Here is a 57,671-nt window from a genome sequence, read left to right on the forward strand (position 1 = left end):
TCGGCAGGCTGGGTGGAGGGATTGATCCGGGGGTGGGAGCGCAGCGACCGTGCGGCGCAGCCGCATGCATCGAGAGGAGGTGCAGCGAAGCAAACCGTAGGCGATGCGCCCGGATCGATCCCGGAGCGAAGGAACCCGAGCCTTAGCGAGGGCCGTACGTCAGGGCGAAGACCTTTGCTTCCTTTGGGGCGTTTGCCAAAGGGAGTCGACCGTCAGGGCGAAACCGTAATCAGCAACACCCGCAGCAACGGATATGCCCACAAAATTGACTAAAATCCCCAACCCATGCTCTCCTACACACCTTGTTACGGGTGCCCTTCACAGGGTGAAACGGGAAACCGGTGAATCATGTGCTTTACTCAAAGCCATGTCAGTCCGGTGCTGCCCCCGCAACGGTAAGCGAGCGAAGCATCAGATCCACTGTGCCGATACGGCATGGGAAGGCGATGCTTGCAGGTCGGCCTGACGCCAACCCCTCGTGAGCCCGGAGACCGGCCCGCAACACACAGCCCGCATTTGTGCGTCGCTGAACATAACAAACCCGCGGTGGGCGGGCGCTGTTCGAACCCCTGCGTGCCTGGCCCGCGGGGGTTTTCATGCGCTCAATTCACCCGCTGACACTCCAGAGGGAAGCGCCATGTCGATCATCAGCAGCACCGGCAGCAACACGGACAAAATCTCCAGCACGACCACACTCAGCCAACGCCTGACCGCCGCCATTTTCGCGTCGATTCTAGGCGCCAGTCTGGTCTACTTCGCCGGCTTCTCGCACATCGAAGCGGTACACAACGCCGCCCACGATACCCGCCACAGCGCCGCGTTCCCGTGCCACTGAGACCTGCCGACATGATCAAGCGTATTGCGCAAACCGCAGGTTTCACCGGGCTACTGGCCGCCCTGCTCCTCACCCTGCTACAAAGTTTCTGGGTTTCGCCGCTGATTCTGCAGGCCGAAACCTTCGAGAAAGCCGAACCTGTGGCTGAAGTTCACGAACACGCCGCCGGCACCGCCGCTCACACTCACGACGCCGAAGCCTGGGAGCCGGAAGACGGCTGGCAGCGTGTGGTCTCGACCACGGGTGGCAATCTGGTGGTGGCGGTCGGCTTCGCCCTGATGCTGGCCGGCCTCTACACCCTGCGCGCGCCAACCAAAACCTCGCAAGGTCTGCTCTGGGGACTGGCCGGTTACGCCACCTTCGTGCTGGCGCCAACACTGGGCCTGCCGCCTGAACTGCCGGGCACCGCCGCGGCGGATCTGGCTTCGCGGCAGATGTGGTGGATCGGCACGGCGGCCTCTACTGCAACAGGTCTGGCGCTGATCGTCTTTAGCCGCCACTGGCTGATGAAGATCCTCGGCGTGGCCATTCTTGCCGTCCCGCATGTGATCGGCGCACCGCAACCGCAAGTGCATTCGATGCTTGCACCTGAAGCTCTGGAAGCTCAGTTCAAAATCGCTTCGCAGTTGACCAACGTAGCGTTCTGGCTGGCCCTGGGCCTGATCAGCGCCTGGTTGTTCCGCCGCAAAAGCGAAGGTCAGTACAACGCATGACCGATGACTGCGCAGCGCCGACCTTTGTGGTCGGCCTGGGCTGCCAGCGCGGCTGCCCGGCCAGTACGCTGCGCGCTTTACTCGATCAGGCGTTGCAGGCTCATCGCATCGAACTTGAGGCCGTGAAGGCTTTGGCCAGCATCGATCTCAAACGCGACGAGCCCGGTTTGCAGGAACTCGCCGCGCAACTGGCCCTGCCCTTGCTGTATTTCAGCAGCGAGGAACTGGCCAGTTATCAGACGCGATTGAGTCATCAATCGCAGATTGCTTACGAGCGAACCGGTTGCTACGGCGTGGCAGAAAGTGCCGCTCTGGCGCTCGCCGAACAATTGATTCAGGCGCCGGCAAAGCTGCTGATTTCCCGACAAAAATACGCTCAGGCGACTCTGGCATTGGCCGGCGCCGCGTAAATTCCCGATAATCCCCGCCATCGAACATGAGCAATCTTCATCTGAAGCGTTGCCACGCCCTCTTTCACACAGGATTCAACGATGACCGTTTACTTCATCGGCGCCGGCCCCGGCGACCCGGAATTGATCACTGTCAAAGGCCAGCGCTTGATTCGCAGCTGCCCGGTGATCATCTACGCAGGCTCGCTCGTCCCGGCGGCGGTGCTGGAGGGTCATCAGGCTGAAACCGTGGTCAACAGCGCTGAATTGCATCTTGAGCAGATCATCGAACTGATCAAGACCGCACACGCCAAAGGCCAGGATGTGGCGCGGGTGCATTCGGGGGATCCAAGTCTGTACGGCGCGATTGGCGAACAGATTCGTTATTTGCGAGAGCTCAATATTCCGTTCGAAATCGTTCCCGGCGTCACTGCGACAGCGGCGTGCGCGGCGTTGCTGGGCGCGGAGCTGACCTTGCCGGACGTTTCGCAGAGCGTGATTCTGACCCGATATGCCGACAAGACCGCAATGCCGGCGGGCGAAGAACTCGGCAGTCTGGCGCAGCATGGCGCGACCATGGCGATTCATCTGGGGGTCCATCATCTGGAAAAAATCCTGACTGAACTGCTGCCGCATTACGGTGCAGATTGCCCGATTGCAGTGATTCACCGGGCGACATGGCCGGATCAGGATTGGGTCGTCGGCACGCTGGAAGATATTGCCGCTAAGGTTGCGGCCAAAGGGTTTCGGCGCACCGCGTTAATTCTGGTGGGACGCGTGTTGGGGAGTGAGGTTTTCAGTGAGTCATCGCTGTATCGCGCGGGGCATGCGCATCTCTACAGACCCTGACCTATTGAGCTGACAAAGACACTGTGGCGAGGGGATTTATCCCCGTTGGGTCGCGAAGCGGCCCCAAAAAACCAGGGCCTGCTGCGCAGTCCAACGGGGATAAATCCCCTCGCCACACAGTGATCGGATCCGGATGACTCAAGCACATAAAAAAACGGCGCTCACGGGGCGCCGTTTTTTGCGTTCGCAGCGAACGCCTTAGTAGTAGGCGTTTTCTTTCTGCGTGTGGTCGGTCACGTCGCGAACGCCCTTGAGCTCGGGAATACGCTCGAGCAAGGTGCGCTCGATGCCTTCTTTCAAGGTCACGTCAGCCTGGCCGCAGCCCTGGCAACCGCCGCCGAATTGCAGGACGGCGATGCCGTCTTCAACCACATCGATCAGGCTGACCTGACCGCCGTGGCTGGCCAGCCCCGGGTTGATTTCGGTTTGCAGGTAGTAGTTGATGCGCTCGTTGACCGGACTGTCGGCGTTGACCATCGGCACTTTGGCGTTTGGCGCCTTGATGGTCAGCTGGCCGCCCATGCGGTCGGTGGCGTAATCGACAACGGCGTCGTCAAGAAACGCTTCGCTGAACGAATCGATATACGCAGTGAAGCTTTTCAGCCCCAGCGCTTTATCTTCAGGTTTTTCTTCGCCCGGCTTGCAGTAGGCAATGCAGGTTTCGGCGTACTGGGTGCCAGGCTGGGTGATGAAGACGCGGATACCGATGCCCGGGGTGTTCTGCTTGGAGAGCAGATCAGCCAGGTAATCGTGGGCGGCGTCGGTGATGGTAATAGCGGTCATGGAAACTCCTCGCAGGCTTGGGCGCAGTTTACGCCAATCGTTGCGCGGGACAAAGTCCTAGTATTTTTGTCGGGAAAGATTCTCGACAGGCTCAGCCAGCGGTTCGCGATCAATCCGCGCTTTAAGCCACCGATAGCTGCGTTTTTCCACCCATTCGTAGCTCAACCACGAGCCGACGCCAATCGCCAGCGCACAAACGATGAACATCAAATACGGGTTGATGCCGTAGCGCCGCGCAATAAAACCACCCGCCGACAGCACCAGTACATGCATCAAGTACACCGAATAGGAGCAATCGCCGAGCAGTTTGAGCAGCCGATTGCGCTCGACATAACGTTCCAGCGCCATGCACGACATCACCAATATTGCGCTCGGCACGCCCCAATTGAGCAGCCTTGGCGCCGGTGCCAAGTGGTAGATCGCCAACAACGCCACGACGATTCCCGCCAACGGCAACCACAGCCCCGCGCCAATCCAGCCCCGCCGATAGAGCATGCCGATACCGATTCCCAGCAGGAACTCATAGACGATGTCCGAGCGATAGAATTCGCTGATCCAGCCAAACCCGGTCCACGCCTGACACACCGCGAACAGCAGCGCTGCGACCACCAGCAGGCGCACCTGCAAACGAAACAGCAGTGCCCAGGCAAACAGCAGGTAAAAGAGCATTTCGTAATTGAGGGTCCAGCCGACATTCAGCGTCGGATAAATCCCGTAGCCACCGGGGTTCTGCGTCGGAATGAACAACAGCGACAGCAGCAGATGGCTCCAGTCCAGCGTTTGATCGGGCAATAGCGGCTGGGCGAAAACCACCAGCAACGCCATCAACAACGTGTACAGCCAATATGCCGGGACAATGCGAAACAACCGATACAACAGAAACTGCCCGGGCCGCAGGGCTTTGTCTTGCGTCGAAAGAAAAATCACCAGACCGCTGATGACGAAGAAGACATCGACACCCACTGCGCCCTTGTCAATGAACCACTGGCCCAACGGGCCGCGAGCTTCGAAGTCGAAAAAGATCTGCATGAAGTGATGGCAGACCACTGCCCATGCGGCGAGCGCACGCAGAGCCTGCACTGAAATCAACATGGAAGTCTCCTGTCCACGATTCCTGAAACACCACTAAACCCTGTGGGAGCGGGCTTGCTCGCGAATGCGGTGGGTCAGGCGACATCTATTTCGAATGTGCTGACGTATTCGCGAGCAAGCCCGCTCCCACACGGAGATACGCGGTGCTGCTTAAAAGGTGGGACAGCAGGCCTGCCTCAAACGATCAAAGATTCTCGTAGCGGTTCATGTCCAGCACGCCCTCTTCCACCGGATCGGTTTCGTGCAGGTACTGGCTCAGATCGTGGAAATAGAACCAGAATTGCGGATGACTGCGGCGAATCCCCCAGCGTTCGACGATTTTCTCGAAGCGGTTGGCATCCTTGGCGTTTTCCATCGCATCAACAAACGCCGGCACCTGATCGGCCGGAATATTGAAGATGAAGTTCGGATAACTGCTGAGCACCCCCGGATAAATGGTCAGCGTGTCCAGCCCCGGTTGATAGCGCAGCGATTCGCCGAGCAAAAACGCCACGTTGCTGTGGGCACGGTTGCGCAACAGGCTGTAAACCTCACGCTTGCCACTGGCAGTCTCGATGCGCAACATCGTGGCTTCCGGCAACTGATCAATGACTTTCAGGCCTGCAGCCGGACGGGATGCGAGGCGACTCAATGCCTGCTCGGCATTTTGCAGCGCCGGGTCAATGTTGGGCCGCGAGCAGTAAGCGCCGTCGCAGCGGTTGATCGGATCGGGTCGCGCATTGAGGTCGCCGTAGCGCGCCAGCAATTGCATGGCAAAGTCGTATTTCGGGTCTTTCTCTTCGAGTTTCAGCGCTGTCGGCTTGTCATCGTCGATGGCCTCGTAATCGAGCCACATCTTGAACTGGCCGCTGCTCTGGTACCAATCGTCAAGGTAGTCCTCGCGCGAGTCGGCCGGCATCAGGCGCAGGAAGTTCTGCTCGGCGCCGTTACGGATCAGGTCGAAATACAGGCGGGTTTGCGCCTGATGCGAGACGTTGCCGAACACATCGAAGTTGACGGCTAACTGGTAATACGTGCGCTCCAGCAGCGGATAGTCGAACAGCCACATGGTCTGCGGTACTTCGCCGATCAGGCCTTTGGTCACCGAAGCGCTGTCGAAGTGGCGGAAAATGCTCAGCAGCGCATTGTCGTTGCCAGCCCACAGGGTCGACCAGCTCGGCGCCGGTTGATCGGCGTAGCTGTCGCGGCGCAGCGCTTCGTATTCATTTCGCTTGTTGCGGTAGTTGTGCCACAGGCTCAAGACACTGCCGACATCGTCGTTCTGCCCAGGCATGGCCAGCAGCGGCGTGGCCTGGCCGCGGTAGTTGGGATCGGTGATGTACAGATCATGCTCAGGGGCCTGAAACAGCGCCCAGAAGTTGTCGCGGATCACGTCGGTTGCGATCTGCCCACGGCACACCGGGCCACGAATAAAGGTGCGGACGAAGTATTCGGCGTTATCGAGCATGAACTGATAACGCGCCTGCGCCGGAATCGCCTCAAACGTGGCAAACGGGTTGGCGCGGCTCTGCGGGCCGTAGCCCGGTAGCGCGCTGACCTGCCAGTTGCCGCTGTAGAACAGGCTCTTGACCCGCGCCATCTTCGCCGCGCTCAACGGATAGGTGATGTGGGTTTTATGGACGATCACCCCTTGTACCGGCCACAAGCGGTAATACACCTGCGTCCCCGGATCATCGTTCGGACGACGGGTGGCGATCAGGTCAATCGGCTGGCCCGTCGGCGTGCGCGAGCGTACCCACTGGAAGTAATGCCCTGGCTCACCGTCCTTGAAATAGATGTGCGCAAGAAACCAGTGTTCGAACAACCAACGCCCGACCAGACTCTGTCGCGCGCCCGGCGCATTGAGCAGGTTTTCCCACTGGACGATCTGCATCGCTTCTTTGGCGCTCGGCGCCAGTCCTTGCTCGTCAATCGGCGCACCGGACGCCAGCCAGCGCTGCAGGGTCTGATATTGCTGATCGGTGAGGCCGGTCACCGCCAACGGCATTCCTTCCTTTGGATGCGCGCCGGCATAGCCTTCGAATTCGGCAGGCATCGCGCACAGGTTCTCGCGATTCAAACCCAGCACGATGTCTTCGGGAAGTTTGGCGTTCGGCGTCAACGGGGTTTTATGCCCCAGCTCCAGCATGCGCGCCATCAAAGCCGCCTGGCTGCCCTGGGCGTCGAGCACCGAATAAAAATCTTTCTGCTGCCAGGCGCGTTTGCCGAAGGCGTCGTAGAACAATCGCGTCGTTGGCGCTGCCTGGGTGCGCTCGCCATCGTAGACCGGCATCTTGCTGGCGCCACGGGCCGCGCCTTCGCCACTGCCCAGATTGAGCTGGCAGGCCGAGTCGTAACAGGCATGGCAGGCCACGCATTTCTCGGTGAAGATCGGCTGGATATCACGGGTGTAGGAAATCTTGGGTTCCTGCGCAGCGGCGCCCCAGCTGAGAAACAACAAAAAAATGCTGACGACGCGGTACGACATGCCCTTGATCCCGATCCTGTAAAAAACGCCGCGATTCTACAGTATGACGCCCGTACCAACATGAGCGATATTCATGAAAAAACTCCTCATGCTCTAAAACCGCACAGGTTTGTTATGATCCCGCTCCTTCGTAATGGTCTTTTCGAGTAGTCCAAATGTCCGATCGCAGCGTCCGCCTTCAAGCTCTCAAGCAAGCTCTCAAAGAGCGCATCCTGATACTCGATGGCGGCATGGGCACGATGATCCAAAGCTACAAACTCGAAGAGCAGGATTATCGCGGCAAGCGTTTTGCCGACTGGCCCAGCGATGTCAAAGGCAACAACGACCTGCTGGTGATCACCCGTCCGGACGTGATCGGCGGGATCGAGAAAGCCTATCTGGATGCCGGCGCCGACATTCTGGAAACCAACACCTTCAACGCCACGCGCATTTCCATGGCCGATTACGGCATGGAAGAACTGGCGTACGAATTAAACGTAGAAGGCGCACGCCTGGCGCGCAAGGTCGCCGACGCCAAGACCGCCGAGAACCCGGCCAAGCCGCGTTTCGTTGCCGGCGTGCTCGGCCCGACCAGCCGCACCTGTTCGCTGTCGCCCGACGTCAACAACCCCGGCTACCGCAACGTCACCTTTGATGAGCTGGTGGAGAACTACACCGAAGCCACCAAAGGCCTGATCGAGGGCGGCGCCGACCTGATCCTGATCGAAACCATTTTCGACACCCTTAACGCCAAAGCGGCAATCTTCGCCGTGCAAGGCGTGTTCGAAGAACTGCACATCGAACTGCCGATCATGATTTCCGGCACGATCACCGATGCTTCCGGCCGCACCCTGTCGGGCCAGACCACCGAAGCGTTCTGGAACTCCGTGGCCCACGCCAAACCGATTTCCGTCGGCCTGAACTGCGCCCTCGGCGCCCGCGAGTTGCGTCCGTACCTGGAAGAGCTGTCGAACAAGGCCAGCACCCACGTTTCCGCGCACCCGAACGCCGGCTTGCCGAACGAATTCGGCGAGTACGACGAACTGCCGTCGGAAACCGCCAAAGTCATCGAAGAGTTCGCTCAAAGCGGCTTCCTCAATATCGTCGGCGGTTGCTGCGGCACCACGCCGGGGCACATCGAAGCCATCGCCAAAGCCGTGACCGGTTACGCGCCGCGGCAGATTCCAGACATTCCCAAGGCCTGCCGCCTCTCGGGCCTGGAGCCGTTCACCATTGATCGCAGCTCGTTGTTCGTCAACGTCGGCGAGCGCACCAACATCACCGGTTCCGCCAAGTTCGCCCGTCTGATCCGTGAAGACAACTACACCGAAGCCCTGGAAGTTGCCCTGCAGCAGGTCGAGGCCGGCGCGCAGGTGATCGACATCAACATGGACGAAGGCATGCTCGATTCGAAGAAGGCCATGGTGACCTTCCTCAATCTGATCGCCGGTGAGCCGGACATCTCTCGCGTGCCTATCATGATCGACTCCTCGAAATGGGAAGTGATCGAGGCCGGCCTCAAGTGCATTCAGGGCAAGGGCATCGTCAACTCGATCAGCATGAAAGAAGGCGTCGAGCAGTTCATCCATCACGCCAAACTGTGCAAGCGCTACGGCGCTGCCGTGGTGGTGATGGCGTTCGATGAAGCCGGCCAGGCCGATACCGAAGCGCGCAAGAAAGAGATCTGCAAACGCTCCTACGACATCCTGGTCAACGAAGTCGGCTTCCCGCCGGAAGACATCATCTTCGACCCGAATATCTTCGCCGTGGCCACCGGTATCGAAGAACACAACAACTACGCTGTGGACTTCATCAACGCCTGTGCCTACATCCGTGACGAACTGCCGTATGCGCTGACGTCCGGTGGCGTGTCCAACGTGTCGTTCTCGTTCCGTGGCAACAACCCGGTGCGCGAGGCTATTCACTCGGTGTTCCTGCTTTACGCGATCCGTGCCGGCCTGACCATGGGTATCGTCAACGCCGGTCAACTGGAGATCTACGACCAGATCCCGCAGGAACTGCGCGACGCTGTTGAAGACGTGATCCTCAACCGCACCCCGGAAGGCACCGACGCCCTCCTCGCCATCGCCGACAAGTACAAGGGCGACGGCAGCGTCAAGGAAGCCGAGACCGAAGAGTGGCGCAACTGGGACGTCAACAAGCGTCTGGAACACGCACTGGTCAAAGGCATCACCACGCACATCGTCGAAGACACCGAAGAGTCGCGCCAGTCGTTCGCCCGCCCGATCGAAGTGATCGAAGGCCCGCTAATGTCCGGGATGAACATCGTTGGCGACCTGTTCGGCGCCGGCAAAATGTTCCTGCCGCAGGTGGTCAAATCCGCCCGCGTGATGAAGCAGGCCGTAGCGCACTTGATCCCGTTCATCGAACTGGAAAAAGGCGACAAGCCGGAAGCCAAGGGCAAGATTCTCATGGCCACCGTGAAAGGCGACGTGCACGACATCGGCAAGAACATCGTCGGCGTGGTACTCGGTTGCAACGGCTACGACATCGTCGATCTCGGCGTGATGGTGCCGGCGGAGAAGATTCTGCAGGTGGCCCGCGAAGAGAAGTGCGACATCATTGGCCTCTCCGGCCTGATCACCCCGTCGCTGGATGAAATGGTTCACGTCGCCCGCGAAATGCAGCGTCAGGATTTCCACTTGCCGCTGATGATCGGTGGCGCCACCACCTCCAAAGCGCACACGGCGGTGAAGATCGAGCCGAAGTACAGCAACGATGCCGTGGTTTATGTGACTGACGCTTCCCGTGCCGTGGGCGTGGCGACGCAGTTGCTGTCGAAAGAGTTGAAGGCAGGTTTCGTCGAGAAGACTCGTCTTGAATACATCGACGTACGTGAGCGTACGTCCAATCGCAGCGCGCGCACCGAGCGCCTGAGCTATGCCGCGGCCATCGCCAAGAAGCCACAGTTCGACTGGGCCACCTACCAGCCGGTCAAGCCGACATTCACCGGCAGCAAGGTGCTGGACAACATTGATCTCAAGGTGCTGGCCGAATATATCGACTGGACACCGTTCTTCATTTCCTGGGATCTGGCCGGCAAATTCCCGCGCATCCTTGAAGACGAAGTGGTCGGTGAAGCGGCCACCGCGCTGTACAAGGACGCGCAGGAAATGCTCGCCAAGCTGATCGACGAGAAGCTGATCAGCGCCCGCGCGGTGTTCGGTTTCTGGCCAGCCAACCAGGTGCATGACGACGACATCGAGCTGTACGGCGATGACGGCAAGCCTATGGCCAAACTGCATCACCTGCGTCAGCAGGTCATCAAGACCGACGGCAAGCCGAACTTCTCTCTCGCCGACTTCGTCGCGCCGAAGGACAGCGAAGTGACCGACTACGTCGGTGGTTTCATCACCACCGCCGGCATCGGTGCCGAAGAAGTGGCCAAGGCTTATCAGGACGCTGGCGACGATTACAACTCGATTATGGTCAAGGCGTTGGCCGATCGCCTGGCCGAAGCCTGTGCCGAATGGCTGCACCAGCAGGTACGGAAAGAACACTGGGGTTATGCCAAAGACGAAGTCCTCGACAACGAAGCGCTGATCAAAGAGCAATACAGCGGCATCCGCCCTGCTCCGGGATACCCGGCGTGCCCGGATCACACAGAGAAAGCCGCGCTGTTTGCCCTGCTTGACCCAGAAGCGCAAGAAATGCGCGCAGGTCGCAGCGGCGTGTTCCTCACCGAACACTACGCAATGTTCCCGGCCGCAGCCGTCAGTGGCTGGTACTTCGCGCATCCGCAGGCGCAGTACTTCGCTGTGGGCAAGATCGACAAGGATCAAGTGCAAAGTTACACCTCGCGCAAAGGTCAGGAGCTGAGCGTGACCGAGCGCTGGCTCGCGCCGAATCTGGGTTACGACAACTGATCCGGGCGTCACCCCGGCAATGACAAAACACCCCGGCAGATACATCATCTGCCGGGGTGTTTCTTTTTGGCTTATCGATTGAATTGCAGTTGCTCGATCTCCGTCAGCTCGATCAACAACCGGGTTTCCTCGGTTTTAAACGTCACCTCCAGTGCCCCGACCTCCGCCAGATAGGCGTCGTTTATTGCCGGGTATCGATCCTCCAGTGCGTCTTGCACCGCCGATTGCTGTTGTTTCAGCGCCACAAATCGCTCGGCGTATTTGCGTTTGAGCTGATCCGCCCAGTATTTGCGTCCCACCAGGTCATCCATGAAGTCTGCCGTCTGCTCTGCCTGGATGACTTCGGCATACGCCGCGTCCAGCGTCGGTTGCGATACGTTGCCGCTGTAGAGCATGTCTTTGGGCTGCGCCGGCAACTGCAGCCGCTCACCCAGACCGATTCGATACGCCAGGCGCACCTCGGCGGGATCCGGACGGCCGCCCTGCGCCTGGCGCTGCAAGACATCGCGGTTGGCGATTTTTTCGATTCGGCCCAGGCGAAACAGATTTCTCGCCAGTTTGAACAACACGCTGTCCTGCTGATTGGCCGGCGTCGTTTTAATCGTTTCGAACTCGAAAACCTTCACCTCGATGTCACTGAACAACAGGATCCGACCATCCCCGCAGGTTTGTGGCGACTGCGCCATCGCGAACACCGTGTCCCTGAGTTCCGCGTCGCTGTTGGCCACTCTCAGCACTTGATGCACACGGCGAATGAGATCACTGCGAGCAATGGTGAAGTCCTTGGTCCGCTCCATCTGCTGAAGCAGATTGAAGAAGGCCTCGCAGTGGGGAGTCTGTTCGAAATTGTCCCAGATCCGCGTCAGTTCGTCGGCGTCATTGGCGTCCGGATCAATCCAGCGTTCACGGGCTTCAGCGCCCGTCACCTGATCGAGATCGATGGATTCGTCACTCATGCTCGAGGCATCACTGCCCAAATCACTGTCGCTGTCGTAGCTGTCCAGCGCATCATCGAGATCGGCAACGGGCCAGCCGAGAATATCCTCTCCGTCCTGAGCGTGATCGCGCAGCAGCAACAGGCTTTCACCCTCGAGGTGGTCGTTGTTGGCCAGGTTTGTACCGTTGCGCAGGGGGCGATACTGCTCGGTCAACAGCGCGGCGGGGATGCTTTCAATCATGTTGTCGCGCAGATCCAGCGACCGCAGCGATGGCAGATCGAACAGCCCCTCCGGCCAGGCCACCAGTCGGTTGTCGTGCAGGTCGAGAGATTCGAGTTTCGTCAGCGCACTGATGTCCACACGCTCCAGCCAGTTCTGTGAAAGATCCAGCGTTTCAAGCTGATTCAGTGCCGCCAACTGCCCCTGTAATCGCGGCGAAGCGCTCAGGCGGTTGCGACAGACCGACAGCCGTTTAAGGTTGCGCAACGTCGTCACTGACTCCGGCAAGTAGGTCAGCAAGTTATCGCGCAGTTCGAGGGAGTGAATACCCGCGAACGGTTGGATAAAGGCGTCGAGCCCAGACTCGTTGAGAAAAATCTTGTTCAGCTTCAATTCGCCGACATGGGCGAAATCCCCGGTCAGCGCCGGCAAGTTACCCAGCGGCGTATCGAGCAGATCCAGCGTGTACCCACCACTGGCACCTTGAACCGGCAACGCGCCGCGCAGGTTCTCGCGCCAGCAGCGCAGAATCCGGTCAGCCGCCCGACGACGCTCCATGCCAGACACCCACAGCGGCGTGGAAAGGTCGCGCAGTTGAAACGGCGGTGCGGATATCCAGTCGTTCAACGTTTGCGTGAGCGCCTGATATTGCTCGTCCCACACAGCCATTTGCGCAAACAGCGCGCCTGCGCCCCGGCTTGCGCTTAATGCGTCAACTGCCCGAATCGCTTCGGCGAAGTCCAGTTCAGGGTCGAGCCGCTGCAGTCGCGCTTGCGCCGTCAATTGCGCCAGATCGTTGGCCGGCACTACCGGCAAAGGCAACAGCAACTCCGGATGCTGGCTGATCAGCGGCGGGAAGTATGCCGGCCCGCCGATCGTGATGCCATCGCGCAAATCCGCCCGCGAGATTCCCATCGGCGCCACCGAGTTGCTGCTCGCCAACAGGTTGTCCCGCGCCTCCTGACTCAAGCGGCAACCACTCATGTCGACCCAAAGCGAATCGTGCCAGCTCAGGGCGGCCTGCGGAATACTGGTGATCACGGTGTTGTTCAACTCCAGTTGCACCAGATCGGGCAACGCCAGTACGCCTCTTGGCCAGGCCTCAATGGCGGTATGACCCAGGCGTAGGGTTTTCAGTCCGAGCAGCAAAGAGACATCCAGCGATTGCACCCGGTTGTAGCGCAAATCCAGCAACTCCAGGGATGACAACCCGTTCAGGCGCGCTTGCATACTTGAATTGATCATCAGGTAATTGTGGTGCAGCGTCAGTTCGCACAGTTGCTTCAAGGTATCCAGTGACGACGGAATGTCCAACAGCTGATTGCGACTCAGATCCAGCGCTCGAACCTCGGTGAAATGCTGCAGAAACCGGTTGAAGCCATCGGCTGACGCCATCACTTCCGGCAGATTCAATCGGGTGACATGGTTGAAGCCGATGGTTGAAAGTGTCGGCAGCTCGGGCAAGTCTCCCAACGGCTCGCCCCAAAGATCGAGGGTCGAGGAGTCGAGCAACGCCATGGCGAGCCTCGGCGGAGCTGTCGATGGCCCGGGCTGCGGCGCCAGATCGGACGCGCGCTGTACCTCGCCGTAGCGCTGGCGCAAGCCGCCGCGCCAGCATCCGCGGATCTCGCGGGCTGCCGCCAAGCGCGCGCGTGGATTGACCTGGCGACCGTTGACCAAAGCACTTCGTTCTTGCCAAGCCGTCAGATGTTGCTGCAAGGCCTGAGCGTCCTCGCGCACGCCGTTGATGTGATCCAGCAATGCACGCCCGCTCAGCCCCTCGGCCTTGAGTTTGCGCAGTGCGCTGGCGGAAAGCTCACCGCCTGAAGCCATCGCACCTTGCAGGGTGTCCTGAGCGTAGCGGTCAAGCATGTGTTCGGCGTCGAGCAGATGCGCAGGATGCGTCTGCACATATTCATAAGCCTTGATGAACTGGTCTTGCTCAAGCTTCGACCAACTGACTTTGAGTCCCGGCCATAAAGAATCGTGTCCGGTATACAGTTCGGCCGGAAGTGTATTGATGTTCGAATGACTGAGATCCAGCCAGCGCAGTTGTGCCAGTTCAAACACACCTTTGGGCCAGACATCCGTGGTGCCGGACAGTGCCAGCCAACGCAACGCCGGCAATCGGCTGACATCCAGTCGAGTCGCGAAACCGCGCAATTGCAGACGCTGCAGTTGCGGCATCACATCGACCACGCTCTGGGCGGTTTCACTGAACTCAACCCCCAGTCTGCCCATCAGGTGCAGTTCGTTGATGGTCGTCAGGCCTTTGAGGGCTTCGACCAATCGGTCACGCGGCACACCCTCCCAGGCACTCAATTGCAGCGAGCAGACCTTGGGAAACTGCCGCACGAAAGCAGCGCGCGTTTGACTCAAGACGCCGGTGACACTCAGTTCCAGCGAACGCACGTGAGGGAAATGCGCGTTCAGCTCTGGCAGATCGCCGGCGCTGCTCAAGTCCAGATGAGCACTGGCTGGTGCATCGACCGGCCCCCCGGTTCGCCAAGCTTCGCGAATCGCTTGCGCAACGGGCTCACGCTCAATCCGCAAGCCGCCATGACCCGACCATTGATCGAGTTGCATCGACAGCGCTTCATACTCGCGCAGCCGCACATTGAGCAAATGGTAGATCTGCGCTTCGGTGCGCCCGTCCAGCAACAACTGATTGACCATCCCCTCCGCGATTTCGTCGGACAAATCCGGATAAACCGCCGTCACGCGCGCGATCAATTGCTGATTAGCGATCGCTCCGCCGGCGCGACCGCTCAAGGCGTAACCGATCTGGCCGCTGGCCAACTTCTTCGGAGCGCGGAAATGTCGTTTCGCCTCAGGTATCAGCACTTCGAACATTGACTGGCGGTGACCTGTTGCGAAGGCTGCCAGTTTTTCCTGCAACTGATTGGCGTGTTCGACATCTGGCACGCCTAAACTCAGGCGCGCTTCCTCAGGCAGCGCATGCATGATCGAGGCGTAAAAATTGTCACCTGCGCGCGACACGTCGTTCAGCGAATGGCCTGCGCTGTCGAAGGCCAGGAATTGATCGGCTTGAACATGCCCAGCGCTTTCAGTCACCAGGTACCTGACCTCCCCGGCCGATTCGGGGCCAATGCTGGCGAGTAACTTGCCTGCCGTATCGTGACGGCGGATTTCAAGGCGTAACGTTCGCGGCCAACCGGGAAGCTCTTGCAGCGCACGCAACGCCAGACGCCGGCTGTCGAGCGAAGCCACGCTCTGCAGGCGCATCCCGGCCAGCGCATTGTTCAGCCTTGCCAGCCTTGCCCGTGCACGGCCCTTGAGTAGAAAACTGACCGGCAGTTTTCCCTTCTGGCTGATACTCAGACGCTCTTCGGCACTGGCGTTGCTCAGCACGTCACGCAGCGCTTCATTCGACAAGCTCGGGAAGATACGCTGCAACTCGCTGGCTTCAGCGGTTGGCGCCGTCGCCACATCGATCTCGACTGCGACAAGTTGCCGGTCAAGCCGATATTGCCGCAGCACATCAGTCAACGCCGAAGGCATGGGCTGACGGTCGATGTGCAGTTTGCGCAAGGCGATGTCGTCGATACCGCTGATGTCGGCGATCTGCGCCAGCTCGGTCACATTCAGTCCCTCGGTCACATGACCCAGACGCCGCATCAACGTCGCTCGGTTCCAGCTCGCTACGGGCTCGAAGCTATGGCGCCAGGCGCCCTGGCCGTTGTGTTCCAGCACCGGGTGATAGGCGTTCGAATCACTCGGATGTTTGAGCCGCCATTTCTTGGCCGCGGCATCGAAGGTCTTTTCGTACAACTGATCTTCGATGCAGATAAAGGTTTTGCCTTCGAAGAAATACTGCCCGAGCGCATTGGGCTTCAGACCCGCCGGCAGAATGGTTGTGCTTTGGTAAGGCGACAGCCCCGGTCGCCACAACTGCTCATCACCAAACGGCAACTTGACCTTGACCATGCCGTCGACGAGGGGCATGGAAAACGTCTTCGGAACCTTGCTGGCCACTGCACCCAGCGCCGTCATGACGGCGACGTTTGTTGCCACCGAACTCAAGTAATTCCAGGCCAGATCAGTGTCGCCGACGCTCCAGGCGCTGACGCCGTGATAAACGTCCGTGCTCAACTGAACGGCCATCACCGCCATCATGACCTCGCCCAGGCCCGGCACAAAAAAAGCCGCAACGTTGAGGATATTCAGGCCCCATTCGGCATAGTGGGTCAGCCGTTCATACCAGGCGTCATGATCGACCGTGGCGGTCGGAACCGCCAATTGCGCGGAGGTTTCCTTGAGGCGCTGTTGATGCCGTTTGTACAGTTCGTTGAACAGATCGCCGTCGAAGAACGTTTCACTGAGATTCAGCTCGGGCTCGTCGCGATAAACCTGCTCATAAATCCCGTCGTAATGGCCGAACAACGTTTTCTCGCGATGCGGTGCATCCGGGTTCCATTCGAGGGTCTGCAGGGCGGGTTCAATCTTGCCGAGAAACTTTCCGGCATCGCCGTGGGGAATCAATCGCAGGAACGAACGCTGGTAGTGGCGGCTGCGCAGACGCAATGCCAGGTCTTTTTCGAAGTCCCTGAGCGATGGGTATTCCTTGATCGGCGCGACGGAATCACCCGGCATGCAGACGATAATCCGCGAGTCTTTGTAAGTCAGGATGTCGAAGAGATTGACGCCGGGATTGGTCCAACCGAAATCGACTTTCTTGTTCCTGCGGCGACGGGCGCCGATGACAAACATCTCGCTGGCAGGTGACCCGAGCACGTGCAATTGACTGAACGTGACAGGTTCGCCATCGAGTGTCGGCGACTTTTCGCCATTCAAAATACCAAGCAACGCCAGATGCGCAGTGGGTGAGAGTAGAGACTTCAGGCGTGCAACGTGCGCCTGCACACGCAGGCTGTCTTTCCACGCAGCGATGGTTTGGGTTTTTACGGTGGTGGCTCTATCCGCTGCGTCGAAAATTGTCGCCAGATGCTCCTGATAACGCTTGCCGATATCCAGCTCTCGGCACAACGCAGCGAAGTCAGCGGGTTTGATCGGCAGTTTTTTGATCCTGTACCACGTTGATCGGCCACTCTTCGGGTAGTAGCAGCCATAGAGTTCGTGACTCTCCCGGATCAACGGTGCCGGTTCGCCCTGCTCGGCAATCAACTCGGCCTCATCGAATGTTTGACCGTCCTCGAAGTTGCGCAATGCCAATTGCAGGAGTGTCTGATCGGTAATCAGGGTGTCCCCCAACAGCAACGTGTACCACCAGGTTTTCGTCGTATCGACCTTTAAGCCGAACTTTTTCTCCAAGGCTTCCTCGAGCAACGGCTGCGCAAACTCGGTCACGCCCTTAAGCCCTTTCAACGTCGTGGCCAGCGCAGTGTTTGAGGTGCGGCTGCGCGCCTGACTGTCGCGAATGATTTGGCGCTGGAAGCGGTTGAGTTCGGCGAACCAGTCAGGCATTGCGTCTTCGGCCAGCCCCCCGGGCGTCCGCGCGCACCCCAATTGCTGAAGATTGGCGGGAGTGAGATGGCGTATCCGCTGACGGATTTTTTTCTTGATGAAATGATGGTGCAGCCCCTTATCACGGGCCGCTACGGTTTCGCTCATGGGGCGTTACCTGACGCTGTGGAATGAAGCGTCAGTCAAACATCGGCCCGACCACGGCGGGTGGTACATATATATACAACGACGGCTACGACGCTTTTTATTTGTCTATGCTTACGGTTCACACAGTCATGACGGGGGATTTATGGACGATCCAGTCGACAACAAGCCACCGACCCTGTGGCAGATGCTGCACAGCGTGATGGCGGCGGCGTTCGGGGTGCAGAGCGGCAAAAATCGGGCAAGGGACTTCACCCATGGCAAGCCCGGTCATTTCGTGATTCTGGGGATTTTGTTTACCGCGGTGTTCGCCCTGACGTTGTTTGCCATCGTCAAACTGGTGCTGCATTTCGCGGGTGTCTGACGACGTTCAGCGCATCAGGGTCTGCAGATTGAACGGATAGCGGTACGACGCCGGGCGCCCCTTGGCCGAGAGCTTGCGAAAATTCACGCCGTAATTCGGTGTGTCGCCCATCGCCAGCATCTGACGGGCGTGAGCCTTGTCGATCAGTTGCAATAAAGGCACCTGACGATCACGGCCGCCGTACTGTTTCAGGTCGACACCCAGACTGTCGTCATGTAATTCGACCAACGCCCAACCGCCCAGAGTGAAGTGACCACCGACCAAGGCACTCAGTCGCCCGTCGACCACGGCCTGCAACGCGGCGGCAGAAGTGTTGACGGCGCTGAACAAAGTATCCTTGCCCGGGACTTTCCCGGCTTCGGAAAACGCCCGCATTGCACCGAAGGCCATCTCATCATTGGCCGCCCACACCAGCGAAACGCCCGGATACCGTCCGATCAATTGCCGCGCTTGTTCGTAGGCACGCTCCTGCGTCCAGCCACTGTAAACCAGTTGGCGCAAGCGCACCTGAGGATGTTCAGCCAGGGCGCGCTGCATGCCTTTCTCGCGCAATTGCGCTGACGGGGTAATCTTCAGTCCGGAGAACGCAAGCGCTTCGATAGTCTCTCCGACAGGCACAGGCCGGTGCTGGCGGATCAACTCTTTCATCATCAGATAGCCGCCCTCCTCGTCATTGGGCACCAGACTGCCAATGCGGTCGGCGCGCTCACCCAGCAGCGCCTGCTGATTGGGCGTCAGTGCAGCGTTGACGATGAACAGCTTGACCCCGCTGTTCTGGGCCAGGCGCAGGATCTGCGGGGCGACGTACTGTTCGTTGACGAACATCAGGTAGTCAGGGCGATTGGGCCCCTGCAACGCCAGACGAGCCTGTGCCAGGGTCAATTCAGGTTGGCGTTGGGAGTAGAGAATCTGCAGATCGATGCCCAAGTCATGGGCCGCCGCCTGCATGAATTGCGAATAACTGATCCAGAACGCTTCCTGCGTCGAACCCGGATTGAGAAACAGCACCGACTCCGCCCGTGCGACGGTGGCAAACACCGCGCCGAACAGCAGCAGACTGAGGTGGAAAATCTTCAACATGGAACATCCGGGCCCAGGGAAAAATGGCCGCGCATTATAGCCACCGTTCAGTCGGCTAATAACGCCTGATCCCGCTTTTGTCCGACAATCGTCGCAAGCGAAGCCCGGATGGGTCGTTTACTGATGACTGACCCAGAATACCGCCGTCCCTACTACCAGAATGATCAGGAACAAAATGGCCCACGCATCGACGCTGCTGTCGCTTTTTCTTGCCTTGGTCGGATTGCTCATTGCATCGCCTCTTGTCGGTTTTATCGGTGATTGCAGAAAGACTCGATCACAGTTAAGACGATGATTGTCCGCACGACAAATGTGGAATAGTTAACAACCATTCTCGTTAGGCGATTTGGTTCTTTACATATACTCAAACATCACTTTTGCGCATAACTGCAAACGGGTATATTGCCCCGGCTCCGTTAGGGAGTGCGCGGCCGTGCGCGCAGAATTGCAGAGGCACAATCGGACTCCAGCAAGCGAAAACGCAGCGTTTTCCGAGTAGCCCAAAGCCTGAGAACAGGACTTATATGTACGTATACGACGAGTACGATCAGCGGATCATCGAGGACCGCGTCAAGCAGTTCCGTGATCAGACCCGACGCTATCTGGCAGGTGAGCTGAGCGAAGAAGAATTCCGCCCCCTGCGCCTGCAAAATGGCCTGTACATCCAGCGCTTTGCGCCGATGCTGCGGGTGGCGGTGCCTTATGGCCAGCTGACTTCGCGTCAGATGCGCATGATGGCCAAGATTGCCCGTGACTACGACAAGGGCTACGCCCACATCAGTACCCGGCAGAACGTGCAGTTCAACTGGCCGGCCGTCGAAGACATCCCGGACATCCTCGCTGAACTGGCCACCGTGCAGATGCACGCGATCCAGACCAGCGGCAACTGCCTGCGCAACGTCACCACTGACCAGTTCGCCGGTGTCGCCGCCGACGAAGTGATCGATCCGCGCCCATGGTGCGAGATCGTCCGTCAGTGGACGACGTTCCACCCGGAATTCGCCTACCTGCCGCGCAAATTCAAGATCGCCGTCAACGGTTCCACCGCTGACCGTGCCGCCATCGAAGTTCACGACATCGGTCTTGAGCCGGTGCACAACGCCGCGGGCGAATTGGGCTTCCGCGTGCTGGTCGGTGGTGGTCTGGGCCGTACGCCGGTGGTGGGCGCGTTCATCAACGAGTTCCTGCCGTGGCAGGATCTGTTGAGCTACCTCGACGCCATCCTGCGGGTGTACAACCGCTACGGCCGTCGCGACAACAAATACAAGGCGCGGATCAAGATTCTCGTCAAAGCGCTGACCCCTGAGGTCTTCGCGCAGAAAGTCGATGCGGAAATGGAACACCTGCGCGGTGGCCAGACCACATTGACCGAGGCCGAACTGCATCGCGTCGCCAAGCACTTTGTCGATCCGGACTACAAGGCACTGGAAAACCAGACTGCCGCACTGGCCGAACTGGACAAAGAGCATCCGGGTTTTGCCCGCTGGCGTACCCGCAACACCCTCGCGCACAAGAAGCCGGGTTATGTTGCCGTGACCCTGTCGCTGAAGCCGACCGGCGTCGCGCCGGGCGATATCACCGACAAGCAACTGGACGCCGTCGCCGATCTGGCCGACCGCTACAGCTTCGGTCAACTGCGCACCTCCCACGAGCAGAACATCATTCTGGCGGACGTCGAGCAGAGCCAGTTGTTCGCCCTGTGGGGCGAGCTGCGTGAAGGCGGTTTCGCCACGCCGAACATTGGCTTGCTGACCGATATCATCTGCTGCCCTGGCGGCGATTTCTGCTCGCTGGCCAACGCCAAGTCGATCCCGATTGCCGAGTCGATCCAGCGTCGTTTCGATGATCTGGACTACCTGTTCGACATCGGTGAGCTGGATCTGAACATCTCCGGGTGCATGAACGCCTGTGGTCACCACCACGTCGGCCACATCGGTATCCTCGGGGTGGACAAGAAAGGTGAAGAGTTCTATCAGGTCTCCCTCGGCGGCAGCGCCAGCCGTGACGCGAGTCTGGGCAAGATCCTCGGCCCGTCCTTCGCCCAGGAAGCCATGCCGGATGTGATCTCGAAGCTGATCGACGTGTACGTTGAACAACGTACCGAAGACGAGCGCTTCATCGACACCTATCAGCGTATTGGCATCGACCTCTTCAAGGAACGCGTCTATGCAGCGAATCATTAAGAACAACGAAGTCGTCGACGAAACCTGGCACTTGCTGCCCAAGGATTTCAACATCGACGAAATCAGCAACTGCGACGATCTGATCGTGCCGCTGCAGCTGTGGCGTGAACACAGCCGCATGCTCAAGGCCCGCGACGGTGGTCTCGGCGTATGGCTGGATGCCGACGAAGAAGCCGAGGAAATCGGCGACGATGTGAATGAGTTTCAGGTCATCGCCCTGAATTTCCCGGCGTTCACCGACGGCCGCAACTACTCCAACGCTCGTCTTCTGCGTGACCGTTACGGTTTCAAAGGCGAATTGCGGGCGATTGGTGATGTGCTGCGCGATCAACTGTTCTACATGCATCGCTGTGGCTTCGACGCGTTTGCCGTACGTGCCGATAAAGACCCGTACGAAGCGCTGGAAGGCCTCAAGGACTTCTCGGTGACCTATCAGGCCGCCACCGACGAGCCACTGCCGCTGTTCCGTCGCCGCTGATAAAACTGCTTTACCGTCACCCGAACCTGAAACCGGACATCACCCGGTTTCAGGTTTTTTATTGCCTGCAACGCCGAGACGGTTATTTCTCTACCTCAAAGCTCGGGACCTCGACCGGTGTCGCATGCGCGTTGAAGCGTTCGAGCGCTTCATTGGTCAATCGGATGAACAGACTTCGCTGTGCGTTGGTGTTGTTGGCGACAATCGTCTTCATCTGCGCTGTCGATTGATCGCGAGTCAGTAGAGTCTGACGATCCAGCTCAAGCAGCTGGAGCTTGGTCAGAACCTCAATTTCACTGAACTCCTCGCGGTAGGCATTCTGCAGATACTCGACCCATACTTCGTTTGCCATCAACCAATCGACAATCGCCTTGCCTTTTTCCAGCGTGACGACTTCTCGATAGGCCTGGTCAAGAATGGCGGTCGTCACCTCTACATCCAGACGATCATTGACTGCGGTGGGCTGGCCCAACAGATCCAGTCGCTCTGCCAGCCCCAAGCGAAAGGCAAAACCAATCTGGTTTGCCTGCTCGGTGGTGACTGTTTCAGTCTTTTGCCGGGTGAGGATATGTTTCTGTGCAAACCTCTCGACTTCACGCAAGCGGAACAGGCTGCGTAACATGCGCACGAACTGTCGCTCAAGTGAGTGCCCCGTTGTTCTGGCCGCGAGTAACGCCTTGAAGCACAGCGCTGTCAGGGCCATGTCACTGAAAAGCAATGTGCAATCATCAATGCTGCGTGCATCAGCCTGCGCCATGCGAAACAACGAACGCCGCAAAGTCGAGTTCTGCCCTGCTGACTCGATGATTCCCCAAACGCGTTCACGCAATGAAGGAAATGCGAGGCGATAGTCGACCGTGAACCGCATGCGCACCAGCAGGGAAAAAAACCTGTGGGAATCAGGCTGCCGGAACAGCGAGCGCCATAACTCACGGCGGCTGATGACTAGTTCTGCCGTCACGCCGGTCAACCATATTGAACTCATCGACTCGTCTATCAGCGCTGTGGCCGATGGGCTCTGACCAGCGAAGACAAGGCCCGAACCGATCTCGTTCTGGCGCTGGTAAGCCAGCAGGCGCGTGACCGAGTCGGTGGACAGTGGATTTCCGCGGATGTCTGTTCCAAGGTTCAGGAGATCTGAGCTGACCAATACTTCCTGCGGAATGTTCTCGATCCGATTGTCGCGCAAATCCAGTGAACGCAATTGCGCCAATCCGGACGTTCCGGCGGGCCATACACGTATGCCGGTCTCACGTAGCCCCAGATACTCCAGTGACGACAGACGCGAAACATCGGGTGTCAGCCCCAGCTCGGAATTGAAGCTCAATTCCAGCCGTTTCAACGAAGTCATGGCGGCCAACTGTGCAACCGATTGGGTGCTGAGATGAATCCGGTTTTCGTTCAAATAGAGGGACTCAAGCCTTTTCATGTCACTAATGGCTGCCGGAACGCGCTCCAGTTCGTTGCCCATCAGCGACAGTTCTCGAAGTTGGGGGAAACCCGCCAAAAACTGGCTGACCTTTGCATCGACCCCGATCCGATCCAGTTTCAGTTTCCCGACATGGCTGAAATCAGCAATCAGGAAAGGCAATTCTCCGAGAGTTACTGCGGGAAGCGAGAGTTCATGCATCACTTCGTCAGCGAGCCTGATTTGCGCTGTTTCGCGGCGCCAGCAACGCATGATTTGAATGGCAGCACGTGCCTTCGCAACTCTCCTGACCTTGACGCGAGGCCCGTTACCGGCCTGAAACCAGCTATCGCGCAGGATCCACTTTTGCAGCGTGTCACGCAGCTCGAACAATTCAATTCGCAGGCGTTCGAGCTTGCGCAGCACCAGCACTTCATCACTGCCGAAACTGTGCAACAAGTTATCGATTTTTTCGCGGGAGTGTGCGGGATACAGCGCCTCCGCCCGCTGCTGCAAGATCGATGAGGTATGACCTCCAGCCTCACTGATCGGTTGCCAATATTGCGAGGACTCCCGGTCGGCCAGACGCATGGGCGACGTGTAAATCGCATGGGGAGGAAGATTGTTGAGTGTCTGTTGTGCAAATTCGCGCCGGCGCAGCGCCATGATCCTGATCTTCTGCTGAAGCACCGTTGCGCCCCCCTCGACCTCCACCCCCAGAGCCTTGCGACGCTCCTGCGAAAGGCCTTCCCACAACGCCCTGAAATAGTTTTCGCAGGTACGCCCCGGCAAATAGGCCAATTGGTTGTACTGCTTGTCCATCACCTGATAAGCATCAGTCTGGGCATTGATCTGCAAGTGCTCCTCGGCGTCGTTGGTACCGAGCTCGGTAAACGTATCATCGGACACATTCCAGTCCAGAAACTGCACATAAACCCCACCTTTCCAGCCGGGCAACTGCGCCAACGCATCCAGCACCAGTCGATTGGTGTCGGTGCTGCCCGATGTGTTGAGGTACAACCCCTCAAAGGCACGATTTTCACGAATGACCTGCAGATATCGACGCGCCTCTTCGGCCAGTCGAAGGGGCACGTTGCCGGCTTCGAGCTCCAGTAATTCGTGGGTCTCGGCGTGCAGTGTCAATTCCTGCACGACACTTACGGGGAGTTTCGGAAACGCCAGTGCAAGAACAGCCTGCTCCTGGTCCAGCATCGCATTGCCACGTTCATTGATCTGTTCGAACAGGGCAGAGGTTTTACGCTGCGCCTGTTCGAGCAGTACCCGGCTTAACCGTTCTGCCTGCGTGCCAGCCTTGCCGGTCGTAGAAAGCAGATGAACGCGCTCGGACTCGGTCAGCCCCACCAACACTTCGGTGTAAAGCCGATCTTTGCCGAGTGCATCCAGACTTAGTTTCAAGGTGCGCTGAACTTTTCCAACGGGGTTAAAGATCCTCAGTGCATTACCGGATTTGTCGGTCATGCTCAGTGCGACATCCGCAGGCCACCTCGATAGCGTTGTCAAAACATAGAGCTGCATTTCTGCATCAGCCTTCACCGCATTCTGCTGACTCTTCAACTGCTCAATGAACGCGTTAACTTCGCTCTCGGCCTTAAATCGCTGCACCGTGTCGACCAGAACGGCGGGCGGAGTACTCAGATCCATCATGGTCTGGCGCAGAACATCTTCTTTGATCCCACTGACTGTCAGCACTTCCAGTGCGCGTGCGTCATCCATAAGCGATTCTGGATAACCCAAACGACGAAACAGCGTCAGACGATCCCATTCTTGCGGTAACTCGGAGTCATGGCGCCAGGCACCAAGATCATTGGTCTCCAACAAAGGCGAATATTCCTCTCTGAACGAGGAAGACCCTTGCACTTTCCACATTTCGGTATCGGTTTGCTCGCGAACTGCATAGATCCAGGAGCCCACTTTGAGGTAGGCCTGACTGGCCAGTTCGCGCAGTCCCCTTGCGTCCGGCTTGAGCCAGACCGGCAATGTCATGCTCTGCCGATAAGGCGCAAGATCCGGATTCCATAACCGCGAACGCCCACCCGAGAGATTGACCTGACGCAAACGACTGACGAAACCAGAACCTTTGACGATGCGATAAGCGGCGGTGGTTGCCTTCTGGCCACCGGCCAATGCAAGGGCAAGAATCAGATTTTCCGTCGTATCGAAAAAATACTCGGTCGCCTCCTCCTGATCGCCTCGTGCCCAACTATCGATGCCCAGGTAAACACCTTGCAGCAACTGGAAGGCCGTCACGCCCATCAGAATCTCGCCGATTCCAGGGATGAACGACGCTGCAAACAGTGCCAGATTGATGCCGACGGTTTTGTAGGTTTCTATTCGCTTGAGACGTTCTTCTTCATCTTCATCATCTGTCGGTACTACCAGCAAACGCGCGGTGGCTTTGACCAGTTTGAGACGATGCAGAAACAGCCCATGGAACCCATCTCCCGGCAGGGTCTCTGCCACCAATGGCAAATAGAGTGTTGAAGTCGGCAGTGGCGAGCCACCTGATGGTTCAAGCAACTTTTTCTGAAGATTGTTGCTGAAACCGACACGCTCACCGAGGACGATAAAGCGCCCGAAGTAATCGCTGAACGCTTTCTTGCGCAGCCTCTTGCTGAGTGCCACCTCCATGTCGTGGAACGTTGCGAACTCTTTAAGGGACTCCTCTTCGTCGCCTGGAATATAAAGCACACATCGCTTGTCGGTGTTCAGTTCAAAAACCAGAACGCCGTACACCGTGCAGTCGAGCAACTGCAAGGTCTGCAGGCTGAACGTACCTTGCTTGAAGCCATCCGGGGCACTTTGACCGAGCACATCCAGCAGGTGCTGATGCATGTCCTCGGAAAGATGCTGTTTCATTCGAGCCAGATGCAAATCCATTTCGAAATTGCGCCGTGAGTTGGCAATGCAGGTTTTTTGCGCCTGCGCATCGCTCTCCAACACCGCTTGCAGATGTTCCTGATAGCGTTTGCCGAAATCCAGTTGCCGGCACAGGGCGGCGAACTCGTGGGGTTTTAGCGGCAGAATCCGGTTACCGTGGCCGGTGACGCGCTCGGGCAAATAGATCAACGAGTCACTGTGATAGTTATCCGCCTCGATTTCACCCGAAGCGAAGTTCTCGCAAGCGGCGGTCAGCAAATCCCTGTCGATGGGCAGTACCAGTTTTTTACGCAACCCCAGCAAGCTGGAGGTCGATCTGATGTGCTGAAAAACCGCCCCGGTGATGTCCAGCGGCTCTTTCAGCTTTTCGGAAAGGGCCTTGCCCAGCAAGTGCGAAACGAATGTGCGGTGATCCTGTAGTTTTGCCAGAACCGCCAGCGTGTCCTTCCTCGAAGAAAAACTCGCGATCAGTTTGCTGTAAAGCTCCCTTCGCTGAAACGCAGTGCTTTGCATGAACCAGTCAGGAGGCGCGTTGTTCTTGAAAAACTCGTAAAAGACGCCTTGCTCAGCAGGTGTCATTTCAGGAGGTGTGCCTGCCGGAGTCGTCATTGCGGCGTCCCCCTGCGCTGTTTCTCGGTTTTTACTTGAACCTGAGGCCGGAGCGTATTCTCGATTGCCTTCATTCAGTGCATTCCTTTGCATTGGCATTGAAGGCATCAGATTAAAGTTTTCAGGGCGGAAAAAATGCAGGACGTTTCCCCGAAACGCATGGAAAAGTCGTTTCACGGGGAACGCTTCAGGTTCAGGAAAAAATGGCGAGAAATCAGCAGCCGAGCATTGCACTCAGACGGATCCCGCAGGCCCGCCATTCACGGCAGGTCTGCGAGCAAAGCCTGTATTACCAGAAGCGTTGCTGAGTCAGGCGACTCCACCAGCCCAGCAATACGCGATCAACGGAACTGCTGGCAGCCATGCCGATGCGCTCTTGCAGGCTTTTGCGCTCGGCGTAGTGCAGGTGGTAGACCTCGGATTTTTTCGCGCGGTCAGCCAGGTATTCGTCACTGGTTTTCAATTCATCAACCAGTTGTTTGTCCAGCGCGGCAACGCCGAGCCAGACCTCCCCGGTGGCAACATCGTCAATCGCCAATTGCGGGCGATAACGAGAAACGAAGTTCTTGAACAGCTGGTGGGTGATGTCGAGGTCTTCCTGAAACTTCTCCCGGCCCTTTTCGGTATTTTCGCCAAACACGGTCAGGGTGCGTTTGTACTCGCCGGCGGTCAGGACTTCGAAATCGATGTCGTGCTTTTTCAGCAAGCGGTTGACGTTGGGAAGCTGCGCGACCACGCCGATCGAGCCGAGAATCGCGAACGGTGCGCTGATAATTTTCTCACCGATGCACGCCATCATGTAGCCGCCGCTGGCCGCGACCTTGTCGATGCACACGGTCAACGGCACGCCAGCTTCACGAATACGCGCCAGTTGCGACGACGCCAGGCCGTAGCTGTGAACCATGCCGCCACCGCTTTCCAGACGCAGGACCACTTCGTCCTTAGGTGTGGCAAGGGTCAGCAGCGCGGTGATTTCGTGACGCAGGCTTTCGGTGGCGGAGGCTTTGATGTCGCCATCGAAATCCAGCACGAAGACCCGTGGTTTGATCTCAGGCTTGTTCTTCTGTTTCTTTTCACTTTTCTCGGATTTCGCCTGGCCCTTGCGCAAGGCCTTGAGCTGATCCTTGTCGAGTAAACTTTGCTCGAGGCGTTCACGCAGCCCTTTGTAGAAATCATTGAGCTTGCTGACCTGTAACTGACCGGCCGACTTGCGCCGGCCCTTGCTGCGCAATGCGGCAAAACTGGCGAGCACGACCAGAATGGCGATCACCAGCGTCACGGTCTTGGCCAGGAAACTGGCGTATTCGGTGAAAAACTCCACGGGGACTCCTTAAAACAATGCGCGAGTGTAAAAACGCGCGGGATGGTTCCAGCATACCCATGCGTCGGCTCGTCGGCCAGCCGTGAAACCTCTGGCAACACGCCTGTAACGGGCATTTCAAACAAGCGTATGTTTTTTCATTGACAGCTCTCCGTCATCCTCATAACCTCGCCAAACCTTCAACGTACCGGGACGACGCGGACGTGGGCAGCATCTATCTGATTCGACATGGCCAGGCCTCCTTTGGTGCAGACGACTATGACGTCCTGTCGCCAACCGGTGTGCGCCAGGCAGAAATCCTCGGCCAGCACCTCGCTGAACTGGGAATCAGCTTCGATCGCTGCCTCGCCGGTGATCTGCGCCGTCAGCAGCACACGGCCACCAGCGCACTGGCGCAATTGCACGCCAAAGGCTTGCCGGTGCCGACGCTTGAAACCGACTCCGCATTCAATGAATTCGATGCCGACGCGGTCATCCGCGCCCTGCTCCCGGCGATGCTGCCGGACGAACCGGAAGCCCTCGACATCCTGCGTAACGCCGCGCAAAACCGTGGCGAGTTCCAGCGTATTTTCGCGCTGATCATCGAGCGCTGGTTGGCCGGCACTTACGACACGCCTGGCCTGGAAAGCTGGCTGAGCTTCGTCGAACGGGTTCAGGGCGGCCTGCAGCGAATCCTCGAACAGGCAGAAAAGAATCAGAAAATCGCCGTATTCACCTCGGGTGGCACCATCACTGCCCTGCTCCACCTCATTACGCAAATGCCTGCGAAACAGGCCTTTGAATTGAACTGGCAAATCGTCAACACCTCGCTCAACCAGCTGAAGTTTCGCGGTCGCGAGGTGGCTTTGGCTTCCTTCAACAGTCACGCACACCTGCAACTGTTGAAGGCTCCGGAACTCATCACTTTCCGTTGAGTCCGGATAACTGTGACCCTTGCTGTAAACAACCAGCACCTATTATCCAAGAAAGGATCGAACCATGACCTCCGTAGCTGATGCCGTAAAAGCAATGCAAGCCAAGTTCAACCCAGCCGCCGCTGCCGGTCTGGATCTGATCTTCGGTTTCAACATCACTGACGAAGACAAGCACTATGCGTTGATCGTCAAAGACGGCACTTGCGATATCCAGGAAGGCGAAAACGCCGACGCCAACTGCACACTGGTGCTGGACAGCGAAACCCTGAAAGGCATCGTCAGCGGCGAAACCGACGGCATGCAAGCTTTCATGGGCGGCAAGCTGCGCGTTGAAGGCGACATGATGCTGTCGATGAAACTGTCCGAGCTGTTCCCTTCGTAATCCGTGGTTCCCGATTATCGGGAGCCTGTACGATTACCTGAAAATCCCGCCATTAGTGGCGGGATTTTTCTTTTCCGCGCCTGGCAAGAATCTCAGGCCAGCTCTACTTCTTTCAACAACCGGGTATCCAGCCCGAAACGCTCCTGCGAGATCATCCGGAACTGCCCTTGCGCCAGCTCGCAACTCACCAGCAAATTCCATGAATGTCGGGTTGCCGCCGAAGGCACCAGCACAAACGGGTGCTCGGCCAATAGCGCATCGGCGAAATATTGCTGGTTCTGTGACGGCCAGGTCGGGCTCATCCAGTACGGGTTCGGCAGCTCTTCCGGTTGTACGATGTGCACGAGCGCTTGATCAATCACCTCGAAACACGTCAGAACGTGCGGCTCCTTGTCCAGCGCATTGAAACTGACGTGGGCCGCCACCTCGAGAATGGCCGTGGACGGATCGACTGACGCATACACGACGCGCCGGCCGGGCCGGTTCCAGCGCCCGCCCTTGCTTTCCGAACCGAGCCCACTGTCCCACGTGCGTTTATAGATTTCAGGGTCGATACGCCAGGCGAACCAGCGGTCGTCCCAGGGCAAAGGGTTCATTGATAAACCCCGTGCTTCATCCGGTACAGGTAGGTATCCACCACCTGATAACCCAGCGGGTTCTCCACCAGCTCAACTGGCTTGTAGCCGTTTAGCCACTTGGTCGGCGTGCGCATCCACTCTTCGGCCTGCGCCTGCCCGTGGAAGACCTCACTGGCCGCCTCCAGTGCATGGGCGTATTGAAAGGCGACCATGCTCTGTTGCTGGCTGAGCCGGGTGGGCTGAGTGTCTTTGAGCAAGCGCCGCACGGTTCTGATGGATTTGCCGGTGATGAGCTGGACAAGCCCGCTTTCCCGATACAGCTTGGAGGTGGCAATCATGTTGACGACGTCTTGCAGCTCAAAGCCCTGCTGCGTGTAACGGACGATAAACATCGGATCGTTATCCCAGACCCGGCCCCGCAATAGAACCTCGACAGGTTTGCCCTCGACGCTCTTCAGGCCCGTGAATCGAAGCGGTTTTGCAGTGGACATCGCATTCCCCTCCGAAGGGCATCGGGCACGGTCATCGCGCCAAAAAAAGCGAGGGTGATAAAGCGCTGTTTCGTTCTCGAAGTGTGGGGTTCGCATAATCCATCCGGTATCAGGGGCCCGGGCATCCAGGCCGTGAACGACTTCATGTCCCCTCCGATGCTATAGACCGCGCTTCCGACGACCAACCTGAAAACAATGTCGGAAATATCCCCATGAATGCGCAAAACAATCCGCTTTCCGTAGGACGACAACGAAGGAAATCGCCCCCCTGACCTGCCGTCCATAAGGATCAGACCCTTCGTCGCCACGGAAATATTGGCTGACAGAACGTTGACCTCGATCACTGACGCAAAAGCGTCCGCTGATTAATCTTGCCGCTCCATCGAAGGCCAAGGACGGCTCACCGGGAGCCTGCGGCCAAATCCCACTCAAGGAAGAACAACCATGCGACCACTCAACATCATTCTGCTGGCTTCAGCCTTCAACGGCCTGACTCAACGCGCCTGGCTGGATCTTCGCCAGGCCGGACACTCGCCCAGCGTCGTGTTGTTCACCGACGAACAAGCGGTATGCGAACAGATCGAACACAGCGGCGCCGATCTGGTGATCTGCCCGTTTCTCAAGGATCGGGTGCCACACGCACTGTGGAGCAACAGTGACCGTCCGGTGGTGATCATCCATCCGGGCATCGTCGGCGACCGTGGCGCCAGTGCACTGGACTGGGCGATCACCAACGAACTGACGCGCTGGGGCGTCACCGCATTGCAGGCGGTCGAGGAAATGGACGCCGGGCCGGTCTGGGCCACTTGCGAATTCAACCTGCCGGGCGGCTTGCGCAAATCCGAGTTGTACAACGGCCGGGTCAGCGACGCGGCGATGCGTTGCATCCGCGAAGTGATCGAGAAGTTCATCGAAGGCTTCCAGCCAACACCACTGGATTACACCGACGCCAATGTCCGTGGTCGCCTGCAACCCAACATGAAGCAGGCAGACCGCACCTTCAGTTGGCATGATTGCTCGCGCTTCATCAAACGCTGCATCGATGCCGCCGACGGTCAGCCCGGAGTGCTGGCGAGCCTTGCTGGCGGTCAGTACTACGTGTACGACGCACACCTGGATCAACGCAGCGGCATGCCCGGCGAGATTCTCGCGGTGCATGACGACGCGGTGCTGGTGGCGACCGGCGATCACAGTCTGTGGATCGGCTCGCTGCGACGCAAACCGCAACCGGGCGAGGAAACCTTCAAACAACCGGCGCGCCATGTGCTGGCCGGGCAATTGGCCGAAGTGCCGACACTGGGCTGGTCGATTGCCAGCCAGCCGTTCAGCGACGAAGCGTATCAGCCGATTCGTTATCGCGAGTGCGGGCATGTCGGCGAATTGACGTTCGAGTTCTACAACGGCGCCATGAGCACCAAACAGTGTCAGCGCCTGGTCGATGCATTGCGCTGGGCCAAATCCCGCGATACCCGAGTGCTGCTGATCAAGGGTGGGCGCGGCAGTTTTTCCAATGGCGTACACCTGAACGTAATTCAGGCCGCGCAGGATCCGGGCGCCGAAGCCTGGGCAAATATTCAGGCGATTGACGACGTCTGCGCAGAATTGCTCAGCGCCCGGCAACTGGTGGTCAGCGGCGTGACCGGCAATGCCGGGGCCGGCGGTGTGATGCTTGCGCTGACCGCCGACATTGTCTTTGCCCGCGCCGAGGTGGTGCTCAACCCACATTACAAAAGCATGGGTTTGTACGGTTCGGAATACTGGACTTACAGCCTGCCCCGCGCCGTCGGCCCGGCCATGGCCGAGCAATTGACCCAGGCCTGTCTGCCCGTAAGTGCCGCGCAAGCGTTGCAATGGGGCATGGTGCAGGAAATCGGTCCGCGCTGCCCGGACGAGTTTTCCCTGTGGCTGCTGCAGCGGGCCAACAGTGTGCTGGAAGACTCGACCTACGCAGCGGTGCGCGAGCGCAAAGCGCGGATTGATCAGGTGCTGATCGGGCATTCCCGTGAAAGCGAGCTGCAGGAAATGCAGGAAGACATGCTCTACAACCGCAATGGATTCGCGCAGAAGTGCAGCGCCTTTGTCTACAAGCGCAAAGCGTGCGGTACACCGGCGCGGCTGGTCGAGGATTGGGCGCAGGTGCGGCGGGTCGAGCTGGCGAGCTGATTTTTGCGGTGACCACTTTGCCCCTCACCCTAGCCCTCTCCCAAAGGGAGAGGGAACCGATCCGGGGATATTGGAGATCTACGCCGACTTGCCGGTTTTGCCTTGAATCCATAATCGACGCACTCTTTCAGGTCGATGTATGACGGCAAACACCCCGGTCAGTCCCCTCTCCCTCCGGGAGAGGGTTAGGGTGAGGGGCTTTTGCCTTTACAATGCCCTCACCTCAACCGCCGGCCCGCCCATGGACATCGATCTCGCTCGCACCTTTCTGGAAATCGTCCGTCACGGCAGCCTCGCCGCGGCGGCACAGAAGTTGTTTGTCACGCAAACGGCGATCACCGCCAGAGTGCAGAAACTCGAGAGTCAGCTGGGTAGCACGCTGTTCGTGCGCAACCGCGCCGGGGCGAAACTGACGCCCAATGGCGAGGCGTTCGTGGTCTACGCCAATCAACTGGTGCAGACCTGGGAGGCCGCCCGCCGTGACCTGCCGCTGCCCGAGGGTTATCACAACGTGTTGCACATCGGTGGCGAGGTCAGTCTGTGCAATCCGCTGATGCTCAGTTGGGCCGCCGAACTGCGTGAAAAAATCCCCGGGCATGCCCTGCGCATGGAGATCCGCGACGGTGAGAATCTGTTGCGCCAGCTCGAACTCGGCGTGCTTGATGCAGCTCTGGTTTATCAGCCGGAATACTGGCCGGGACTGCAAGTGGAGCAAGTGCTGGAGGAAAAACTGATTCTGGTGCGCGCGCCCGGGCGACATGATCCTTACGTCTACATCGACTGGGGTCCGGATTTCCGCCGCCAGCACGACGCCGCCCTGCCGGAAAAAGCCAAAGCCGCACTGAGCTTCAACCTCGGCCCACTGGCCCTGCAATACATCCTCGAAAACGGTGGCAGCGGCTATTTCCGAACCCGCGTGGTGCGTACTTACCTGGAAAGCGGTGCGCTGGAACCGGTGACCAAGGCCCCAGAATTCAGCTACCCGACCTATCTGGTCTACTCACGCGACCGCGACTCGGCAACCCTGCAACAGGCCTTCGACCTGCTGCGCGAAGTGATCCGCAGCGATGACGACTGGTCGCAACGCTGGAACCCGCTGAGCTGAAATCGCATTCAGCGGCCACTTTGCACCGAAGCCTGGCGCTTGTGACCTCAACGTTCGGCCTGCACGAACGGCGGGATCGGCTAATCTGCCGGGTATAACAATACCCACAGGTGAACGCAGTGAGGCAGACCACCGAGGCATTTCGCAGCCGCTACCGTGCGGCGATCCATCCGCTCTACAACCCGTGGCTGCACGGCGCCTTTGTGCTGCTGTTCGGTGTGCTGGCCATCGGCGGATTCTGGAGCACTGTGCAACAGGTCGGTTGGCTGGAATGGCTGACCGTGCCGCTGACGCTGCTGTTTTTCAACTTTGGCGTGTACATGGTTCATCGCCATCTCGGCCACCACAAAAAAAATTTCGCCAAGATGTTCTATGCCCGGCATGCCGGCGACCATCACAGCTTCTTCACGCCCGGCCACATGACCTACGACAGTGCTCGCGACTGGCGGGTGATTCTGTTCCCGGCGTGGTTGATCGTGGTGCACACGCTGCTCACCCTGCCGCTGTGGTGGCTGTTCGCGCAGTTCAACGCCAATGTCGCCGGGCTGTTCGGCGGCTGCATGGTTTTGGGTTACCTGACCTACGAGGTGTTTCACGCCTGCGAACACCTGCCACCGGACAATCCCCTGGCCCGCCTGCCGTGGATCCGCCAGATGCGTCGCCTGCACGAACTGCATCACCGCCGCGAACGCATGCAAGAGCGCAATTTCAACATCGTCCTGCCGCTGATGGATTACCTGTTCGGCACCCTGTACTGGGAGCCGGAAATCGCCCCTCTGAATGACTCGAGAATGCCCATGACCCGCATGCAGCACCTGATCGATATCGCCGGCGAACCGATTGCCGTGCTGACCTACGCCGCCAGCGTCAGCCGTTGGCCCGAGTGGCACCCTTCGTCGCTGAAGATCGACGGCGCGCAAGGCCCCTTGCATGCCGGCGCGCGCTTTGAAGAAGACATTCATGCCGGCGGCCGTGCCGGTCACTTGAGTTGGGAAGTCACCGAGTACCTGCCGGGACGGCGCTGGTGCGCACGGGCTCAGGGCGATCACGGTTTGTCGCTGGCGTTGACGTACGAGTGCTCCGCCGAAGGCAACGGCACGCGTTTCGTGCGCACGCTGGATTATCGCTTCGACGGCTTGGGCATGCGCATCGCCAACCGATTGCTGCTCAAGCGCCGTATCGAGCGCGAATCGGCCGCGTCGATGCTGGCGCTGCGCGACATGGCCACGCGTTATGCGACGTCGGCGAGGGCCAGCGCATGAGGTGGCGGCGGCTTGTGTTGCTACTGATCATCGCCGTCATCGCGTTTTTGTTATTGATGCCTACCAAAGTCAAACCAGTGGCCTGGACACCCGCGCCGGCGCCCTCACTGGCAGAAGGCATTTACGCCGAGAACCAGAAGCTCAAGGGCGTGACGCGGGTCGGCCCTGAAGGCATTGAAGGGCCTGAAGCCTTGTTGCTGGAGGATGAGTTTCTGATCAGCGGTTTGCACGACGGCCGGCTGATCCGCACCAGTCTCGACGGAAAGACGCGCAACGTGCTCGCCGACACGGGCGGACGTCCGCTGGGGCTGGCACGGCATCCGAGCGGTTTGCTGGTGATCGCCGACGGCATCAAGGGTTTGTTGTCCCTCGACGCTCAAGGTCGCCTGATTCCGTTGACCACCGACGCCAACGGTCTGGCCTTTGGTTTTACCGACGATGTTGCCATCGACAAGTCCGGGCATTACGCCTATTTCAGTGATGCTTCCAGTCGCTGGGGCTACGGCCATGACGGCGAGGCGATCATCGAGCACGGTGGCGACGGGCGTCTGTTGCGCTACGACTTCCAGAGCGGCAAGACCAGTGTGTTGCTGGACAAGCTGGAGTTCGCCAACGGCGTGACCCTCGGCCCGGATGACGCCTATGTTCTGGTCAATGAAACCGGCGCCTATCGCATCAGCCGCTATTGGCTGACCGGGCCGAAAGCCGGTACCCATGACCTGTTCATCGACAATCTGCCGGGGCTGCCGGACAACCTTGCGTTCAACGGTCGCGATCGTTTCTGGGTCGCGCTGTATGCCCCGCGCAACGCCTTGCTCGACGGCACCGCCGGGTATCCATTCGTGCGCAAGATGATCGTGCGGGCGCTGACCGTGCTGCCGAAACCGGTGGAGAAACGCGGTTTTGTCCTGGGACTGGATCTGGACGGCAAGGTGATTGCCAATCTGCAGGATTCAAGCAGCGGCAACTACTCGCCGATCACCACGGCGCGGGAGTATGGGGACTGGCTGTATTTTGGCTCGCTGAAAGCGTCGCACATGACGCGGATGCCATTGAAGGCGGCCCTGAAGCAATAGTTGAATCGACTGACGCTTCGCGAGCAAGCCCGCTCCCACACCGATCCTGTTATCGACTCGAATCCCCTGTAACAGCGGGCTTGCTCGCGAAAGTGGTCAGTCAGTTAGAAGATCTGTCGAACTTGTCCGGATCCTCGTCTGGCGGAAGATCCTCGTCCGGCTCCTCGGGATTGGCCGTGGTGTGCGCCGGGCTGTTAGGTTCGGGATGGGTTGGAACCGGGTCGAATGCGCCCTGCTCTTCACTGGGGAACTTTTCATTGTGGAGCGCGGGATCGTTCATAAGGCACCTCGCAAAGAGTCGATGAGTGAAGACTCTGTATATTCGAGGTGCCGCAGGTGGGTGTCGTTCCAGTCAATTCACCATCGACGGTCGATGGCGCGACTGGCGGTCAGGTTCGAGCCTGCAACTGCTCGACGATCTTGTCTTTGACCTGCAAGCGCTTCTCTTTGAGCTTTTTCAGCGTGTCATCGCTGGGCGCATCCGAGGTGGCAGTCTCGGCCTTGACTACTTCTGCGTCCGCCTGGGAATACTTGTTGATCAGTGCATCCAGATGTGGATCCGCGGTGCGTCTTTGCTGGATCTCTTCCTTCGTAAGCTTCAAGTCCTGTAACAGATCATGGGTCACCGGCATGGAACACCTCCGTCAGTTGATCGGCTGGCCAGTGCGACCGATTGCGCTGGCCAGTTATCAGAATGGCCTCGCTTGGGCGGTTCTGTCGACCACCTGTCAGACCAGCGGTGCCCGTTCGTCGCCCTGTCGCAAATGCGATAAAACCTTTGTGCGCGCCGGTCCCTCCATTCAGTAACGCTCACAAAAACCTGCGTGGAGATACACCTATGGACGGATTCAAACTGCGTCATCTGTTTTTGGCCGTTGCCTTGAGCTCGGGTATGGGCTCGGCGTTTGCGGCGACCGATAACGACTTTGTCGATAACGCCGCTGCCGGTGGCATCGCCGAAATTGAAACCAGCCGTCTGGCCCTGGAAAAGAGTCAATCGGCCGACATCAAGGCATTCGCCAACATGATGATCACCGACCATGGCAAGGCCAATGATGAACTGGCGGCGATCGCCAAGGCCCACGACATAGAGGTGCCGGACGAGACTACGCTGGTCAAGCAGGCCAAGGAAAAGATCCTCGACATGCGCGATGAGTCCTTCGACGCGGCCTACGCCAACAACCAGGTCAAGGCGCACGAAGACACCATCGAGCTGTTCAAGAAACAAGCGAATACCGTGACCGACGACCAGGTCAAAGGCGCGACTGAACTGAAGGCGTTCGCACAGAAAATGTTGCCAGGGCTGGAAAAACATCTGGCAGCAGCCAAAGAGCTGCAGGCCAAGCACCCAAGCAAGTAACCCTCAAGTAACCTTTCAGCAAAAAAACAGGCCGCATCCAATGGATGCGGCCTTTTTGTTGGCGTCGACTCAGCCGCCGTCAGTATCGATATCGGCGTCGGTCGGCTCACCGGGTTCGGCGCGATCCGGTTCGGGTTTGAAGCCCGGGCTGAATTCATTGTCGTTGTCAGTATTTTTGTTCTTCTGATCCAACGCCGGATCAGCACTTTGTGCCCGCTCTGTGTCACTCTGTCGCGGCGCCGGCGCCGGTTGCCCCGGCACTTGCGGATCGATTGCCGGATCATTGCGGTCGCTCGGTTGCGCGGCCTGATTTTGCTGTTGCGACGATTGCTCGGTCATAGCCACCTCGGTCATCAAAACCTGCACGACTGGAAGCAGTCGGGCCTTGTAGTTTCGAAGGCGCGTACCGGGAAAACGTTCAAAAAATCGGCGCCGTCATGGGCGCGGTCTAGAGTTACCGGGGAGTTTCTTGCGGCAGATCAAAAATATCCTCGCGGGAACGAACAACTATTTCGAACGGCCAAGGTCATTCACTTCGCGCTGGTGATTTTCGTCAGTACCAGCCCCCAATTCGTTACGGAGCAACAGGCACATGGCAGCACTGCAGAACAGCACACTCGATGCGATGAAAAAACAACAGGCGCAACTGCTGGGCGATTGGATCAACGCACTGGAAAACGGCGGTGCCACCCGCAATCTCAAAGACCACGACGTGCAGCAGCAGACCAGCGAATTCCTGCAACTGGTGGTCAACGGCCTGGAAAACGACAACGGCACCAACATCAATGCAACAGGCTGGGAGGCCACCCGCCAGTTCCTTGAAAAGCTCTCGCACAGTCGCGCGCTGCTCGGACAGGATTCGCAACAGACCGCCAGCTTCATTTTTTCGCTCAAGGGGCCGCTGTTTACCCTGCTGCAAAATCACTACAAAGAACAACCTGCCCTGCTCGCCGAACAACTCTGGGAAGTCTCCGAGTTACTCGACGCGTTCGGTCTGCACACCATCCGCACCTTCCAGAAATCCCGTGAAGCGGTGATCAAGCGTCAGCAGGAAGAACTGCTCGAATTGTCGACACCGGTGGTCAAGCTGTGGGACGGCGTACTGGCCCTGCCGATGATCGGCACCCTCGACTCGCAACGCACGCAAGTGGTGATGGAGTCGCTGCTGCAACGCATCGTCGACACCGGTTCGGAAATCGCCATCATCGACATCACCGGTGTGCCGACGGTCGACACGCTGGTTGCGCAACACCTGCTGAAAACCGTGACGGCGATTCGCCTGATGGGCGCCGATTGCATCATCAGCGGGGTGCGTCCGCAGATTGCACAAACCATCGTCCACCTCGGTCTTGACCTGCAAGGTGTGGTGACCAAGGCCAATCTGGCCGACGCACTGAAACTGGCCCTGACCCGTCTGGGTGTCAGCCTCGTCAAGTCGGTTTAAGCATGGAACGTATACCGATTCTCCAAATGGGTGAGTTCCTGCTGGTGACCATTCAGGTTGACATGCATGACCAACTCGCCCTGACCCTTCAGGACGACTTGTCCGAACGCATCAGCAAAAGTTCGGCGCGCGGGGTGTTGATCGACATCTCGGCGCTGGACATGGTCGATTCGTTCATTGGCCGGATGATCAGTACGATCTCCGGCCTGTCGAAAATCATGGACGCTGAAACCATGTTGGTGGGCATGCAACCTGCAGTGGCGATCACACTGGTCGAACTTGGCCTGACCTTGCCTGGCGTCAGCACTGCACTGAACGTTGAGCGCGGGATGAAACTGCTGCAGGAACGAGTACGCAAGCAATGAGCGTGCGCAGCAGCGGTACTCAACCTATCAACATTGAGCAAGACGTCGTGTTGGCTCGCCAGAATGCCCGCAAACTGGCGACAGAGTGCGGCATGCGACTGATTGATTTGACCAAAATGGTCACGGCGGTCAGCGAGTTGGCGCGTAACACGGTGGTTTACGGAGGCGGCGGCGACATGGACTGGCAGATTCTCGATGAGGATCACAAAGTCGGTCTGCGCCTGACCTTCCGTGACGAAGGCCCCGGCATTGCCGATATCAAATTGGCAATGACCGATGGCTGGACCTCCGGCTCGGGCATGGGACTGGGTCTGACCGGTGCGAAACGCCTGGTTGACGAGTTCGAACTGGACACTGCGCCCGGCAAGGGCACCCGCATAACGATCACCCGATGGACGTGAACATCAGCGGGTCGTTGACCCACGTATTGCTGATCGAAGACAGCAGCCAGGTCGGCCATGCCCGACGCGCCGCACAGCAACTCGCCGAACAGCATGGCTTCGGCGAAAGCGATGCCGGACGCGTGGCGCTGGTGGCGACAGAATTGGCCAGTAACGTACTCAAACATGCCAGCCGGGGCGAATTGCACCTGCGCCTGTTGCCGCGAGCAGCAGGTTTCGGCATCGAGATTCTGGCGGTTGATCGGGCCAAGGGCTTTGATCTGGATGCTTGCCTCACCGACGGGTTTTCCACCGGCGGCACCCAGGGTATCGGCCTCGGCGCCATCTCCCGGCAAACCGAGGTGTTTGACGTGTACGCCGATGCACGGGGTGCGGTGTTGCTCGCGCGGTTGTTTCCTCGCAACGACCGGCAACCGGACATGCGTTACGGCGTCAGTCAGCATTCGCTGCACCACGACCCGGCGTGCGGTGATGTCTGGCATCTGGCGTATAAAGACTCCGGCATCAGCGCGTTGGTGATCGACGGCCTGGGTCATGGCGAGGACGCCGAACGCGCGGCCCGCGCAGGGGAAAAGGCCTTTGCGCTGGCGCCGTTCAATGCACCAACGGTGCTGATGGAAGACATGCACCGCGACATGATGGGCACGCGAGGCGGCGCCGCTGCATTCGCGCAGTTCGATGGTGCACGCGACAGCCTGAAATTTGTCGGCATCGGCAACATCGGCGCGAGCCTGATCGCCTCCGACAAGTCCCGCGGACTGGCCTCGCACCCGGGGATCGTGGGCGGCCAATACCGGAAAGCCCAGCCCTTTGACTATGCTCACGTGAACGGACATCTATTGATCATGTACAGCGACGGCTTGCAGTCCCGTTGGAACCTTCAAGACTACCCCGGCCTGGTGCACCGCCATCCCGCCGTGATAGCCAGCGTTTTGCACCGTGATTTCTGTCGCGGGCGTGACGATGTAACGGTGCTGGTCGTTGCCCTGGAGGCCGCCCATGGCTGAGTCGCCCATTCTGAGCCCCGCCGAACAGGCTGCACTGATCGCGCAGTTACAGAGCGAGTCGGCAGCCCTGCGCGAAGAACTCGACGAAACCAATCAGGGCGTACTGGCCCTGTACGCCGAACTCGACACCCAGGCTGAACAACTGCGCCAGGCATCGGATCTGAAGAGCCGCTTCCTGTCGTACATGAGCCATGAGTTCCGTACACCGCTGGGGTCGATCCTCAGTGTCAACAGCCTGCTTGCCGATGAACTCGATGGCCCGCTCAGCCCCGAGCAGCACAAGCAGGTGGCGTTCGTCAGCAGCGCGGCACGCGAGCTCAGCGACATGGTCGATGACCTGCTCGATCTGGCGAAGATCGAGGCCGGACGCATCACCATTTCCCCGGCGTGGTTCGACATGTTCGACCTGTTCTCCGCCCTGCGCGGGATGTTCCGGCCGATTGTCGATGCGACAGCGGTGGACCTGATTTTCGAAGAACCGGTCGGCCTGCCACGGCTCTACACTGACGACAAGAAACTCGCGCAGATCCTGCGCAATTTCATTTCCAACTCGCTGAAGTTCACCACCCGTGGCGAAGTGCGGATTTCGGCAAGCCTGCAAGGCGCCGACAAAGTCCGTTTTGCCGTCAGCGACACGGGTATCGGTATCGCCGCCGAGCTGCACGGTGAATTGTTCGAGGACTTCTCCCAGGTCGATTCACCGCTGCAGAAACGCCTGCGCGGCACCGGTCTGGGCCTGTCGCTGTGCAAACGCTTCGCCGCGCTTTTGGGTGGCGAAGTCGGCATGGACAGCACGCCCGGCGTCGGTTCGACGTTTTTTGTGATTATTCCGTTGGCGATCGCTCTGGAGAACGTCGATGAAACGTGAGATCCATCTGTTGATCGTCGATGACAACGTGGCCACGCGTTATGCCTTGCGTAAACGCCTGGAACGTCACGATTACCATGTGCTGGAGGCCGGCACCGGCAGTGAAGGCCTGGCGCTGATTGAAAGCGAGCCGCTGGATGCACTGATCCTCGACGTCAACCTGCCGGACATGAGCGGCTTCGACATCGTGCGAATTCTGCGCGCCGATTCGCGCACGGCACTGCTGCCGGTGATTCACGTGTCCGCGGCGTCGATCCAGACCGGCGACATCATCACCGGTCTCGATGCCGGCGCCGACGCCTACCTGATCCACCCCATAGACCCGGACGTTCTGCTGGCAACCTTGCGCACCTTATTGCGGGTGCGCGACACGGAAAACGCCCTGCGCGAAAGCGAGGCGCGGTTTCGCGAGATCTTCACCAATGTTTCCGCACCGATTGCCGTGCTGGATGCGCATCTCAAGGTGCACGAATGCAACCATGCGTTTGCGCAACTGATTCAGGACAACCTCGACCCGCAAACCCTCAGCGAATGCTTCGCCGAGGAACAGAGCGTCATTCTCAGTGAACTGCGCCTGCGCCTGGTCGATGGCGAGCGCTGGAAAGGCACGCTGAATATGCGCGTGCAGGGTGAGATTCGCGAGACCGAGTGGCAGATTTCGCCGTATCGCACGCCGGAACTGAGCCTGGTGTTCGTCGAGGACGTCACCGAGCACCGCCACCGCGAACGCTCGCACCTGGCGCAACTGGACGACACCACCACGCAATTGGCCAAGGAAGTGGCCGAGCGGGTGCGCGCCGAAGCGCAATTGCTGCAAGTGCAGAAAATGGATGCGCTGGGCAAACTCACCGGCGGCATCGCCCACGACTTCAACAACCTGCTGACCGGGATCATCACCAGTCTGGAACTGATCCAGAAACGCATCGCTGACAATCGCCCGGAGAAGGTCAAGTTCTATGCCGAAGCGGCGCTGAACTCGGCCATGAGCGCCGCCTCGCTGACCCATCGCCTGCTCGCGTTCGCCCGCCAGCAACCCCTCGACACGCGCCCGGTGGACATCAACGAGCAAGTGCGCTCGCTGGAAGAATTGCTGATGCGCACCATCGGTGAGCGGATCAACCTCAAGCTGGAACTGACCAACAAACCGGCGATTGCGCTGGTCGACCCGGTGCAACTGGAAAGTGCCGTACTCAATCTGGTGATCAACGCCCGCGATGCGCTGCCCCAGGGCGGCAACATCTGGGTCAACACCTATGCGGCGTATTCCCACGGCGATCCGAACCTGGCCGATGGCGCGTATGTCGCGTTGTCGGTGCGCGATGACGGCACCGGTATCGAACACAACGTGATCGACAAAGTCTTCGATCCGTTCTTCACCACCAAACCGCTCGGCCAGGGCACTGGGCTGGGTCTGTCGACGATCTACGGCTTTGCCCGCCAGTCCGGTGGTGACGCGCACATCCGCAGCGTCGCCCGGCGCGGTACGGAAGTGACGATCATGTTGCCGGCCACCAGCGACCCGACCTTCGTTGACATCGCGGCACCGGTGATCGATCCACAAGGCACTGGCGAGCACGTGCTGATCGTCGAGGACATGGCGTCGGTGCGCATGTTTGTCACGGAAGTGCTGGAAGACGCCGGCTATCGCTGCACCACCGCCGGCGACATCGAGACCGCGCTGGAGCGTTTGCAGAACGATACGTCGATCAACCTGCTGCTGACCGACGTCGGCCTGCCGCGCATGACCGGCCGCGAACTGGCCGACGTTGCCCGGGGCTGGCGTGAAGACTTGCCGATCCTGTTCATGACCGGTTATGCCGAAACCGCAATCAACCGTCAGGTGTTTCTGGGCAGCGGCATGGACATGCTGGTCAAGCCGTTCCAGATCAGCGAACTGCTCGAAAAAGTCCGCCGCACACTCGACGGGCAATGACTTAAGCCTCATCGCTGGACAAATGCGGGGCTTGCTCGCGAAGGCGTCGCGTCAGTCAATTTTGCGTTTGCTGACACAGCGCTTTCGGGAGCAAGCCCCCTCCCACAGGGATTGAGGGCGTACCCCAATACTGATGACAGCTCCGACAGGGAGGGTGCTATCGGTTCAAGGCACGGGCCAGAAATGGCGCCGTCCGGCTCTTTTTGCTGGCGGCGACTTTCTGCGGCGTGCCCGCCACGACAATGTGGCCGCCCTGATCCCCCGCCCCCGGGCCGATGTCGATCACCCAGTCACTCTGCGCAACTACGCGCATTTCGTGTTCGACCACGATCACCGTGTGCCCCGCCGTCACCAGCGTATCCAGCTGTTCCATCAGCCGGTCGACATCTCGTGGGTGCAATCCCGTGGTCGGTTCGTCCAGCACGTACAAGGTCGCGCCACGCGGGTTGCGTTGCAACTCAGTGGCCAGTTTGATCCGCTGCGCCTCACCGCCGGACAACTCCGTCGCCGGTTGCCCGAGGCGTAAATAACCCAGACCGATATCGCGCAGAACCTCCAGCGAACGACGGATCCCCGCTTGCCCGGCGAACACCGTCACCGCTTCATCAACGGTCAGTTGGAGCACCTGCGCGATGCTCAAGCCTTCCCAGAGAATCGCCAGTGTCTGCGGGTTGTAACGCGCGCCGTGACACGTCGGGCATGGCGCATAGACGCTGGGCATGAACAGCAATTCGACACTGACAAAGCCTTCCCCTTCGCAAGTGGCGCAGCGACCCTTGGCGACGTTGAAGGAGAACTGTCCGGCGTCGTAACCCGCCGCTCGCGACTGGGGCGTGGCAGCGAACAGCTTGCGCACGTTATCGAACAGTCCCGTGTAGGTCGCCAGATTCGAACGCGGCGTGCGGCCGATGGGTTTCTGATCGACCTGCACCAGTCGCTTGATCGACCCCAGCCCGGCCGTGACCTGACCGCTGCTGGCCCGCGGTGTTTCGTCTTCCAGATTGAGTTCTTCCGACTCAGCTTCAGCGGCCGGACGGCCCAGTTGCGCACCGACCAGTTCCAGCAACGCCTGACTGACCAGACTCGATTTGCCAGAGCCCGACACACCGGTCACCGAGGTGAAGCATCCGAGCGGGAATTCAGCGCTGAGATTGTTGAGGTTGTTGCGGCAAATACCGTCGAGCTTGAGCCACGCTGTCGGCTTGCGTGCGGCACGGCTCATGCGCTGTGGCTCGGCGAACAGGTAAGCGCGGGTCTGCGACGCGGAAATTTCGGCCAACCCTGCCGGCGGGCCGCTGTACAGCACTTCACCGCCCTTCTCGCCCGCCGCCGGCCCGACATCGATCAACCAGTCGGCGCGGCGCATGGTTTCCAGATCGTGCTCGACCACAAACAACGTGTTGCCGTCGGCCTTCAGCCGTTGCAATGCTTCGAACAGCGCCTCGCCATCGGCCGGATGCAGGCCGGCGGACGGCTCGTCGAGCACGTAAATCACGCCGAACAGTTGCGAACCCAATTGCGTCGCCAGACGCAAGCGCTGCAACTCGCCGGACGACAGGGTCGGCGTACTGCGCTCCAGCGCCAGATAACCGAGCCCCAGATCCGTCAGGGTGCTGACCCGTTCCAGCAAGTCCTGAGCGATGCGCTGCGCCGCCAGGCGCTTTTCCAGCGACAGATTGGGCGTGTGACGCACGTCAGGCGCGCTCGCATGGCCACTGGCGCCATGGGCCACGCGCTGCTCGCGCGCTTCACGGGTTTGCGCATGGCTCAGGGTCTCGCCGCTTTCGTCGGCGTGTTCAAGGTAACTCGCCGCCGCCACCGGCCTGAGCACCTCGGCGACTTGCGAGAGCGGCATCTGTGACAACTCGCCAATGTCGTAGCCGGCAAACGTCACCGACAACGCCTCGCGCTTCAGGCGTTTGCCGTCGCACAATGGGCATGGACTGCCGAGCATGAACTGTGAAACGCGCTTCTTCATCAGCGCACTTTGCGAGTGAGCGAAGGTGTGCAGGATATAGCGTCGGGCGCCGGTGAAGGTGCCTTGGTAACTCGGTTCCAGTTTGCGTTTGAGGGCGACGCGGGTTTCTTCCGGGGTCAGCCCCGCGTACACCGGCACGGTCGGGGTTTCTTCGGTGAAAAGAATCCAGTCGCGCTGTTTTTTCGGCAGCTTGCGCCACGGGATATCGACGTCGATGCCCAGGGTCACCAGGATGTCGCGCAGGTTCTGGCCTTGCCACGCCAACGGCCAGGACGCCACGGCACGCTGGCGGATAGTCAGATTCGGATCCGGCACCATCAGCGCTTCGGTGACTTCATAGACGCGCCCCAGGCCATGACATTGCGTGCACGCCCCTTGCGGGGTATTCGGCGAAAAATCCTCGGCGTAGAGCATCGGCTGGCCCGACGGGTAACTGCCGGCGCGTGAATAAAGCATGCGGATCAGACTCGACAACGTGGTCACGCTGCCCACCGAGGAACGCGTGCTCGGCGTACCACGTTGCTGTTGCAGGGCCACGGCGGGCGGCAGGCCTTCGATGGAATCGACGTCCGGCACGCCCACCTGATCGATCAGCCGCCGCGCGTACGGCGCAACCGACTCGAAATAGCGCCGCTGCGCCTCGGCATACAGCGTCGAAAACGCCAGCGACGACTTGCCCGAACCGGACACCCCGGTAAACACCACCAGCGCATCGCGGGGGATGTCGACGTCGACGTTCTTCAGATTGTGCTCACGGGCACCCCGCACCCGGACCATGCCGGCGGGCGCTTGGGAATTACGCTTGGAAGTCATGGGCGGACCTTGGATGAAGAATGAAACACCGAATGAGTGCTTAAGAAGCCCCCTGTGGCGAGGGGATTTATCCCCGTTCGGCGGCGCAGCCGTCGTCAATCCGGTCTCTTGGGTAATCCTGAGAAAATGGCGGGGAGCGCTTCGCACTCCAACGGGGATAAATCCCCTCGCCACAGTTAACAGGGTGTACCCGATCAGGCACTGAGCACCTCACGGATCCTCTGCAACAACGTCTCGGGGCTATACGGTTTGCCGAGCAAATGCGTGTCCGGACTGAGCTGGTGATTGCGCGAAATGATGTCGCGGGTATGCCCGGAGGTGAACAGCACCGCCACCGCCGGCGTCTGCACCTTGGCCCACGCGGCCAGATCGGAACTCTTGATCAGACCCGGCATGACCACGTCGGTAAAGATCAGATCGACTGCCGTGCCTTCCAGCAGCATTTTCATGGCGACGTCACCATTGCCGGCAGTGAGTACTTGATAGCCCTCCTCACGCAGCAACTCCACAGCCGAAGCCCGTACCGCCTCATTGTCCTCGACCACCAGAATCGTTTCATGGCCGCCGCTCTGTGGCTGGCCGATGCTTCTCGATTGATCGCGAACCGGTCGCAGGCTGCGCGGGAAATACAGCTGCACCCGCGTGCCTTTGCCGACCTGACTGTCAATCTCGACGTGGCCACCGCTCTGTTTGACGAAGCCGAAGACCATGCTCAGGCCCAACCCCGTACCCTGACCGTCAGCCTTGGTGGTGAAAAACGGCTCGAACACTTGCTCGAGCATATGCGGGGCGATGCCGACACCGTTGTCGCTGACCGACACCCGCACAAATTCGCCGGGGACGATGCCCTTGCCGGTGCAAAACGGCTGATCGAGCGTCGTGTTCTGCGCACTGAGGACGATGGTGCCCTCGCCGTTCATGGCGTCGCGGGCATTGATCGCCAGATTGAGAATGGCGTTTTCCAGTTGATTGCGGTCGACGTTGATGTGCCAGGGTTCTTGCGGCAATTGCACATCGATCTGAATGGTTTCGCCGAGCGCCCGTTGCAGCAGCTCGCCAACCCCTTCAAAAATCTGCTGCGGATCGCATACCGCTGGAGACAACGGTTGCCGGCGGGCGAACGCCAGCAGTTGCGAGGAGAGCTTCGCCCCCCGCTCGACCGCCGCCAGCGAGGCACTGACCCGGCGCTGCACGTTGGCGTTGTCCGGCTCGTGCCGGGCCAGCAAGTGCAGGTTGCCGGCGATGACTTGCAGCAGATTGTTGAAGTCGTGGGCCACGCCGCCGGTGAGGCCGCCAATCGATTCGAGCTTCTGCGCCTGACGCAATTGCTCTTCGGCAGCCAGCCGCGCACCGACTTCATCGGCCACGCGCTGTTCCAGATTACGGGTGAATTTGAGCAGCGATTCTTCGGCGATCTTGCGTTCGTGGATGTCGATCAACACGCCGGGGAAACGCAGCGCCTGGCCCTGTTCGTCGAACTCGCAACCGCCGCTGGCCAGCACCCAGAGATAACTGCCGTCCGGGCGTTGCACGCGGTATTCGGCGTTGTATGGCTCGCCGGTTTCTACCGAGTGGCGGACGCGTTCGCTGACCCATGCCAGATCGTCGGGATGGATACGGCTTTCGGCAACGGCCTGCGGCAGGCTGTCGAGTGCCTGATCCGCCGGATAGGAAAAGGTGCGGGCAAAACGTTCGTCGGCCGACAGCACGTTGTTTTTCACGTCCCAGACAAACGAGCCCAGCAAGGCGCCGGCATTCAAGGCCAGACGCACCCGTTCGTTGTCGGCGCGGTAGGCATCTTCGGCGGATTGGCGCAGGCGTTCGGAAAGCACCAGTTCGGTGGTCTCTACCACCATCGCCATGACGCCCGCCGGAACGCCGTCATCGTTGGCCACCGGGCTGTAATAGAGATCGAGCCAGACCTGTTCGGGCACCCCGTCGCGCAACAGCACCAGATCTTTATTGCGAAATTCCAGCGTGCCGCCGCCCAGGCAGGTATTCACCACATGCCGATTGAACTCGGCGACTTCCGGCCAGCCCAGTTCCACCGGCACGCCAAGCAGATAAGGATGACGGCCGCCGGCGAATCGCGAGTAGGCATCGTTGTAAATCATATGGCCGGCATGGCCCCAGAGCATGACCATTGGCAACGGCGAGGCGAGCATCAGTTGCACCGTGCTGCACAGGCTGGCCGGCCAGTGCTGCAACGCACCCAGCGCGGTATTGCTCCAGTCGAACGCACGGATGCGCCCGGCCATCTCGCCTTTCCAGCCGTCACAACCATGGCTATCGGATAAAAACTGCATCGACTGACTCAGTGTCCTGTGGTGATTGCCCGATAAATCGCGACGCCATAACGACGCGACGCCCGTCTGTTTCGAGCGTCTTGAGTCGTATTGGTTTCATATGAGGTATAGCCGATTTCATTCCCGTTCGGGGGCTAGACCCCGATCAGGTGCTTGAGCGGATGGTAGCCAGTTTTCATCTTCGCGGCGACGTCGAGAATGGCTTTTTCGATGCCGTTCAAGTGCATGCAGGTCAGTTCGATGGCGGCGCTCTGATTGCCGGCCTCGATGTACTCGATCAGGCGCAGGTGTTCATCGTCGCGGCAGGCTTCATGGCTGTCGTCATCCAGCGCGGCGGCGTACAGCGAGGCGCGGGAAATCAGCTTCTGAAACCAGTCGAGCAGCACCGGGTTGTTGAGGCTGCGCGCCAGTTTGATGTGGAACTCGCCGAGCAGATGAATCAGCCGTTCGTGATCCCCGGCCGCGTGCGCTTCATCTTCCAGCAACAGGTGTTCACGCAAGTCCTGCATCGCGGCGGTGTCCTTGCGCCGGCACAGTTCGGTAACGATGCCGATCTCGATCAGCCGGCGGGTTTCGAACAGCGAACGGATCTCTTCGTTGCTCGGTAACGACACCGATGCACCTTTATTGGGCTCGGTGGTGACCAATCCGTCAGCTTCCAATTGCTTGAGCGCGGCGCGCACCGACGTGCGGCTGACGTTAAATAATTCCGCCAGCGAGGCCTCGCCCAGCTTCATGCCGGGCCGCAGCGAACGCTTGCTGATCGCCTCGTAAACCCCTTGGTAGACGCGGTCGACCGTGGTTTCCAGTTTCTTTTCGGTCATTCAAAAGCTCCTTTAGCGTCGGGCAACCAACCCCTGGCGATGCATGGCCATGGAAAAAGGGGGTTGCACACGCAGATTAATCCGAGTATTTCTAAATTGCATTCAGATATTGCATACAATAATTAGAGGATTGCACCATTATGGGTCAGCCAATAGCCATTGAAGTGCGTAATGTATCCAAGCGGTATTCTGATGATCCTGGCCTCGCGCCGGCCCTCGACAACGTTTCGGTGAATATCGCCGACAACGAATTCTTCACCCTGCTCGGCCCTTCCGGCTGCGGTAAAACCACCCTGTTGCGCACCATCGCCGGTTTCGAACACGTCAGTGAAGGCGAGATTCGTCTGGCCGGTGAAGCGGTCAATCACTTGCCGCCATTCAAGCGCCGGGTGAACACGGTGTTCCAGAGTTACGCGCTGTTTCCGCACATGAGTGTTGCGCAGAATATCGCCTTCGGCCTCGAGATGCAGGGTCTTGATCGCAAGTTGATTCCGGATCGCGTTAACGAAATGCTCGCGCTGGTGCAAATGGAGCATCTGGCCGCACGCAAACCGGCCGAACTGTCCGGCGGCCAACAGCAGCGCGTGGCTCTGGCCCGGGCCTTGGCGCCGAAACCGAAAGTCTTGTTGCTCGACGAACCACTGTCGGCACTCGACCTGAAGCTGCGCAAGGAAATGCAGGTCGAACTCAAGCGCGTGCAAAAAGAAGCCGGGATTACTTTCATTTTTGTCACCCACGATCAGGAAGAAGCGCTGACCCTGTCTGATCGGATCGCCGTGATGTCCGCCGGCAAGATCCTGCAGATCGGCACGCCGACCGAGATTTATGAGCACCCCAAACATCGCTTTGTCGCGCAGTTTATCGGCGACATCAACTTCCTCCCCGGCCAGCTCAAGCACGGCGAGCACAACGAAAAGCTCTTCGTGCCCAACGGCATGCCCGTGGAAATCGCCTGCCAGCCGCAGGGCTTCGACGGCAGCAGCGTGCAACTGGCGTTCCGCCCGGAGCGTTCGCAACTGGTCGATGCCAGCGAGCCGCATCATTTGCGCGGGGTGATCGAGGCCGTGTTGTACGTCGGCACCGCGACGCTATACCAGTGCAGGTTGAACAACGACATCAAAGTCATGCTGCGCGAAAACAATGAAGGCCTGAACCGTGGCCGAGTCGTCGGCGAACGCGTTGCCGTGCACCTGCCGCCGCACGCCTGCCTGTTGATGGAGGCCTGAGATGAGCGTCAGCAGTACTTCCCCCGCTCTCAACCGCGCGCTGTTGCTCAGCCCGGTGGTGTTGACCCTGCTCGCCCTGATCGCGATTCCGCTGGGAATCATGGGCTACATCAGCCTGTTGCCGCGCAACACTTATGGCGGCGTCGACTGGCAGGCGCAATGGCAACTGCAGAGTTACGTGCAGCTGTTTTTCCAGGAAGGTTTTGACGGTGAACTGGAGCTGAACTGGGTCTACGCCCAGGCACTTTTGCGCTCGGTGTTGCAGGCCGGCGGCACCACCGTGTTGTGCTTTCTGTTCGGTTTTCCAGTGGCGTTGTGGATGTCGAGCCTGACCCCGCGTCGACGCAATCTGATGGTGTTGCTGATCACCATTCCGTTCTGGACCAACCTGCTGATCCGCAACTACGCGTGGCTGATCATCCTGCGCGAACAGGGCTGGGTCGCCCAGAGCCTCAACGCGCTGTTCCCGAGCGCCGGCGGCATCACCCTGCTCTACAACGACTTCGCCGTCAGCGTCGGCCTGGTCTACAGCTTCCTGCCGTTCATGATTCTGCCGATCTATTCGACCCTGGAAAAACTCGACTGGCGTCTGGTGGAAGCCGCCTACGACCTGGGCGCCAACCGCTGGCACGCACTGCGGCGGATCATCCTGCCGCTGTCGATGCCCGGCGTGATTGCCGGCGCGTTGCTGGTGTTCGTGCCGAGCCTCGGCGCCTTCATCACCCCGGCGATCCTCGGCGGCGGCAAGACGTTGATGATCGGCAACCTGATCCAGCAACAGTTCGGCACCGCGCGCAACTGGCCGCTGGGCAGCTCGCTGTCGTTCTTGTTGCTGGCGATTCTGCTGGTGTCGCTGGTGCTCTACGCGCTCTACAGCCGCAGCGCGACGAAGCAGCTCAATCGAGGAGCGAAAGCATGATTTCCCTGCACCTGAAAAAACTTCCGGCGACCCGCGAAATCAGCCTGTTGATCCTCGCTTATCTGTACCTGCCGATCCTCGTGTTGATCGTTTACAGCTTCAACGCCAATCGCTCCGCGACGGTGTGGACCGAGTTCTCGTTCGCCTGGTACGGGCGGATCCTGGCCAACCCGTCGATCCAGACGGCGGCGCTGAACTCGATCATCGTCGCGACCATCGCCACGGTGTGCGCCACGGCGATTGCACTGCTGGCGGCGCTGGCGACTTACCGGCCGTTCTACGGGCAGAAAATGGTCGAGGGCGGGATCAACCTGCCGCTGATCCTGCCGGAGATCGTCACCGCAGTGGCCACCCTGCTGCTGTTCATGGCGCTGGGGATCAAGCTCGGTTTGCTGACGGTGATCGTTGCGCACATTGGCTTCTGCATTCCGTTCGCCTACCTGCCGATTCGTGCGCGCCTGAACGATCTGGACAAGAGTCTGCTGGAAGCGGCGAACGATCTGTACGCCAATCCGTGGCAGGTATTCCGCCGCGTGACCTTGCCGCTGCTGTGGCCGGCGGTGTTGTCAGGTGCGGTGCTGGCATTCGTGGTCAGCCTCGACGATTTCATCATGACCTTCTTCGTCGCCGGCCCCGGTTCGACGACGTTGCCGGTGTACATCTTCTCGGCCATCAAGGCTGGCGTGACCCCGGAAATCAACGCGATCTCGACCCTGATGCTGGTGATTTCCATCGTGCTGGTGGTGCTGGCCTTCTGGCTTGGCCAACGCGGCAAACAACAATAAACCTGGAGCGCTCTGTTCATGAACATCAAAAACATGCGTTTGGCTGTGTCCGGTCTGGCCCTCAGTTGTTTCACCGCGTTCAGCGCCCACGCCGCCGAGCCCAAGGAATTGTTCTTCTACAACTGGACCGATTATTACCCGGTGGACCTGCTGGCCAAGTTCGAAAAGGAGACTGGAATCAAGGTCACGATGGACGGCTACGACAGCAACGAAACCCTGCTCGCCAAGTTGCAGGCCGGCGGCGCGGCGTATGACGTGATCGTGCCGTCGCAGTCGATCATGCAGACGCTGATCAAGCAGGATCTGCTGATGGAAATCGACACGCCGACCCTGAGCAACTTCCAGTACGTCAAAGGCCCGTTTCGCGACCCGAGCTTCGATCCGGGCCGCAAGTTTTCGGCGCCATACCTGTGGGGCACTACCGGGTTTTCCTATGACAGTGCACGGGTGCCGGGCGGCAAGCTGGATGATTCGTGGAAAGAATTCTTCGAGCCACGCAAGGAGCTGCAAGGCCAGCTCGCCGCCCTCGATACGTCGAGCAGCGTGATCAACGCCGCCAGCCATTACCTGAACGTCGACGAATGCACGGAAAACCCGCAGGACGCCAAGCGCATCCTCGAACTGCTGCAAAAACAGAAACCGTTCCTGAAGATGTACAGCTCGGACAACACCGTCGACCGCATGGCCTCGGGCGAAGTGATCATGATGCAGAACTGGAACGGCTCGACCGCGCGGGCGACCTTGCAGAAGAGCACGATCAAGTACGTCTATCCGCGTGAAGGCCTGGCGATGTTCCAGGACAACTTCGCCGTGCCGAAAAGCGCGCCGCATCCGGGTAACGCAAAGATCTTCATCGACTGGATGATGAAACCGGAGAACGCCGCAGCGGTGTCCAACGCCATTGCCTACGCCAACGGCATTCAGAGCGATCAGTTGCTGGATGCGAAATGGAAGGTCATGGACGCCATCAACATGCCCGAGGAATACGCCTCGCGCCTGCGCCCGGAGAAGGAATGCAGCAACAAGGCGCGCGAGCTGCAGGACCGGATCTGGTCGAAGCTCAAAGGCTGATTCGGGATCGATGGTTTTATCGAAATGCCGACCAACATGGTTAACCTGGAAAAGCCCCCTCACCCTAGCCCTCTCCCGGAGGGAGAGGGGATTGACCGAGTCGTCTCGAGGGCTACGCCGACCTGAAAGATCGAGTCGATTATGGATTCAAAGTAGATCGCTCAAGTCGGCGTAGCTCTTCAATATCCCCCATTCGGTCCCCTCTCCCTCCGGGAGAGGGCTAGGGTGAGGGGAAAAAATCAAAGAACACTGAGGTGCATATGTCTCACCCCCGCTGGCTCAGAAATATCCGCCCCTACGGCGCTACCGCCGAAGACCTGCGGATCGAAAACGGTCGCTTCACTCAACGCCGTCCAGCCTCAAACACGCCGCTGACAGCCACCGACATCGACGGCCAGAACCAACTGCTCACCGCCCCCTTGGTGGAAAGCCACGTCCACCTCGACAAAACCCTCTACGGCCAACCGTGGCGCCCGAACAGCGCCGGCCCGACGCTCAAGGACTACATCAGCAACGAACGCCGTATTCTCCGTGAAGTAACAGCACCGATCGCCGAACGCGCCGGCGCGCTGCTGGAAAACTGCATCGCCCGGGGTTCGCTGACCATGCGCTGCCACGTCGATATCGACCCGGAATTCGGCCTGCGTCACGTCGAGGCCATGCAGCAATTGCGCGAACGCTACAAAGACCTGATCGATCTGCAACTGGTGGTATTCCCGCAGACCGGGCTGATCAGTCGCCCCGGCACCGCCGAACTGATGCGCGAAGCGATGGCCCTTGGCGTGGAAAACGTCGGTGGCCTCGACCCCTGCGGCATCGACAACGATCCCATCGCACAGCTGGATTTCGTCTTCAAACTGGCGGCTGAATTTGGCCGTGGTGTCGATATTCACCTGCACGACAAAGGTGAATTGGGCCTGTGGCAGATCGCCCTGATTGCCAATTACACCGAGCGCTTCAACCTGCAAAACCGGGTGATGATCAGCCACGCTTACTGCCTGGGCATGTTGCCGTGGGGTCAGGTCAAACCGGTGGCTGAACGTCTGGCGGCGTTGGGAATTTCGTTGATGAGTTCGGCGCCGGCCGACACCGCCGTACCTCCGTTTCTGGCGCTGCGCGAGGCCGGCGTCAATGTGTGCCTGGGCTCCGACGGCATTCGCGATGCGTGGTCGCCGATGGGTAATGGCGACATGCTCGAACGGGCAATGCTGCTGGCATTCCGGTTTGATCTGGGCAAGGACGAAGAACTGGCGGCAGCCTTCGAAGCCGCCACGGTTAACGGTGCGCGGGCGTTGGGTATCGAGGGATATGGTTTCGACATCGGCGGGCCAGCGGATTTCCTGCTGATGCCCGTCGAGACGCTCGGTGAGGCGGTGGTGTCGCGGCCACTGCGTCAGGTTTATCGCAGCGGTGAGCTGATCGCCAGCGGTGGCCGTTTGCTGGACAGCCGTCTGTGAAACGCATCGGCCTGAAAGCCACTTGCGTGGTCGGCTTCGACGGCACCCGACACGTGCTGTGGCGTGACGGTGAAGTGGTGTTTTGCGGGGCGCGCATCGAGTTTGTCGGACGCGGATATTCAGGGTCGGTGGATCAGTGGATCGATTACGGCAACGCGCTGATCGGCCCCGGCTTCATTGATCTGGACGCCCTTGGCGATCTCGATTCCACCGTGCTCACGCTGGACAATGGCGACGAACGCGCCATGGGCCGCATGTGGTCGGCGGAGTATCTGGCCCGAGGGCCGCACGAGACGTTCAGCCCGGACGAAGAAGTCTTCAAATATCGCTACGCCTTCAGCCAATTGATCCGCAACGGCATCACCACCGCGATGCCGATCACCTCGATGTACTACCGCGAGTGGGCGGAAACCTACGACGAATTCGCGGCGGTCGCCGACATGGCTGGCGAGTTGGGACTGCGCACCTACCTCGGCCCTTGCTACATGAGCGGCATGAGTTACTGGCGCGCCGACGGCAGCCTCGGCCATCACTGGGATGAGGCACGCGGGTTGGCCGGGCTTGATGCGGCTGAACGTTTTTTCCTGGACTTCGACGGCGCGCACAATGACTTGATTCGCGGCGCATTGCTGCCCGATCGCATCCAGACCTGCACCCCGGCGTTGTTGCAACGCACCTCGGCAGTGAGCCGCGAACTGAATGCACCGATGCGCCTGCATTGTTGTCAGGCGCTCAGCGAAGTGGCCATGGTCGAACAGTTGCGCGGCGCCTCACCTCTGGCCTGGTTACAGCAACTGGACTTGCTCACGCCGCGCAGCTTGTTGCCCCATGGCATTTACACCGCTGGCGATGACGACTTGCAGCGAGTGATCGATGGCGGCGCGAGTCTGGTGCATTGCCCGCTGGTGTTCGCCCGTGACGGCGAGGCGTTGAATTCGTTCGGACGTTATCGGGCCAAAGGCATCAACTTCGCCCTTGGCACCGACACCTGGCCGGCGGATCTGCTGGAAAACATGCGTCACGGCTTGAATATCGCACGGCTGATGGAAGGCGGATCGACGCTGACCAGCAGCCTCGATCTGTACAACGCCGCCACCCTCGGCGGTGCGCAAGCGCTGGGGCGTGTTGACCTCGGGCGTCTGGCCCCTGGCGCCAAAGCTGACATCACCGTATTCAATCTGCGCGGTCTGCATTTGGGGCCGCTATTCGATCCCCTGAAAAACCTGCTGCTGGCCGGGCGCGGCGATGACTGCATCGCCAGTTACATCGACGGTCGTTGCGTGATGCACGACGGCCAGGTCAGCGGCGTCGACTACCCCGCCCTGCAACGCCAGGCCCAACGCCAATACGAAAAACTGATGCGCAGCCACAGCGACCGGGCCTTGGCCCGACCGGACTGGAAAACCCTGTTCCAGCCGGCCATTCCGTTCGCCGATGACTACAGCGCGCACGCGCCGTTGAGCGCAATCGATCCACTTTCCTAGAGACCTCTGCCAATGCACAGCTTCGATTTCAGCCAGCTCAGCCCACGGGAAAAATACAAAATCCTGATCGGTAGCGTCGTTCCTCGGCCGATTGCCTTGGTCACCACCATTGATGGCGAAGGCCGGGTCAATGCTGCGCCATTCAGCTTCTTCAATGCGCTGTCGGCGGACCCGCCGATCCTCGCGCTGGGCGTGGAGAATTACCGCGATCAGAGCCCGAAAGACACCACGCGCAATATCCAGTTGAATCAGGAGTTCACCGTGAACATCGTCAGCGATGCACTGGTGGAAGCGATGAACGTGTGCGCCGTGCCGTTCGCGCCGGGTTTCGACGAATTGACCGCCGCCGGCCTGACGGCAATCCCCGGCACCTCGGTCAAATGCCCGCGCATTGGTGAAGCGCCGGTTGCGCTAGAGTGTCGGCGCATGATGGCGCTGAACATCGGGCAGTCGCGGGAAATCATTTTTGGCGAGGTTTTGATGGCGCATGTGCGCGATGAGTTGATCGATCCGAAGACCCTGTACATCGATCAATTGGGCCTGGATGCCATCGGGCGCATGGGTGGCCATGGTTACGCGCGAACCCGCGATTACTTCGATTTACCGACCCGCTCGTTGCAAGCGTGGACGGAAGCACCGGGCGGTGGCGAGCGGTTTTGGCCAGAGTCCAAGTAAATCAAGCGCAAAATGCTTACCCCCTGTGTGTGCGGGCTTGCTCGCGAAAGCGGTGTATCAGTCAAATTATCTTTGAATGACAGACCGCTTTCGCGAGCAAGCCCGCTCCCACAAGGGTTCTCAGTTGTACCTAATGTCAGTCCGTGCCGTACTTCGGCGAACGCGGCCCATACAACAAGCCCGCCGGGTGTCCGGCCGACAGCAGGCGATTGCTCGCCACACCGGCAATCGGGTAGCCGGCATCGGTGGAGCTGTTGATGATCTGCTTCACCGCCGCCGTAATCAGCATACCGATCAGGCCACCACCACCGTTGTTGTTCCCCTCTTCGCTCGACGCCCGCGCCGAACCGGTCCACAGCGTCGTCCCGGTTTTCAGATCCACCAGTTTCGCCGTCGCCGTCACTGCTGTCTCGCTGCTGATCACCATGTAACGCGTGCCGTATTCGGTCACGGTGATGTACAGCGCCGCGTCGGCGCCGAAGATTTCCTTCAGCTTGGTCGGCGGTGCCTGATGGATGTCATCCGGGGTGGTCAGGCCGTTCTGGCGGAACGTCTCGTCGACCAGGGTGATCGGCAGCACGTAGTAACCGGCCTCGGCCAACGGGAACGTCACCTGCGACAACAGGCTGTAGGACGCCTTGACGTCCGGCGAGGTGTTCAGCGGTGGCAGCACCAGAATCGACTTTGGACGCGCTTGTTTATA

At 59.5% G+C, this 57,671-nt stretch carries 44 protein-coding genes and 1 riboswitch (1 of these 45 running past the window's edge); of the genes, 28 read left to right on the forward strand and 16 right to left on the reverse strand.

All coding sequences use genetic code 11. The features are described 5' to 3' along the window. Positions 1 to 292: 292 nt before the first annotated feature. Positions 293 to 514, forward strand: a riboswitch (cobalamin riboswitch). A 123-nt stretch (positions 515 to 637) separates the two neighbouring features. The 4 genes from F2P67_RS20275 to cobM all read left to right on the forward strand — a co-directional run bounded on the left by F2P67_RS20275 (position 638) and on the right by cobM (position 2,786). Continuing rightward, positions 638 to 835 carry a CbtB domain-containing protein gene (locus F2P67_RS20275; RefSeq protein WP_016983301.1) on the forward strand — a complete coding sequence of 66 codons (198 nt, stop codon included), beginning with the start codon at positions 638 to 640 and terminating at the stop codon, positions 833 to 835. Between the two features lie 11 nt (positions 836 to 846). Further along, on the forward strand, positions 847 to 1,548 hold the full coding sequence (locus F2P67_RS20280) for a CbtA family protein (RefSeq protein WP_166222821.1): 702 nt from the start codon (positions 847 to 849) through the stop codon (positions 1,546 to 1,548). Continuing rightward, complete coding sequence (locus tag F2P67_RS20285; protein ID WP_166222824.1) at positions 1,545 to 1,958, forward strand: cobalamin biosynthesis protein; 414 nt, start codon at positions 1,545 to 1,547, stop codon at positions 1,956 to 1,958. The genes F2P67_RS20280 and F2P67_RS20285 overlap by 4 nt, the downstream gene beginning before the upstream one ends. Positions 1,959 to 2,039: 81 nt before the next feature. Continuing rightward, positions 2,040 to 2,786, forward strand: coding sequence for a precorrin-4 C(11)-methyltransferase (gene cobM / locus F2P67_RS20290; protein ID WP_166222827.1), 747 nt, complete (start codon positions 2,040 to 2,042; stop codon positions 2,784 to 2,786). A 198-nt stretch (positions 2,787 to 2,984) separates the two neighbouring features. Here the strand turns inward: cobM and nfuA are convergent, their stop codons facing one another. The 3 genes from nfuA to F2P67_RS20305 form a co-directional block, all read right to left on the reverse strand. Continuing rightward, a complete protein-coding gene (gene nfuA, locus F2P67_RS20295) occupies positions 2,985 to 3,569 on the reverse strand; it encodes a Fe-S biogenesis protein NfuA (RefSeq protein ID WP_122590799.1) in 585 nt (194 codons plus the stop codon). Positions 3,570 to 3,626: 57 nt separating this feature from the next. Beyond that, complete coding sequence (locus tag F2P67_RS20300) at positions 3,627 to 4,661, reverse strand: acyltransferase family protein (protein ID WP_166222830.1); 1,035 nt, start codon at positions 4,659 to 4,661, stop codon at positions 3,627 to 3,629. 184 nt (positions 4,662 to 4,845) lie between these two features. Continuing rightward, on the reverse strand, positions 4,846 to 7,128 hold the full coding sequence (locus F2P67_RS20305) for a fatty acid cis/trans isomerase (protein ID WP_166222833.1): 2,283 nt from the start codon (positions 7,126 to 7,128) through the stop codon (positions 4,846 to 4,848). A gap of 155 nt (positions 7,129 to 7,283) precedes the next feature. Here F2P67_RS20305 and metH point away from each other — a divergent pair, with 155 nt between their 5' ends. Next, positions 7,284 to 10,994 (forward strand): methionine synthase, encoded by a 3,711-nt coding sequence (gene metH / locus F2P67_RS20310; protein WP_166222836.1) that lies wholly within the window; start codon positions 7,284 to 7,286, stop codon positions 10,992 to 10,994. A 71-nt stretch (positions 10,995 to 11,065) separates the two neighbouring features. On the opposite strand, the gene F2P67_RS20315 is transcribed toward metH, so the two are convergent. Next, positions 11,066 to 17,743: an NEL-type E3 ubiquitin ligase domain-containing protein gene (locus F2P67_RS20315; protein WP_166222839.1), complete on the reverse strand. Its 6,678-nt coding sequence runs from the start codon at positions 17,741 to 17,743 to the stop codon at positions 11,066 to 11,068. 142 nt (positions 17,744 to 17,885) lie between these two features. Here F2P67_RS20315 and F2P67_RS20320 point away from each other — a divergent pair, with 142 nt between their 5' ends. Beyond that, entirely contained in the window at positions 17,886 to 18,104 is a 219-nt protein-coding gene (locus F2P67_RS20320) for a DUF2970 domain-containing protein (RefSeq protein ID WP_166222842.1), read from the forward strand. A gap of 6 nt (positions 18,105 to 18,110) precedes the next feature. Here F2P67_RS20320 and F2P67_RS20325 read toward each other — a convergent pair whose 3' ends face one another. Then, positions 18,111 to 19,184: an ABC transporter substrate-binding protein gene (locus F2P67_RS20325; protein ID WP_166222845.1), complete on the reverse strand. Its 1,074-nt coding sequence runs from the start codon at positions 19,182 to 19,184 to the stop codon at positions 18,111 to 18,113. Positions 19,185 to 19,708: 524 nt separating this feature from the next. On the opposite strand from F2P67_RS20325, the gene F2P67_RS20330 reads away from it, so the two are divergent. Together F2P67_RS20330 and F2P67_RS20335 are read left to right on the forward strand one after the other, a co-directional pair. Further along, the gene (locus F2P67_RS20330) at positions 19,709 to 21,367 is read left to right on the forward strand and encodes a nitrite/sulfite reductase (RefSeq protein WP_166222848.1); all 1,659 of its coding nucleotides are present in this window, start codon (positions 19,709 to 19,711) and stop codon (positions 21,365 to 21,367) included. Then, positions 21,351 to 21,845, forward strand: a complete 495-nt coding sequence (locus F2P67_RS20335; RefSeq protein ID WP_166222851.1) for a DUF934 domain-containing protein — start codon at positions 21,351 to 21,353, stop codon at positions 21,843 to 21,845. The genes F2P67_RS20330 and F2P67_RS20335 overlap by 17 nt, the downstream gene beginning before the upstream one ends. Before the next feature lie 82 nt (positions 21,846 to 21,927). Here the strand turns inward: F2P67_RS20335 and F2P67_RS27985 are convergent, their stop codons facing one another. After that, positions 21,928 to 26,994 carry a dermonecrotic toxin domain-containing protein gene (locus F2P67_RS27985; RefSeq protein ID WP_166222854.1) on the reverse strand — a complete coding sequence of 1,689 codons (5,067 nt, stop codon included), beginning with the start codon at positions 26,992 to 26,994 and terminating at the stop codon, positions 21,928 to 21,930. A 55-nt stretch (positions 26,995 to 27,049) separates the two neighbouring features. After that, positions 27,050 to 28,081: a protease SohB gene (gene sohB, locus F2P67_RS20345; RefSeq protein WP_166222857.1), complete on the reverse strand. Its 1,032-nt coding sequence runs from the start codon at positions 28,079 to 28,081 to the stop codon at positions 27,050 to 27,052. Between the two features lie 203 nt (positions 28,082 to 28,284). Between sohB and F2P67_RS20350 the strand changes: the two genes are divergently transcribed. Continuing rightward, a complete protein-coding gene (locus F2P67_RS20350; RefSeq protein WP_166222860.1) occupies positions 28,285 to 28,995 on the forward strand; it encodes a histidine phosphatase family protein in 711 nt (236 codons plus the stop codon). A 64-nt stretch (positions 28,996 to 29,059) separates the two neighbouring features. Then, complete coding sequence (locus F2P67_RS20355) at positions 29,060 to 29,377, forward strand: SCP2 sterol-binding domain-containing protein (RefSeq protein ID WP_166222863.1); 318 nt, start codon at positions 29,060 to 29,062, stop codon at positions 29,375 to 29,377. Positions 29,378 to 29,469: 92 nt separating this feature from the next. Here the strand turns inward: F2P67_RS20355 and F2P67_RS20360 are convergent, their stop codons facing one another. Continuing rightward, on the reverse strand, positions 29,470 to 29,973 hold the full coding sequence (locus tag F2P67_RS20360; protein WP_166222866.1) for an RES family NAD+ phosphorylase: 504 nt from the start codon (positions 29,971 to 29,973) through the stop codon (positions 29,470 to 29,472). Next, on the reverse strand, positions 29,970 to 30,446 hold the full coding sequence (locus tag F2P67_RS20365) for an antitoxin Xre/MbcA/ParS toxin-binding domain-containing protein (protein ID WP_166222869.1): 477 nt from the start codon (positions 30,444 to 30,446) through the stop codon (positions 29,970 to 29,972). Before F2P67_RS20365 ends, F2P67_RS20360 begins: the two co-directional genes overlap by 4 nt. Before the next feature lie 444 nt (positions 30,447 to 30,890). On the opposite strand from F2P67_RS20365, the gene F2P67_RS20370 reads away from it, so the two are divergent. The 4 genes from F2P67_RS20370 (at position 30,891) to F2P67_RS20385 (ending at position 36,052) form a co-directional block, all read left to right on the forward strand. Next, positions 30,891 to 32,609, forward strand: coding sequence for a hydrogenase maturation protein (locus F2P67_RS20370; protein ID WP_166222871.1), 1,719 nt, complete (start codon positions 30,891 to 30,893; stop codon positions 32,607 to 32,609). 241 nt (positions 32,610 to 32,850) lie between these two features. Continuing rightward, positions 32,851 to 33,714, forward strand: a complete 864-nt coding sequence (locus F2P67_RS20375; protein WP_166222873.1) for a LysR family transcriptional regulator — start codon at positions 32,851 to 32,853, stop codon at positions 33,712 to 33,714. A 119-nt stretch (positions 33,715 to 33,833) separates the two neighbouring features. Next, positions 33,834 to 34,976, forward strand: coding sequence for an SRPBCC family protein (locus F2P67_RS20380; protein ID WP_166222876.1), 1,143 nt, complete (start codon positions 33,834 to 33,836; stop codon positions 34,974 to 34,976). Further along, complete coding sequence (locus F2P67_RS20385) at positions 34,973 to 36,052, forward strand: SMP-30/gluconolactonase/LRE family protein (protein ID WP_166222879.1); 1,080 nt, start codon at positions 34,973 to 34,975, stop codon at positions 36,050 to 36,052. Before F2P67_RS20380 ends, F2P67_RS20385 begins: the two co-directional genes overlap by 4 nt. A gap of 100 nt (positions 36,053 to 36,152) precedes the next feature. On the opposite strand, the gene F2P67_RS20390 is transcribed toward F2P67_RS20385, so the two are convergent. Then, positions 36,153 to 36,332 (reverse strand): hypothetical protein, encoded by a 180-nt coding sequence (locus F2P67_RS20390; protein ID WP_166222882.1) that lies wholly within the window; start codon positions 36,330 to 36,332, stop codon positions 36,153 to 36,155. A 109-nt stretch (positions 36,333 to 36,441) separates the two neighbouring features. Next, positions 36,442 to 36,684 (reverse strand): HP1242/YdcH family protein, encoded by a 243-nt coding sequence (locus F2P67_RS20395; protein WP_007959466.1) that lies wholly within the window; start codon positions 36,682 to 36,684, stop codon positions 36,442 to 36,444. 206 nt (positions 36,685 to 36,890) lie between these two features. On the opposite strand from F2P67_RS20395, the gene F2P67_RS20400 reads away from it, so the two are divergent. Next, positions 36,891 to 37,412, forward strand: a complete 522-nt coding sequence (locus F2P67_RS20400; RefSeq protein ID WP_166222885.1) for a DUF4142 domain-containing protein — start codon at positions 36,891 to 36,893, stop codon at positions 37,410 to 37,412. A gap of 69 nt (positions 37,413 to 37,481) precedes the next feature. On the opposite strand, the gene F2P67_RS20405 is transcribed toward F2P67_RS20400, so the two are convergent. Next, positions 37,482 to 37,751, reverse strand: coding sequence for a hypothetical protein (locus F2P67_RS20405; RefSeq protein ID WP_166222888.1), 270 nt, complete (start codon positions 37,749 to 37,751; stop codon positions 37,482 to 37,484). Between the two features lie 253 nt (positions 37,752 to 38,004). On the opposite strand from F2P67_RS20405, the gene F2P67_RS20410 reads away from it, so the two are divergent. The 6 genes from F2P67_RS20410 to F2P67_RS20435 are packed head-to-tail and all read left to right on the forward strand — an operon-like array spanning position 38,005 to position 43,430. Then, positions 38,005 to 38,856: an STAS domain-containing protein gene (locus F2P67_RS20410; protein ID WP_166222891.1), complete on the forward strand. Its 852-nt coding sequence runs from the start codon at positions 38,005 to 38,007 to the stop codon at positions 38,854 to 38,856. Positions 38,857 to 38,858: 2 nt separating this feature from the next. Next, complete coding sequence (locus tag F2P67_RS20415; RefSeq protein WP_166222894.1) at positions 38,859 to 39,221, forward strand: STAS domain-containing protein; 363 nt, start codon at positions 38,859 to 38,861, stop codon at positions 39,219 to 39,221. Beyond that, positions 39,218 to 39,622, forward strand: coding sequence for an anti-sigma regulatory factor (locus F2P67_RS20420; RefSeq protein ID WP_166222897.1), 405 nt, complete (start codon positions 39,218 to 39,220; stop codon positions 39,620 to 39,622). Before F2P67_RS20415 ends, F2P67_RS20420 begins: the two co-directional genes overlap by 4 nt. Further along, the gene (locus F2P67_RS20425) at positions 39,619 to 40,629 is read left to right on the forward strand and encodes an ATP-binding protein (protein ID WP_166223040.1); all 1,011 of its coding nucleotides are present in this window, start codon (positions 39,619 to 39,621) and stop codon (positions 40,627 to 40,629) included. The genes F2P67_RS20420 and F2P67_RS20425 overlap by 4 nt, the downstream gene beginning before the upstream one ends. Next, positions 40,622 to 41,497 (forward strand): sensor histidine kinase, encoded by an 876-nt coding sequence (locus F2P67_RS20430; RefSeq protein ID WP_166222900.1) that lies wholly within the window; start codon positions 40,622 to 40,624, stop codon positions 41,495 to 41,497. The genes F2P67_RS20425 and F2P67_RS20430 overlap by 8 nt, the downstream gene beginning before the upstream one ends. Continuing rightward, positions 41,487 to 43,430, forward strand: coding sequence for a response regulator (locus tag F2P67_RS20435; RefSeq protein ID WP_166222903.1), 1,944 nt, complete (start codon positions 41,487 to 41,489; stop codon positions 43,428 to 43,430). Before F2P67_RS20430 ends, F2P67_RS20435 begins: the two co-directional genes overlap by 11 nt. Before the next feature lie 157 nt (positions 43,431 to 43,587). On the opposite strand, the gene F2P67_RS20440 is transcribed toward F2P67_RS20435, so the two are convergent. The 3 genes from F2P67_RS20440 to F2P67_RS20450 all read right to left on the reverse strand — a co-directional run bounded on the left by F2P67_RS20440 (position 43,588) and on the right by F2P67_RS20450 (position 49,351). Next, positions 43,588 to 46,221: an excinuclease ABC subunit UvrA gene (locus F2P67_RS20440; RefSeq protein ID WP_166222906.1), complete on the reverse strand. Its 2,634-nt coding sequence runs from the start codon at positions 46,219 to 46,221 to the stop codon at positions 43,588 to 43,590. A gap of 194 nt (positions 46,222 to 46,415) precedes the next feature. Next, positions 46,416 to 48,527 (reverse strand): hybrid sensor histidine kinase/response regulator, encoded by a 2,112-nt coding sequence (locus F2P67_RS20445; RefSeq protein WP_166222909.1) that lies wholly within the window; start codon positions 48,525 to 48,527, stop codon positions 46,416 to 46,418. Positions 48,528 to 48,661: 134 nt separating this feature from the next. After that, positions 48,662 to 49,351: a GntR family transcriptional regulator gene (locus tag F2P67_RS20450; protein ID WP_007969663.1), complete on the reverse strand. Its 690-nt coding sequence runs from the start codon at positions 49,349 to 49,351 to the stop codon at positions 48,662 to 48,664. Positions 49,352 to 49,491: 140 nt separating this feature from the next. Between F2P67_RS20450 and F2P67_RS20455 the strand changes: the two genes are divergently transcribed. The 7 genes from F2P67_RS20455 to F2P67_RS20485 all read left to right on the forward strand — a co-directional run bounded on the left by F2P67_RS20455 (position 49,492) and on the right by F2P67_RS20485 (position 56,968). Beyond that, a complete protein-coding gene (locus F2P67_RS20455) occupies positions 49,492 to 50,577 on the forward strand; it encodes an ABC transporter ATP-binding protein (protein WP_166222912.1) in 1,086 nt (361 codons plus the stop codon). 1 nt (position 50,578) lies between these two features. After that, on the forward strand, positions 50,579 to 51,496 hold the full coding sequence (locus F2P67_RS20460; RefSeq protein WP_166222915.1) for an ABC transporter permease: 918 nt from the start codon (positions 50,579 to 50,581) through the stop codon (positions 51,494 to 51,496). Continuing rightward, positions 51,493 to 52,281 carry an ABC transporter permease gene (locus F2P67_RS20465; protein WP_166222918.1) on the forward strand — a complete coding sequence of 263 codons (789 nt, stop codon included), beginning with the start codon at positions 51,493 to 51,495 and terminating at the stop codon, positions 52,279 to 52,281. Before F2P67_RS20460 ends, F2P67_RS20465 begins: the two co-directional genes overlap by 4 nt. Positions 52,282 to 52,299: 18 nt before the next feature. After that, positions 52,300 to 53,352, forward strand: coding sequence for an extracellular solute-binding protein (locus tag F2P67_RS20470; RefSeq protein WP_166222921.1), 1,053 nt, complete (start codon positions 52,300 to 52,302; stop codon positions 53,350 to 53,352). Between the two features lie 260 nt (positions 53,353 to 53,612). After that, entirely contained in the window at positions 53,613 to 54,809 is a 1,197-nt protein-coding gene (locus tag F2P67_RS20475; protein WP_166222923.1) for an amidohydrolase family protein, read from the forward strand. Continuing rightward, a complete protein-coding gene (locus F2P67_RS20480; RefSeq protein ID WP_166222926.1) occupies positions 54,806 to 56,293 on the forward strand; it encodes a chlorohydrolase family protein in 1,488 nt (495 codons plus the stop codon). Before F2P67_RS20475 ends, F2P67_RS20480 begins: the two co-directional genes overlap by 4 nt. 12 nt (positions 56,294 to 56,305) lie before the next feature. Continuing rightward, positions 56,306 to 56,968: a flavin reductase family protein gene (locus F2P67_RS20485; RefSeq protein ID WP_166222928.1), complete on the forward strand. Its 663-nt coding sequence runs from the start codon at positions 56,306 to 56,308 to the stop codon at positions 56,966 to 56,968. A gap of 136 nt (positions 56,969 to 57,104) precedes the next feature. Here F2P67_RS20485 and F2P67_RS20490 read toward each other — a convergent pair whose 3' ends face one another. Next, on the reverse strand, positions 57,105 to 57,671 hold the 3' portion of the coding sequence (locus F2P67_RS20490) for a DUF799 domain-containing protein (RefSeq protein ID WP_166222931.1). Its footprint extends 93 nt past the window's final position; the window shows 567 of its 660 coding nt (coding positions 94-660); the start codon falls outside the window, past its right edge; the stop codon is at positions 57,105 to 57,107.

It is taken from the genome of Pseudomonas atagonensis (genome assembly GCF_011369485.1).
In the GTDB taxonomy this organism is placed as follows: domain Bacteria; phylum Pseudomonadota; class Gammaproteobacteria; order Pseudomonadales; family Pseudomonadaceae; genus Aquipseudomonas; species Aquipseudomonas atagonensis.

Coding starts and splice junctions, on each gene's coding strand:
- F2P67_RS20465 (WP_166222918.1), top strand. CDS start 51,493: ATGATTTCCCTGCACCTGAAAAAACTTCCGGCGACCCGCGAAATCAGC.
- F2P67_RS20330 (WP_166222848.1), top strand. CDS start 19,709: ATGTACGTATACGACGAGTACGATCAGCGGATCATCGAGGACCGCGTC.
- F2P67_RS20405 (WP_166222888.1), bottom strand. CDS start 37,751: ATGACCGAGCAATCGTCGCAACAGCAAAATCAGGCCGCGCAACCGAGC.
- F2P67_RS20470 (WP_166222921.1), top strand. CDS start 52,300: ATGAACATCAAAAACATGCGTTTGGCTGTGTCCGGTCTGGCCCTCAGT.
- F2P67_RS20415 (WP_166222894.1), top strand. CDS start 38,859: ATGGAACGTATACCGATTCTCCAAATGGGTGAGTTCCTGCTGGTGACC.
- F2P67_RS20445 (WP_166222909.1), bottom strand. CDS start 48,527: ATGCAGTTTTTATCCGATAGCCATGGTTGTGACGGCTGGAAAGGCGAG.
- F2P67_RS20280 (WP_166222821.1), top strand. CDS start 847: ATGATCAAGCGTATTGCGCAAACCGCAGGTTTCACCGGGCTACTGGCC.
- F2P67_RS20375 (WP_166222873.1), top strand. CDS start 32,851: ATGGACATCGATCTCGCTCGCACCTTTCTGGAAATCGTCCGTCACGGC.
- F2P67_RS20300 (WP_166222830.1), bottom strand. CDS start 4,661: ATGTTGATTTCAGTGCAGGCTCTGCGTGCGCTCGCCGCATGGGCAGTG.
- F2P67_RS20385 (WP_166222879.1), top strand. CDS start 34,973: ATGAGGTGGCGGCGGCTTGTGTTGCTACTGATCATCGCCGTCATCGCG.
- F2P67_RS20410 (WP_166222891.1), top strand. CDS start 38,005: ATGGCAGCACTGCAGAACAGCACACTCGATGCGATGAAAAAACAACAG.
- nfuA (WP_122590799.1), bottom strand. CDS start 3,569: ATGACCGCTATTACCATCACCGACGCCGCCCACGATTACCTGGCTGAT.
- F2P67_RS20420 (WP_166222897.1), top strand. CDS start 39,218: ATGAGCGTGCGCAGCAGCGGTACTCAACCTATCAACATTGAGCAAGAC.
- F2P67_RS20355 (WP_166222863.1), top strand. CDS start 29,060: ATGACCTCCGTAGCTGATGCCGTAAAAGCAATGCAAGCCAAGTTCAAC.
- F2P67_RS20390 (WP_166222882.1), bottom strand. CDS start 36,332: ATGAACGATCCCGCGCTCCACAATGAAAAGTTCCCCAGTGAAGAGCAG.
- F2P67_RS20315 (WP_166222839.1), bottom strand. CDS start 17,743: ATGAGCGAAACCGTAGCGGCCCGTGATAAGGGGCTGCACCATCATTTC.
- F2P67_RS20305 (WP_166222833.1), bottom strand. CDS start 7,128: ATGTCGTACCGCGTCGTCAGCATTTTTTTGTTGTTTCTCAGCTGGGGC.
- F2P67_RS20365 (WP_166222869.1), bottom strand. CDS start 30,446: ATGTCCACTGCAAAACCGCTTCGATTCACGGGCCTGAAGAGCGTCGAG.
- F2P67_RS20475 (WP_166222923.1), top strand. CDS start 53,613: ATGTCTCACCCCCGCTGGCTCAGAAATATCCGCCCCTACGGCGCTACC.
- F2P67_RS20275 (WP_016983301.1), top strand. CDS start 638: ATGTCGATCATCAGCAGCACCGGCAGCAACACGGACAAAATCTCCAGC.
- F2P67_RS20440 (WP_166222906.1), bottom strand. CDS start 46,221: ATGACTTCCAAGCGTAATTCCCAAGCGCCCGCCGGCATGGTCCGGGTG.
- F2P67_RS20400 (WP_166222885.1), top strand. CDS start 36,891: ATGGACGGATTCAAACTGCGTCATCTGTTTTTGGCCGTTGCCTTGAGC.
- F2P67_RS20360 (WP_166222866.1), bottom strand. CDS start 29,973: ATGAACCCTTTGCCCTGGGACGACCGCTGGTTCGCCTGGCGTATCGAC.
- F2P67_RS20395 (WP_007959466.1), bottom strand. CDS start 36,684: ATGCCGGTGACCCATGATCTGTTACAGGACTTGAAGCTTACGAAGGAA.
- F2P67_RS20320 (WP_166222842.1), top strand. CDS start 17,886: ATGGACGATCCAGTCGACAACAAGCCACCGACCCTGTGGCAGATGCTG.
- F2P67_RS20455 (WP_166222912.1), top strand. CDS start 49,492: ATGGGTCAGCCAATAGCCATTGAAGTGCGTAATGTATCCAAGCGGTAT.
- F2P67_RS20335 (WP_166222851.1), top strand. CDS start 21,351: ATGCAGCGAATCATTAAGAACAACGAAGTCGTCGACGAAACCTGGCAC.
- F2P67_RS20325 (WP_166222845.1), bottom strand. CDS start 19,184: ATGTTGAAGATTTTCCACCTCAGTCTGCTGCTGTTCGGCGCGGTGTTT.
- metH (WP_166222836.1), top strand. CDS start 7,284: ATGTCCGATCGCAGCGTCCGCCTTCAAGCTCTCAAGCAAGCTCTCAAA.
- cobM (WP_166222827.1), top strand. CDS start 2,040: ATGACCGTTTACTTCATCGGCGCCGGCCCCGGCGACCCGGAATTGATC.
- F2P67_RS20485 (WP_166222928.1), top strand. CDS start 56,306: ATGCACAGCTTCGATTTCAGCCAGCTCAGCCCACGGGAAAAATACAAA.
- F2P67_RS20370 (WP_166222871.1), top strand. CDS start 30,891: ATGCGACCACTCAACATCATTCTGCTGGCTTCAGCCTTCAACGGCCTG.
- F2P67_RS20450 (WP_007969663.1), bottom strand. CDS start 49,351: ATGACCGAAAAGAAACTGGAAACCACGGTCGACCGCGTCTACCAAGGG.
- F2P67_RS20435 (WP_166222903.1), top strand. CDS start 41,487: ATGAAACGTGAGATCCATCTGTTGATCGTCGATGACAACGTGGCCACG.
- F2P67_RS20285 (WP_166222824.1), top strand. CDS start 1,545: ATGACCGATGACTGCGCAGCGCCGACCTTTGTGGTCGGCCTGGGCTGC.
- F2P67_RS20460 (WP_166222915.1), top strand. CDS start 50,579: ATGAGCGTCAGCAGTACTTCCCCCGCTCTCAACCGCGCGCTGTTGCTC.
- F2P67_RS20430 (WP_166222900.1), top strand. CDS start 40,622: ATGGCTGAGTCGCCCATTCTGAGCCCCGCCGAACAGGCTGCACTGATC.